Source organism: Streptomyces sp. NPDC044571 (assembly GCF_040647115.1).
In the GTDB taxonomy this organism is placed as follows: Bacteria; Actinomycetota; Actinomycetes; order Streptomycetales; family Streptomycetaceae; genus Streptomyces.
In genome coordinates this window covers 1-55580 of sequence record NZ_JBEZBN010000030.1, presented here as the reverse complement: position 1 = coordinate 55580, position 55580 = coordinate 1, and the positions used below count along the sequence as shown (strand labels likewise).

53 protein-coding genes and 1 pseudogene (1 of these 54 running past the window's edge) are annotated in these 55580 nt (G+C 74.3%); 35 read left to right on the top strand and 19 right to left on the bottom strand.

What is annotated here, in order from left to right:
- From AB0B01_RS18115 to AB0B01_RS18080, 8 genes are all read left to right on the top strand, one after another.
- Positions 1-123, top strand: partial view of an OB-fold domain-containing protein gene (locus AB0B01_RS18115; RefSeq protein ID WP_361719473.1) — the final stretch only. It extends 840 nt beyond the left edge of the window; only the last 123 of its 963 coding nucleotides appear in the window; the start codon falls outside the window, past its left edge; it ends in the stop codon at positions 121-123.
- A complete protein-coding gene (locus AB0B01_RS18110; protein WP_361719470.1) occupies positions 123-1205 on the top strand; it encodes a thiolase domain-containing protein in 1083 nt (360 codons plus the stop codon). Before AB0B01_RS18115 ends, AB0B01_RS18110 begins: the two co-directional genes overlap by 1 nt.
- Positions 1202-2377 (top strand): thiolase domain-containing protein, encoded by a 1176-nt coding sequence (locus AB0B01_RS18105; protein WP_361719467.1) that lies wholly within the window; start codon positions 1202-1204, stop codon positions 2375-2377. The genes AB0B01_RS18110 and AB0B01_RS18105 overlap by 4 nt, the downstream gene beginning before the upstream one ends.
- A gap of 132 nt (positions 2378-2509) precedes the next feature.
- The gene (locus tag AB0B01_RS18100; RefSeq protein ID WP_356851840.1) at positions 2510-2749 is read left to right on the top strand and encodes a DUF397 domain-containing protein; all 240 of its coding nucleotides are present in this window, start codon (positions 2510-2512) and stop codon (positions 2747-2749) included.
- Positions 2750-2918: 169 nt separating this feature from the next.
- Positions 2919-5639, top strand: coding sequence for an AAA family ATPase (locus tag AB0B01_RS18095; RefSeq protein WP_361719464.1), 2721 nt, complete (start codon positions 2919-2921; stop codon positions 5637-5639).
- Positions 5636-6748, top strand: a complete 1113-nt coding sequence (locus tag AB0B01_RS18090) for an ABC transporter substrate-binding protein (protein WP_361719461.1) — start codon at positions 5636-5638, stop codon at positions 6746-6748. Before AB0B01_RS18095 ends, AB0B01_RS18090 begins: the two co-directional genes overlap by 4 nt.
- A 97-nt stretch (positions 6749-6845) precedes the next feature.
- Positions 6846-7664 carry a maleylpyruvate isomerase family mycothiol-dependent enzyme gene (locus AB0B01_RS18085; protein ID WP_361719458.1) on the top strand — a complete coding sequence of 273 codons (819 nt, stop codon included), beginning with the start codon at positions 6846-6848 and terminating at the stop codon, positions 7662-7664.
- Between the two features lie 110 nt (positions 7665-7774).
- Positions 7775-8275 (top strand): hypothetical protein, encoded by a 501-nt coding sequence (locus AB0B01_RS18080; RefSeq protein WP_361719455.1) that lies wholly within the window; start codon positions 7775-7777, stop codon positions 8273-8275.
- Between the two features lie 34 nt (positions 8276-8309).
- On the opposite strand, the gene kstD is transcribed toward AB0B01_RS18080, so the two are convergent.
- Entirely contained in the window at positions 8310-10016 is a 1707-nt protein-coding gene (kstD, locus tag AB0B01_RS18075; RefSeq protein ID WP_361719550.1) for a 3-oxosteroid 1-dehydrogenase, read from the bottom strand.
- A 335-nt stretch (positions 10017-10351) separates the two neighbouring features.
- On the bottom strand, positions 10352-11476 hold the full coding sequence (locus AB0B01_RS18070; protein ID WP_361719452.1) for an aminoglycoside phosphotransferase family protein: 1125 nt from the start codon (positions 11474-11476) through the stop codon (positions 10352-10354).
- Positions 11477-11704: 228 nt separating this feature from the next.
- Between AB0B01_RS18070 and AB0B01_RS18065 the strand changes: the two genes are divergently transcribed.
- Positions 11705-13183, top strand: a complete 1479-nt coding sequence (locus AB0B01_RS18065; RefSeq protein ID WP_361719449.1) for a hypothetical protein — start codon at positions 11705-11707, stop codon at positions 13181-13183.
- Positions 13184-13384: 201 nt separating this feature from the next.
- Here AB0B01_RS18065 and AB0B01_RS18060 read toward each other — a convergent pair whose 3' ends face one another.
- Both AB0B01_RS18060 and AB0B01_RS18055 read right to left on the bottom strand, forming a co-directional pair.
- Positions 13385-14812 carry a SpoIIE family protein phosphatase gene (locus AB0B01_RS18060; protein WP_361719446.1) on the bottom strand — a complete coding sequence of 476 codons (1428 nt, stop codon included), beginning with the start codon at positions 14810-14812 and terminating at the stop codon, positions 13385-13387.
- A 185-nt stretch (positions 14813-14997) separates the two neighbouring features.
- Positions 14998-15246, bottom strand: coding sequence for an SCO4226 family nickel-binding protein (locus AB0B01_RS18055; protein ID WP_361719443.1), 249 nt, complete (start codon positions 15244-15246; stop codon positions 14998-15000).
- Between the two features lie 318 nt (positions 15247-15564).
- Between AB0B01_RS18055 and AB0B01_RS18050 the strand changes: the two genes are divergently transcribed.
- The 4 genes from AB0B01_RS18050 (at position 15565) to AB0B01_RS18035 (ending at position 18914) form a co-directional block, all read left to right on the top strand.
- Entirely contained in the window at positions 15565-17757 is a 2193-nt protein-coding gene (locus AB0B01_RS18050; protein WP_361719440.1) for a molybdopterin cofactor-binding domain-containing protein, read from the top strand.
- 21 nt (positions 17758-17778) lie between these two features.
- Entirely contained in the window at positions 17779-18234 is a 456-nt protein-coding gene (locus AB0B01_RS18045; protein WP_361719437.1) for a (2Fe-2S)-binding protein, read from the top strand.
- Positions 18235-18304: 70 nt separating this feature from the next.
- Positions 18305-18562 carry a hypothetical protein gene (locus tag AB0B01_RS18040; protein ID WP_361719434.1) on the top strand — a complete coding sequence of 86 codons (258 nt, stop codon included), beginning with the start codon at positions 18305-18307 and terminating at the stop codon, positions 18560-18562.
- A 70-nt stretch (positions 18563-18632) separates the two neighbouring features.
- Positions 18633-18914 (top strand): helix-turn-helix domain-containing protein, encoded by a 282-nt coding sequence (locus tag AB0B01_RS18035; protein WP_361719547.1) that lies wholly within the window; start codon positions 18633-18635, stop codon positions 18912-18914.
- A 44-nt stretch (positions 18915-18958) separates the two neighbouring features.
- Here the strand turns inward: AB0B01_RS18035 and AB0B01_RS18030 are convergent, their stop codons facing one another.
- Positions 18959-20200, bottom strand: coding sequence for a helix-turn-helix domain-containing protein (locus AB0B01_RS18030; RefSeq protein WP_361719431.1), 1242 nt, complete (start codon positions 20198-20200; stop codon positions 18959-18961).
- 152 nt (positions 20201-20352) lie between these two features.
- On the opposite strand from AB0B01_RS18030, the gene AB0B01_RS18025 reads away from it, so the two are divergent.
- Together AB0B01_RS18025 and AB0B01_RS18020 are read left to right on the top strand one after the other, a co-directional pair.
- Positions 20353-20916 carry a TetR family transcriptional regulator gene (locus tag AB0B01_RS18025; protein WP_361719428.1) on the top strand — a complete coding sequence of 188 codons (564 nt, stop codon included), beginning with the start codon at positions 20353-20355 and terminating at the stop codon, positions 20914-20916.
- A 46-nt stretch (positions 20917-20962) separates the two neighbouring features.
- A complete protein-coding gene (locus tag AB0B01_RS18020; RefSeq protein WP_361719425.1) occupies positions 20963-21604 on the top strand; it encodes a DUF6461 domain-containing protein in 642 nt (213 codons plus the stop codon).
- Between the two features lie 325 nt (positions 21605-21929).
- On the opposite strand, the pseudogene AB0B01_RS18015 reads toward AB0B01_RS18020, so the two are convergent.
- Positions 21930-22061, bottom strand: a pseudogene (locus AB0B01_RS18015) (peptidase, M48 family protein); the annotation flags it as partial.
- Positions 22062-22380: 319 nt separating this feature from the next.
- Here AB0B01_RS18015 and AB0B01_RS18010 point away from each other — a divergent pair.
- From AB0B01_RS18010 to AB0B01_RS17985, 6 genes are all read left to right on the top strand, one after another.
- Entirely contained in the window at positions 22381-22782 is a 402-nt protein-coding gene (locus AB0B01_RS18010; protein WP_361719422.1) for a hypothetical protein, read from the top strand.
- Positions 22779-23573 (top strand): transcriptional regulator, encoded by a 795-nt coding sequence (locus AB0B01_RS18005; RefSeq protein WP_361719419.1) that lies wholly within the window; start codon positions 22779-22781, stop codon positions 23571-23573. Before AB0B01_RS18010 ends, AB0B01_RS18005 begins: the two co-directional genes overlap by 4 nt.
- A gap of 92 nt (positions 23574-23665) precedes the next feature.
- On the top strand, positions 23666-24076 hold the full coding sequence (locus AB0B01_RS18000; RefSeq protein ID WP_361719544.1) for a roadblock/LC7 domain-containing protein: 411 nt from the start codon (positions 23666-23668) through the stop codon (positions 24074-24076).
- Positions 24077-24146: 70 nt separating this feature from the next.
- Positions 24147-24518, top strand: coding sequence for a hypothetical protein (locus AB0B01_RS17995; protein WP_361719416.1), 372 nt, complete (start codon positions 24147-24149; stop codon positions 24516-24518).
- 179 nt (positions 24519-24697) lie between these two features.
- A complete protein-coding gene (locus tag AB0B01_RS17990) occupies positions 24698-28276 on the top strand; it encodes a bifunctional glycosyltransferase family 2 protein/CDP-glycerol:glycerophosphate glycerophosphotransferase (RefSeq protein ID WP_361719413.1) in 3579 nt (1192 codons plus the stop codon).
- A 137-nt stretch (positions 28277-28413) separates the two neighbouring features.
- Positions 28414-28896, top strand: coding sequence for a VOC family protein (locus AB0B01_RS17985; protein WP_361719410.1), 483 nt, complete (start codon positions 28414-28416; stop codon positions 28894-28896).
- A 39-nt stretch (positions 28897-28935) separates the two neighbouring features.
- On the opposite strand, the gene AB0B01_RS17980 is transcribed toward AB0B01_RS17985, so the two are convergent.
- Together AB0B01_RS17980 and AB0B01_RS17975 are read right to left on the bottom strand one after the other, a co-directional pair.
- Positions 28936-29664: a Sir2 family NAD-dependent protein deacetylase gene (locus AB0B01_RS17980; RefSeq protein WP_361719407.1), complete on the bottom strand. Its 729-nt coding sequence runs from the start codon at positions 29662-29664 to the stop codon at positions 28936-28938.
- Positions 29665-29731: 67 nt separating this feature from the next.
- Positions 29732-30829: an alpha/beta hydrolase-fold protein gene (locus AB0B01_RS17975; protein WP_361719404.1), complete on the bottom strand. Its 1098-nt coding sequence runs from the start codon at positions 30827-30829 to the stop codon at positions 29732-29734.
- A gap of 207 nt (positions 30830-31036) precedes the next feature.
- Between AB0B01_RS17975 and AB0B01_RS17970 the strand changes: the two genes are divergently transcribed.
- Together AB0B01_RS17970 and AB0B01_RS17965 are read left to right on the top strand one after the other, a co-directional pair.
- Positions 31037-31474 carry a hypothetical protein gene (locus tag AB0B01_RS17970; protein WP_361719401.1) on the top strand — a complete coding sequence of 146 codons (438 nt, stop codon included), beginning with the start codon at positions 31037-31039 and terminating at the stop codon, positions 31472-31474.
- Between the two features lie 126 nt (positions 31475-31600).
- On the top strand, positions 31601-32467 hold the full coding sequence (locus AB0B01_RS17965; RefSeq protein WP_361719398.1) for a GNAT family N-acetyltransferase: 867 nt from the start codon (positions 31601-31603) through the stop codon (positions 32465-32467).
- Between the two features lie 138 nt (positions 32468-32605).
- Here the strand turns inward: AB0B01_RS17965 and AB0B01_RS17960 are convergent, their stop codons facing one another.
- From AB0B01_RS17960 to AB0B01_RS17950, 3 genes are all read right to left on the bottom strand, one after another.
- Positions 32606-33049: a subtilase-type protease inhibitor gene (locus AB0B01_RS17960; RefSeq protein WP_361719395.1), complete on the bottom strand. Its 444-nt coding sequence runs from the start codon at positions 33047-33049 to the stop codon at positions 32606-32608.
- 206 nt (positions 33050-33255) lie between these two features.
- The gene (locus AB0B01_RS17955; protein WP_361719392.1) at positions 33256-33720 is read right to left on the bottom strand and encodes a cyclic nucleotide-binding domain-containing protein; all 465 of its coding nucleotides are present in this window, start codon (positions 33718-33720) and stop codon (positions 33256-33258) included.
- 160 nt (positions 33721-33880) lie between these two features.
- The gene (locus AB0B01_RS17950; protein WP_361719389.1) at positions 33881-34183 is read right to left on the bottom strand and encodes a hypothetical protein; all 303 of its coding nucleotides are present in this window, start codon (positions 34181-34183) and stop codon (positions 33881-33883) included.
- 269 nt (positions 34184-34452) lie between these two features.
- On the opposite strand from AB0B01_RS17950, the gene AB0B01_RS17945 reads away from it, so the two are divergent.
- Positions 34453-37194, top strand: coding sequence for a DNRLRE domain-containing protein (locus tag AB0B01_RS17945; protein WP_361719386.1), 2742 nt, complete (start codon positions 34453-34455; stop codon positions 37192-37194).
- Between the two features lie 66 nt (positions 37195-37260).
- Here AB0B01_RS17945 and AB0B01_RS17940 read toward each other — a convergent pair whose 3' ends face one another.
- Complete coding sequence (locus AB0B01_RS17940; RefSeq protein WP_361719383.1) at positions 37261-37713, bottom strand: DUF3224 domain-containing protein; 453 nt, start codon at positions 37711-37713, stop codon at positions 37261-37263.
- A 105-nt stretch (positions 37714-37818) separates the two neighbouring features.
- Between AB0B01_RS17940 and AB0B01_RS17935 the strand changes: the two genes are divergently transcribed.
- Positions 37819-38844 (top strand): WYL domain-containing protein, encoded by a 1026-nt coding sequence (locus AB0B01_RS17935; RefSeq protein ID WP_361719380.1) that lies wholly within the window; start codon positions 37819-37821, stop codon positions 38842-38844.
- Between the two features lie 31 nt (positions 38845-38875).
- Positions 38876-39166, top strand: a complete 291-nt coding sequence (locus AB0B01_RS17930; RefSeq protein ID WP_361719377.1) for a hypothetical protein — start codon at positions 38876-38878, stop codon at positions 39164-39166.
- Between the two features lie 92 nt (positions 39167-39258).
- On the opposite strand, the gene AB0B01_RS17925 is transcribed toward AB0B01_RS17930, so the two are convergent.
- Positions 39259-39741, bottom strand: a complete 483-nt coding sequence (locus tag AB0B01_RS17925) for a GNAT family N-acetyltransferase (RefSeq protein WP_361719541.1) — start codon at positions 39739-39741, stop codon at positions 39259-39261.
- A 353-nt stretch (positions 39742-40094) separates the two neighbouring features.
- The gene (locus tag AB0B01_RS17920) at positions 40095-40553 is read right to left on the bottom strand and encodes a hypothetical protein (protein ID WP_361719374.1); all 459 of its coding nucleotides are present in this window, start codon (positions 40551-40553) and stop codon (positions 40095-40097) included.
- 123 nt (positions 40554-40676) lie between these two features.
- Between AB0B01_RS17920 and AB0B01_RS17915 the strand changes: the two genes are divergently transcribed.
- Positions 40677-40979: a hypothetical protein gene (locus AB0B01_RS17915; RefSeq protein WP_361719371.1), complete on the top strand. Its 303-nt coding sequence runs from the start codon at positions 40677-40679 to the stop codon at positions 40977-40979.
- Positions 40980-41003: 24 nt separating this feature from the next.
- Here the strand turns inward: AB0B01_RS17915 and AB0B01_RS17910 are convergent, their stop codons facing one another.
- Positions 41004-41525, bottom strand: a complete 522-nt coding sequence (locus AB0B01_RS17910; RefSeq protein ID WP_361719368.1) for a hypothetical protein — start codon at positions 41523-41525, stop codon at positions 41004-41006.
- A 374-nt stretch (positions 41526-41899) separates the two neighbouring features.
- Here AB0B01_RS17910 and AB0B01_RS17905 point away from each other — a divergent pair, with 374 nt between their 5' ends.
- The 4 genes from AB0B01_RS17905 (at position 41900) to AB0B01_RS17890 (ending at position 46274) form a co-directional block, all read left to right on the top strand.
- Positions 41900-42967, top strand: coding sequence for an MFS transporter (locus AB0B01_RS17905; RefSeq protein WP_361719365.1), 1068 nt, complete (start codon positions 41900-41902; stop codon positions 42965-42967).
- Between the two features lie 238 nt (positions 42968-43205).
- Positions 43206-43958: a peptidoglycan-binding protein gene (locus tag AB0B01_RS17900; RefSeq protein ID WP_361719362.1), complete on the top strand. Its 753-nt coding sequence runs from the start codon at positions 43206-43208 to the stop codon at positions 43956-43958.
- Between the two features lie 151 nt (positions 43959-44109).
- On the top strand, positions 44110-45186 hold the full coding sequence (locus tag AB0B01_RS17895; protein WP_361719359.1) for an RNA ligase (ATP): 1077 nt from the start codon (positions 44110-44112) through the stop codon (positions 45184-45186).
- 170 nt (positions 45187-45356) lie between these two features.
- Positions 45357-46274 (top strand): NADP-dependent oxidoreductase, encoded by a 918-nt coding sequence (locus AB0B01_RS17890; protein WP_361719538.1) that lies wholly within the window; start codon positions 45357-45359, stop codon positions 46272-46274.
- Positions 46275-46378: 104 nt separating this feature from the next.
- On the opposite strand, the gene AB0B01_RS17885 is transcribed toward AB0B01_RS17890, so the two are convergent.
- The 4 genes from AB0B01_RS17885 to AB0B01_RS17870 form a co-directional block, all read right to left on the bottom strand.
- Positions 46379-49276 carry a poly(A) polymerase gene (locus tag AB0B01_RS17885; RefSeq protein ID WP_361719356.1) on the bottom strand — a complete coding sequence of 966 codons (2898 nt, stop codon included), beginning with the start codon at positions 49274-49276 and terminating at the stop codon, positions 46379-46381.
- Positions 49276-51057, bottom strand: coding sequence for an RNA ligase family protein (locus tag AB0B01_RS17880; protein WP_361719353.1), 1782 nt, complete (start codon positions 51055-51057; stop codon positions 49276-49278). The genes AB0B01_RS17885 and AB0B01_RS17880 overlap by 1 nt, the downstream gene beginning before the upstream one ends.
- A gap of 137 nt (positions 51058-51194) precedes the next feature.
- Positions 51195-51848, bottom strand: a complete 654-nt coding sequence (locus AB0B01_RS17875) for an NAD(P)H-binding protein (RefSeq protein WP_361719350.1) — start codon at positions 51846-51848, stop codon at positions 51195-51197.
- Positions 51849-51985: 137 nt separating this feature from the next.
- The gene (locus AB0B01_RS17870; RefSeq protein ID WP_361719347.1) at positions 51986-52432 is read right to left on the bottom strand and encodes a hypothetical protein; all 447 of its coding nucleotides are present in this window, start codon (positions 52430-52432) and stop codon (positions 51986-51988) included.
- A gap of 126 nt (positions 52433-52558) precedes the next feature.
- Here AB0B01_RS17870 and AB0B01_RS17865 point away from each other — a divergent pair, with 126 nt between their 5' ends.
- The 4 genes from AB0B01_RS17865 to AB0B01_RS17850 all read left to right on the top strand — a co-directional run bounded on the left by AB0B01_RS17865 (position 52559) and on the right by AB0B01_RS17850 (position 55511).
- Positions 52559-53071 carry an SRPBCC family protein gene (locus AB0B01_RS17865; protein WP_361719344.1) on the top strand — a complete coding sequence of 171 codons (513 nt, stop codon included), beginning with the start codon at positions 52559-52561 and terminating at the stop codon, positions 53069-53071.
- Positions 53072-53163: 92 nt separating this feature from the next.
- Positions 53164-53832 carry a GNAT family N-acetyltransferase gene (locus AB0B01_RS17860; protein WP_361719340.1) on the top strand — a complete coding sequence of 223 codons (669 nt, stop codon included), beginning with the start codon at positions 53164-53166 and terminating at the stop codon, positions 53830-53832.
- Positions 53833-53880: 48 nt separating this feature from the next.
- Positions 53881-54459 (top strand): hypothetical protein, encoded by a 579-nt coding sequence (locus AB0B01_RS17855; protein ID WP_361719338.1) that lies wholly within the window; start codon positions 53881-53883, stop codon positions 54457-54459.
- Positions 54460-54689: 230 nt separating this feature from the next.
- The gene (locus tag AB0B01_RS17850) at positions 54690-55511 is read left to right on the top strand and encodes a class I SAM-dependent methyltransferase (protein WP_361719535.1); all 822 of its coding nucleotides are present in this window, start codon (positions 54690-54692) and stop codon (positions 55509-55511) included.
- Positions 55512-55580: the final 69 nt, after the last annotated feature.

Sequence of the window (55580 nt, the reverse complement as noted above, 5' to 3'; positions counted from 1 at the left end):
GACCAGGTCCGCATGGGCCTGCGGGTGGAACCCGTGTGGACCGAAGGCGGACGCTACCCCGACCACTACCGCCCCACCGGCGAGCCGGACGCGGACTACGACGCGTACAAGGAGCTCATCTGATGCCCCGACCGACGGCCCGATCGACGGCCCGGTACGCCCGCGAGGTCGCCGTCGTCGCCTTCGCGCAGAGCAACCACCTGCGGCGCACCGACGAGCTCAGCGAAGTCGAGATGGTGATGCCGGTCCTGCACCAGGTGCTGGAGAAGACCGGCCTGAAGGCTGGTGAGATCGGCTTCACCTGCTCCGGCTCCAGCGACTACCTCGCCGGCCGGGCCTTCTCCTTCACCATGACCTTGGACGGGGTGGGCGCCTGGCCGCCGATCTCCGAATCGCACGTCGAGATGGACGGCGCGTGGGCCCTGTACGAGGCCTGGGTCAAGATCCAGACCGGCGAGGCCGACACCGCGCTCGTGTACGCGTACGGGAAGACCTCGCCCGGATCCGTACGCGACGTCCTGACCCGGCAGCTCGACCCCTACTACGTGGCGCCGCTGTGGCCCGACGCGGTGGCCCTCGCCGCCCTCCAGGCCCAGGCGCTGATCGACGCCGGGGAGAGCGACGAGGACGCCCTCGCCGCCATCGGAGCCCGCAGCCGGGCCGCCGCCGGGGAGAACCCGCACGCCCAGCTCCGGGGCGCCGTCCCACAGGGCGACTACCAGGTGCGGCCGCTGCGCACCGGTGACTGCCCGCCCATCGGCGACGGTGCGGCCGCGGTCGTCCTCGCCGCGGGGGACACGGCGCGGCGGCTGTGCGCGCGGCCCGCCTGGATCACCGGCATCGACCACCGGATCGAAGCGCACGGCCTGGGCCTGCGCGACCTCACCGACTCCCCGTCGACCCGGACGGCCGCAGAACACGCGGGCGTCTTCGACGCCCCGGTGGACACGGCCGAACTGCACGCGCCGTTCTCCTCCCAGGAGGTCGTGCTCCGCAAGGCGCTCGGGCTCGGCGAAGCCGTCACCGTCAACCCCTCCGGCGGGGCGCTGGCCGCCAACCCGGTCATGGCCGCCGGCCTGATCCGGATCGGCGAGGCCGCCGCCCGGATCCACCGCGGCGCGTCCGACCGGGCCGTCGCCCACGCGACCTCCGGCCCCTGCCTCCAGCAGAACCTGGTCGCCGTCCTGGAAGGGGACCCCGTATGAGCACGTCGGGCAAGGAGCCGGTGGCCGTCGTCGGCATCGGCCAGACCAAGCACGTCGCCGCCCGCCACGACGTCTCCATCGCCGGCCTGGTCCGCGAGGCGGCCGCCCGCGCGCTCGCCGACGCCGAGCTGACCTGGGCGGACATCGACGCGGTCGTCATCGGCAAGGCCCCCGACTTCTTCGAGGGCGTGATGATGCCGGAGCTGTACCTGGCCGACGCCCTCGGCGCGGTCGGCAAGCCCATGCTGCGCGTCCACACCGCCGGCTCGGTGGGCGGCTCCACCGCACTCGTCGCCTCGAACCTGGTCGCGGCCCGCGTCCACCGCACGGTGCTCACCCTCGCCTTCGAGAAGCAGTCGGAATCCAACGCCATGTGGGGCCTGTCGCTGCCCGTCCCCTTCCAGCAGCCCCTGCTGGCGGGCGCGGGCGGCTTCTTCGCCCCGCACGTCCGGGCGTACATGCGGCGCACCGGCGCGCCCGACACGGTCGGCTCACTGGTCGCGTACAAGGACCGCCGCAACGCGCTGAAGAACCCGTACGCCCATCTGCACGAGCACGACATCACCCTGGAGAAGGTCCAGGCCTCGCCGATGCTGTGGGACCCGATCCGGTACTCGGAGACCTGCCCCTCCTCCGACGGGGCCTGCGCCATGGTCCTCACCGACCGGGCGGGCGCGGCCCGTTCGCCGCGGCCGCCGGCCTGGGTGCACGGCGGTGCCATGCGCAGCGAACCCACGCTGTTCGCGGGCAAGGACTTCGTCTCGCCGCAGGCGGGCAAGGACTGCGCCGCCGACGTGTACCGGCAGGCCGGGATCACCGACCCGCGCCGGGAGATCGACGCGGTGGAGATGTACGTGCCGTTCTCCTGGTACGAGCCCATGTGGCTGGAGAACCTGGGCTTCGCGCAGGAGGGCGAGGGCTGGAAGCTCACGGAGGCCGGGGTCACCGAGCTGGACGGCGACCTCCCCGTGAACCCCTCCGGCGGAGTCCTGTCCACCAATCCGATCGGCGCCTCCGGCATGATCCGTTTCGCGGAGGCGGCGCTCCAGGTCCGCGGCCAGGCGGGAGAACATCAGGTTCCCGGAGCCCGGCGCGCGCTGGGACACGCGTACGGAGGCGGCGCGCAGTTCTTCGCGATGTGGCTGGTGGGGGCGCAAGCGCCTGCCCCCTGAGGAGGGTTGACGTCCGTGCGACTCCCGGGGGGCGGGTGCCGGACCGGCCGCGGGTGACGCACCGTGGTCTGTGCGACACCCGCCGCGATGGTTAACCTGGCCCCCGGACGACGTACCGGGAGGAGCACGCACGTGGCCGAGAGCATGACTTCGCAGCCCCTGGCCGGCTGGGGCAAGCCGGACCTCGATCTCAGCGGGGCGGACTGGCAGTCCAGCAGCCGGGGGGCGGGCGACGTCCAGATCGCCTTCGTCGAGGGATTCATCGCGATGCGCAACAGCGAGCGCCCCGAGAGTCCCTCGCTGATCTTCGCGCCGGACGAGTGGCGCAGGTTCGTCCTGGACGCGCGGGGCGGAGAGTTCGACCTGACGTAGCTTCGGGCCGCAGGCGGCGTACACCGGGCGCGGCCGCCGCTCCGGTGGCGCCGCCTCCCGGCCCCGGGAGGCGTGGAGGACCCCGGCCGCGATCTTTCCCGGCAGACGGCCTCGCGCGGGCGCGCGCGGGCGTACGCTGATCCCCGAACCGGTCTGGGGGGTACCAGCCATGACGGATCGCCGGACCCGCATACGGCGCACGATGTTCGAACGCGAGGCAGAGCTCGCCACGGTGGACGAGGCCTTGGACCAGCTCACCGGCGCCGGCACCGGCCCCGCGTCCGGCACGGGCGGCGCGCTGCTCGCCTTCTCCGGCCCGGCCGGCCTCGGCAAGACCACCCTCCTCGCCGAAGTGCGCCGCCGCGCCCGCGCCCGCTCCTGCACCCTCCTCGCCGCCCGCGGCGGCGAACAGGAGCAGAGCCAGCCCTTCCACGTCGCCCGCCAGCTCATCCAGCCCCAGCTGGCCGGCCGCTCCGAGGAGGAACTGCGCGCCGCCCTCGGCAGTTGGTACGCCATCATCGGCCCCGCCCTCGGCCTCTGCGCCCCCGACCAGGGCGCCCCACCCGACCCCCAGGGCCTGCGGGACGGCCTCGACTGGGTCCTCACCCACCTCGCCGTGCAGCGCGCCCCCGTCGTCCTCCTCCTCGACGACGCGCACTGGGCCGACCCCGAATCCCTCTCCTGGCTCGCCGCCTTCGCCCCGCGCGCCGAACACCTTCCCCTGCTCCTCGTCGTCGCGTACCGCCCCGACGAACTGCCTCCGCACGCCGATTCCTTCCGCAAGCTGCCCGGCCGTGCCGGACAGCGCCCGCTCGCCCTGGCACCGCTCACGGCGGGCGCCGTCTCCACCCTCGTCCGCGAAGCACTCGGCGGCCACGCCGACGACGCGTTCTGCCGGGAGGCCTGGACCGTCACCACCGGCAACCCCTTCGATGCCGTCGAGCTCACCGCCAAGGTGCGCGACGAGGGCCTGGCCCCCGTCGAGGCCAGCGCACCGCTGCTGCGCGACCTCGCCGCCGCTCAGCGGGGCAGCGGCCTCGTCGCCCGCCTGCGCAGCCTCGGCCCCTCCACGGTGCGCTTCGCCTGGGCCTGCGCCGTGCTCGGCACCGCCATCCCGCAGGAGCTCGCCGCCCGCGTCGCCGGACTCGGCTCCGAGGAGGCCGCCGACGCGACCGGGCGGCTCCGCGGCGCCCGCATCCTGTCCGGGCCCGCCGAGGACCCCGACGCCGGACTGGAGTTCGTCCACCCGCTGATCGCCACCGCCCTCTACCGCGCCATCCCGGACGCACTGCGGGTCGCCCTCCACGGCCAGGCCGCCGTCGCCGTCGTCGACGCAGGGCGGGGTCCCTCCGCCGCTGGCCGCCACCTGCTGGAGACCCACCCGGAGAACGACCCCTGGGTGGTGCGCACGCTGCGCGAGGCCGCCGCCGAGAACCTGCGGGCCGGCGCCCCCGAAGCCGCCCGCCGCCAGCTCGCCCGCGCCCTGCGCGAGCCCCCCGACTTCGACCAGCGGGCCGCCGTCCTGTACGAGCTCGGCTGCGCCTCCCTGCTCACCGAACCCGCGAACACCGTCAACCACCTGCGCGCCGCGCTCGCCGAACCCTCCGACGACCCCGCGCTGCGCCAGGGCATCGTCATCCGGCTCGCCCAGGTCCTCGCCCACAGCGACCGCCTCGCCGACGCCTCGGAATGCCTGGCGCGGGAGATCCCGAAGACCCCGGACGTACGGGCCCGCCTGCGACTGCAATCCGAACAGTTCATGTGGGACGCCTTCAACGCCGCCGAGACCGACTCCCCGGCCCGCTCGCGGCGCCTGGCCCGACTCGCCGACCGGCTGACCGGACGCGACCTCACCGAGCGGTACGTGATCGGCCTGCGAGCCTGGGACGCCTGCCTGCGCGGAGAGCCCGTGGACGTCGTCCTGCACCACGCCGACCGGGCCCTGGACGGCGGGTTCAGCTGGGCGCACGAAGACCGGGGCTTCGAGGTGCCCGTACTCGCCGCCCTGGTCCACATGTACGCCGACCGGCCCTGGCGGGCGGAGGAGCTGTTCGACGCGGGCACCGCCGAGTTCGAGCGGCAGGGCTGGCGCGGGGCGCACCTCTCCTTCGCGTACAGCCTGCGCGCCTACATCCGCTACCGGCGAGGGCGGCTCGTCGAGGCCGAGGAACTCGTCCGGGCCGGGCTGCGGCTCGCCGAACGCGTGGGCCGGCGCACCCCCGTCCACTGGTACGCCATAGCGATCCTCGTCGCGACCCTGCTCGCGCGGGGGCGGGTCGAGGAGGCCTGGGAGCTGGCCCGGGAGCACGACTACGGAAAGCCCTTCCCGGCCGCCGTCGTCTTCCCCGACTCCCAGACCGTCTACGCCGAACTGCTCCTGGCCCGCGGGGAGCGCAAGGCCGCCGCCGTCGAGCTGGAAGAGGTGGACCGGCGGCTGACCCCGCGCGGCATCCAGAACCCGGCCTGGTGCCCCTGGCAGCTGCACCTGGCCCGCGCCGTGGCCGCGGACGACCCGGGCCGGGCGCGGGCCCTGGCCGGCGACGCCGTCCGGCGGGCCCGGGCCTTCGGCGCGGCCTCCGCCATCGGGCAGGCCCTCAGGGTGGCGGCGGAGGTCGCGGAGCCGGAGGACCGGGAGGGACTCCTACGGGAGGCCGTGGCCCTGCTGTCGGCATCCCCCGCCGGATACGAACTGGCCTGCGCCCTGGCCGCCTTGGGCACGGCCCTGCGGGACCGGGACCTGCTCATTCAGGCCGTGGCGGCGGCGCGGGAGTGCGGCGCGGACGGACTGGCGGCCGAAGCGGCCGCCGCCCTGCCGGGATACGGCGTCTTGCCGCGCTGGGATCCGGGCACCCTGCAACCGAATCGCCACACGGGGGACAACCGCGTATGAACACGCCACCATCGGCCCCTGGAGCGCAGCGCACCGCCGGATCATCCGTCGGGATCGGCGCTCTCGTTCCGCTGACTCGCCCCGGCTGGGTCGAGGCGGGCCGACACCTGCTCGCCGGACTCGAACTCGCCGTGCGCGAAGTCAATGACGCCGGCGGGGTCGGCGGAAGACCACTGGAACTGGTGGTCCGGGACACCGCGGCCGATCCCCAGAGGGCCGCGGCGGCCGTGGACGAACTGGCCGGCCTGGGCGTGGCCGCCTTGGCGGGGGAGTACCACAGCGTCGTCGCTCGCGCCGCTGCCACCAGGGCCGACGCCCTCGGCCTGCCGTTCCTCTGCTCGTCGGCGGTGCTCGACGCGCTCACCGAACAGCCGACGGAATGGGTCGCGCGCCTCGCCCCGGCGCAGTCCCGCGGCTGGCAGATCTACGCGGACTTCCTCCTCGGCGCGGGCCACCGCCGCATCGCCGTGGCAGCCGAACCGAGCGTCTACTGGGCATCCGGGACCCGCATCCTGCGGGACCACCTCGCTCCACGCGGCGGCACCGTCATCGAACTCGACATGCGCGCGCTCGCCCCCACGGCCGTGTGCGACGCACTCGTCGACCAGCGCGCGACAGCCCTCGTGCTCCTGGTCGGGCACCCCGAACCGGCCGTGTCGATCGTCAAGTCCGTCCGCCGCGACCAGCGCCTCGCCGACCTCTTGACGGGTGCTCCGGCAGGGCAACCGGAGTTCGCCGAATGGGCGAGGTTGCTGGGCGACGACGGCGCCGCGATCCCGTTCCTGCGGTACCTGCCCGAGCGCATCGGCCCACTGGGCGCACGGGTCGAGACGGCCCTTCGGGAGCGGCTGGCCGAAGCGCCCTCCTTCGTCGCCTTCGAGGGCTACGACACGGTCACCGTCCTCGCCGAAGTGCTGCGCTCTCACGGCGCGGGCCGGGCGCGCACGGCCGCATCCTGGCCGCGCGTCGCAGTCGAAGGCACCCGCGGACCGATCCGGTTCTCCCGTACGCCGGGCATCAGCGTGTGGCAATGCGCGTGGACGCCGATCCAAGTCGTCGACCGGGATCCGGCGGACCCCGACCGCTTTCGGATCCTCCACGCCGGCTGAGCGACACGGCAGGACTTCACCGTACGGGCCGCGCCGAAGGCGTTCGCCCGTAGCTCAAGACGGGAGAGCCGGCCGCAGCCGGGGCAGTGTGGTCCCCATGGACCACGCCTCCAGGATCTCCCTTCTCCAGAATGAGGCCGCGGCCTTCGAGAAGGCCGTGCGCACCGCCCTCGACCCCGGCGGTCCGGCGCCGCTCGTGCCCTCGTGTCCCGGATGGTCGGTCTCCGACCTCGTCGGACACCTCGGGGGAGTGCACCGCTACCTCATCCGCATCCTGCGGGAACGCCTCACGCAGGCCCCGGACCCGTCCGACCTCTCCCTGTACGGGCTCCCCTCCGCCCCGGGGGAACTGGCCGCCTGGCCGTTGCCCGACCGGGCGCCGAGCCTGGGGCCCGCGCCGCAGGGGCTGACGGCCTGGTTCGCCGAGGGCGCGCGGGGGCTCGCGGACCTGTTCCGGGAGCTCGGGCCGGACGTGCCGGTCTGGACCTGGGCGCCGGAGCGGACCTCGGGCTTCTGGCTGCGGATGCAGACGATCGAGCTGGCCCTGCACCGTTGGGACGCCCAGTCCGTGGCCGGAGCAGCGGCCCCGCTGGACCCCGCCCTGGCCGCGGACGCCGTCGCCCAGACCTTCGAGGTGATGGCCCCGGCCCGCCGGGGCTGGCGGACGGCCCCGCCGGGCAGGGGCGAGCGGTACCGCTTCCGGCTCGTGGACGGCCCGGAATCCTGGACGGTCGTCTTCGCCGGGGACGCGGTACGGCTGGAGCCCGACTCCACCGAGCCGGTTGACGTGGAGGCCACCGGTTCGGCCTCGGACCTGGCCCTCTTCCTCTGGGGCCGGCTCCCCGACACGGCCCTGCAGGTCACCGGCGATCCCACCCGGCTCCAGCACTACTTCACACTGGTCCCGCCCGTCTGAGGAGCGGCCCGCCCACCGGCCCCTGCGCGGCCCGGGGCGGCCCGGGCGGGGCACCGCCGGGGCGGGGGCCCCGCGGCCGGAAAACCCGTCCGGCCACGTACCATGGCGGCATGTCCTTCCTCCGCCGCAACCGCGCCGCCACACCCGCCGGCCCGGACTTCGACGTCCTGGCCATGGACCCGGGGGACTGGCCGGGCAATCTCGGGGCCGGGCTGCTCCCCGCACCCGACGGCAGCTGCCAGGGCGTCTTCCTCCGCTACGACCTCTTCGGCGGACGCGGCCCCGCGATGATCATCGGCAACCTCCCCGAGGGCTCCCCGGCCCGGGACCTCGCCGAGGGTCAGGTCCCCTTCGAGGTGGCCCAGCTCCTCGACGCCCTGGAGAACGACGAGGACGTCGAGGTCACCGGCGTCGAGGACTGCCCGGTGATGCAGGGCGACAACCTCCTCATCGTCCGGAAGATCAAGCTGTCCGAGGGCCGGATCAGCTGCGTGCAGTTCGACCGCAGCGACAATGTGCTGGTCACCATCGCCAGCTGGGACCGGCCCATCACCGATGACCTGTACGCCCTCCTGAAGCCGCTCCCCGCCGAGCTCTTCCAGCAGGGCTAGCGGGCCCGCAGCCCCGTACCCCCCCCCGCACGGCCTACGCGTCCGCGATGTCGTTCGCCGCCACATGGCCGAACGTCATCGCGGGGCCGATCGTCGACCCCGCCCCCGCATAGCTGTGCCCCATCACCGCCGCGCTCGCGTTGCCCGCGGCCCACAGGCCGCGGATCACCGAGCCGTCGGGCCGCAGCGCCCGCGCCCGCGCGTCCGTGACGATGCCGCCCTTGGTCCCCAGATCACCCGGCACGATCTTGAAGGCGTAGAACGGTGGGGCCCAGATCGGGGCCAGGCACGAGTTCGGCTGGACCCCCGGGTCCGTGTAGTAGTGGTCGTACGCCGTGTCCCCCCGGTGGAAATCGGGGTCGGCGCCCGCCCACGCCTGCGCGTTGAACCGGTTGAGCGTCGCCCGCAGGGCCCCGGCCGGTACGCCGATCTGGCCCGCCAGCGCGTCCCAGGTCCACGCTTTCTTCGCCGCGCCCGCCTCGTACCACGCGTCGGGGAAGACGAGGGTGGGCAGGACGTCCTTGAACAGGTACCTGTTGCGGTAGTTCTGATCGACGATCAGCCAGGCGGGGATGTGCGAGCCGGGTGCGCCCCGGTCCTTCTCGTACATCAGGTGCACCACGTCGCTGTACGGCGCCGCCTCGTTCACGAACCGCGCCCCCGCCGCGTTCACGATCAGCCCGCCCGGCAGGGTCCGTTCGGCGAGGCAGAAGTACGGTTCGCCCGGCAGCGGGATCGACGGGCCCCACCACGCGTCCTCCATCAGGGCCAGGGCCGCCCCCGCCCGCTGCCCCGCCCGGATACCGTCGCCGGTGTTCTCCTTCGCGCCCACCGACCACTGCGTGCCGATGGGCTGCTGCTGGTACTGCGCCCGCATCTGCGCGTTGTGCTCGAAGCCGCCCGAACCGATGACCACGCCGCGCCGGGCCCGTACGACGCCCCGTACGCCCTCCTTCTCCACCACCACCCCGGTGACCGCCCCGCCCTCCTGGACCAGGTCCACCAGCGGGCTGTTCAACCACAACGGAACGCCCGCCTGGAGCAGCCCGGCCCGCAGGCCGGCCGCCAGGGCCTGGCCCATCGTCAGCGGCTTCTGCCCGCACAGCGCGGCCTTCGTACCGCGCGCCAGGCATTCCGTGGACACGGCGAGCCCTTTGGCGTTCACCGCCGCCAGGTTCAGCCACTTGTAGTCCTGGCTGAAGACCACCATCCCGGCCGGGACGGGCATGTACGCCGGGTTCAGGCGGGCCAGTTCGGCCCCGAGCAGGTTGCCGTCGAACTGGTCGGGCTCGATGGACCGGCCGTTCGCCAGGCCGCCCGGCAGGTTCGGGTAGTAGTCGCTGTACCCGTCCATGTACCGGAAGCGCAGCGGACTTGCGGCCATGACGAAGTCCAGCATCCGCGGCCCGTTCGCGAGGAACGCCGCCTGCCGGTCGGCCGGTACGTCCGGGCCGACCACCGCCGCGAGGTACGCCGCCGCCTTCTGAGGGGTGTCGGGCACCCCCGCGTTCAGGATCACCGAGTTGTTCGGCAGCCAGATCCCGGCCCCCGAGCGCGCCGCCGAACCGCCGAAGGTCGGCGCCTTCTCGACCACCAGCACGCTCAGCCCCCGCTTGGCGGCGGTCAGCGCCGCGGTCATCCCGGCCGCCCCCGACCCGACCACGACCACGTCGTACTCGCCGAGCGGGGCTGCGCCGGAGGCCCGCGCGGCGGCGGAGGGCAGGACCGTCGCGGCCAGCATCCCGGCCCCCGTGCCGGCGAGGACCGTCCGACGGGAGGGCAGGGCGGCGGCGGGCAGGGCGGCGGACGGCGGGCCGGCGGACGGGGCGGAAGCAGACGGCACGGCGGAAGCAGGGCTCGCGCTCATGGGCGGTCTCCAGCGGAGTGGGAGGAGGGGACGGTGGCGCCGACGCAACTGATGCCGGGTCAGAAAAGGTGTTCGGGGGATCATGTGATGTCAAGGCATGCGCAGGGGTGACGAGACGGCCCGGAACGCACGAAATCCCGTGGTACGCACAGCAGGTGCGTACACCACGGGATTTCCGTACGGGAGGAGCGGGCAGCGGTTCGCCGGGATCAGCGGGTTCCGACCACCGCCCGTACCGCCCTGCGGGCCATGCCGCAGTCGTCGTGCAGGCGGCGCAGCAGCAGCCGCTGCTCCTCACCGGAGGACAGGGCGCCCGCCGGCAGGGGCTGGGTCGGGGCGGCCGCCAGCATGGAGCGCTGGACCGCCGTCTCGGACATCCGGATCTCCCTGGTCAGCACCAGCATCAGGTTGACCAGGAACGCGTCCCGGGCAGCCGGGCCGGCCGCCTGGGCCAGCCGGCTGATCTGGCTGCGCGCGGCCGGCGCGTCGCCCAGCACCGCCCACAGGGTGGCGAGGTCGTAGCCGGGCAGGTACCACCCCGCGTGCTCCCAGTCGAGCAGCACCGGCCCGGCCGGGGACAGCAGGAGGTTCGACAGCAGCGCGTCCCCGTGGTTGAACTGCCGCTGCACGCCCGCCAGTTTCAGCCCGCGCAGCAGATTCTGCAGATCACCGAGATCCCGGTCGGTGAGCAGCCCCAGTTCGTGGTACCGCGCGATCCGCTGCGGGTAGTTCAGCGGATCCCCGAACAGATCGGTCGGCGGACGCCACTGGTTCACCCGGCACACCGCGCCCAGGGCCGCCCGTACGTCGGCCCGCGGCGGGGCCTCCACGGGGTGCCGCTGCAATGCCGCGACCCGGCCCGCCATCCGCTCGACCACCAGCGTGCAGTTCTCGGGATCGGCGGCGATCAGCCGCGGCACCCGGACCGGCGGGCGGTGTCGGACGAACGCCCGGTACGTCGCTATTTCGTGCCGGTACCGCTCGCGCCACTCCGGCGAGTGGTCCAGTAAAACCTTTGCGACGGCGGTCGTCCGCCCGGTCGTCCCCACGAGGAGGACCGACCGGCCGCTGCGGCGCAGCACCTGCACCGGCGCGAACTCCGGACAGATCCGCTGCACCGAGGCGAGCGCCGTGCGCAGCTGCGCACCCTGCGGCCCCGAGAGGTCGATTCTGCCGCTGAGCGGCTGGGGGCCGGTCCCCGGCATCCGCCGCGCCCGTACGGCGCCCTGCGCCGGTGCCGCGGGGCGGCCGGGATCGAGATAGGGGCCGCCGCCCGCCTGGAGCGTGCGGTGCGGCCGGACCGGGGCGGACACGGAGGACGTTGATGCGTACATGGAGTTACGGATCCCTTCGTGCGCCGACGAGTTCGAACGCCGCCCCGCCCGTCCCGTACTTCACCCTGGGGAGTTCCGCCGGTGACCGGGTCGGGGAGGCGCATTCCTACCTGACACCCGGCCGTGGGTGGCGGACCATCTTGCGTGCCCTGGCGAAGCCTGGCGAATAGTCGCTGGGCATCTGACGGCGGGCTACTGTCAAGTCAGCCGAGAACCTGGGGGCTTGACGTGAGCAGAGGACCAAACACCCGCCTGAGCGACCTGTTCGGCCTCGCCGGCTGGTCGAAGGGCGAGCTGGCGAGGATGGTCAACCGGCAGGCGGCCGCCATGGGCCACCACCAGCTGGCCACCGACACCTCGCGGGTGCGGCGCTGGATCGACATGGGGGAGACCCCGCGCGAGCCGGTTCCCACCGTACTGGCAGCCCTGTTCACCGAGCGGCTCGGTCGTGTCGTGACCATCGAGGACCTCGGGTTCGTACGGCAGCGGCGCACCACCAAACGGCAGCCGGACGGGGCGAAGGAGAACCCCGACGGAATGCCCTGGGCGCCCGAACGCACAGCCGCGGTCCTCACCGAATTCACGGGAATGGACCTCATGCTCAACCGTCGCGGTCTGATGGGCGCGGGAGTCGCGCTCACTGCCGGCTCCGCCCTCAGCAAAGCCATGTACGACTGGCTGCACACCGACCCCCGCACCGCACAGGACCCAGGCTTCGGCGAGTCCTTCCAGGCCGACCAGGCGAGCTACGACCGCTACGAGGCCGCCCCCATCGGCTCCGAGGAGATCGAGGCCCTGGAGCGGTCCGTCGAGGTCTTCCGCGCCTGGGACGCCTCCAGGGGCGGAGGACTGCAGCGCAAGGCCGTGGTCGGCCAGCTCAACGAGGTCGGGGGCATGCTCGCGTACCGCCACCCCGACCACCTGCAGCGGCGGTTGTGGGGGGTGGCGGCCAACCTGGCGGTGCTGGCGGGCTGGATGTCCCACGACGTCGGCCTCGAACCCACCGCGCAGAAGTACTTCGTGATCGCCGCGCACGCGGCGCGGGAGGGCGGGGACCGGCCGCGCGCCGGTGAGGCGCTGTCCCGCGCCGCCCGTCAGATGGTCCACCTGGGCAAGCCGAACGAGGCCCTGGACCTGATGAAGCTGGCGCAGTCCGGCTCGGGCGAGCAGACGCTGCCCCGCACCCGCGCCATGCTGCACACCATCGAGGCCTGGGCGCAGGCCGCGATGGGCAAGGGGCAGGCCATGCGCCGCACCCTGGGCGAGGCCGAGGAGCTGTTCGTGTCGGACAAGGGCGATGTGCCGCCGCCCTCGTGGATGCAGCACTTCGACGAGGCCGACCTGCACGGCATGCAGGCGCTGGCCTTCCGTACGCTCGCCGAACACGACCCGGCCGCCGCCCCGATCGCGCAGCGGCACGCCAGGGAGGCGCTGCGGCTGCGCTCCGGCGGCCACCAGCGCTCGCAGATCTTCGACTACATCTCCATGGCCTCGGCCTGCTTCCTCGCGGACGACCCGGAGCAGGCCGACCGCTACGCCCGTCTCGCGCTGGTGTCGATGAACGAGACCTCCTCGCACCGGACCTGGGACCGGCTGCGCGAGATGTACCGGCTCACCGGCCAGTACGCCGGGTACGCGCGCATCGAGGACCTGCGCACGGAGATCAAGCTGGCCCTGCCCAGCAGCCCGGCGCCGCGCAGCGTTTAGCGAAGAGGTGAAGGGACGCGGCGGCGCAGGGTCCAGTCGAGAAGGGCCGCGCCGGGCGGCGCGGCCTCGTGACGGCGATCCCGGAGCCGAAGCGGATCTCGTGGCCGAAGCGCATCTCGTGGCCGAAGCGCGCCTCGGCGTCGAGGCCGGTCCGGGAGCGGGGCCGCTCCGGCGGGCGGGGAGCGTCTCACCCGCGGCGGATCAGCCGCCGATCCGGGCCACCAGCACGCAGGCGTCGTCCTCGCGCTCGCTCTCGCCGAACTCCTCGACCACCATCCGTACGCAGTCCTGTGCCGAGCCCGCCGCCGCGAACCGCGGTGCGAGGGCGAGGAGCCGCTCGGTGCCGTCCGCCCGGCTGAACTCGATGCTGCGCGGGGTCAGCCCGTCCGTGTGCAGGACGACCACGTCGCCCGGCTGCAGCTGCTCTTCGGCCTGCTCGTACGCCGCTCCGGAGGTCGCTCCCAGCAGGACGCCCTCGGGCGGCTGAAGGGCACGGCCCGAGCCGGCGCGGAACAGCAGCGGCGCGGGGTGGCCGGCCTGAGCCCAGGACAGGACGCGGCGGGCGGGGTCGTAGCGGCAGCAGACGGCCGAGCCGAGGGCCGGCTGGACCGAGGTTTCGAGGAGTTGGTTGAGCCAGCCCATCAGCGGGCCCGGTTCGATCCCGGCCATGGCCATGCCCCGCAGGGCGCCGAGCATCATGGCCATTCCGGAGGTGGCCGTCACGCCGTGGCCGGTCAGATCGCCGACGGTCAACAGGGAGCGTCCGTCGGGGAGTTCGAGGGCGTCGTACCAGTCGCCGCCGATCAGGGCGCTGGTCGCGGAGGGGAGGTAGTGCGCTGCGACGTCGAGCGAGCCCGCGGTGTGGTGCGGGAACCGGAGGGAGCCGCGCCACGGGGGGAGCACGGCTTCCTGCAGCTCGACCGCAAGTCGGCGCTCGGTCTGGGCGATCTCCCGCCGCCGCTGGAGCGAGTCACGGGTTTCGCGTACGGCGCGCTGGCTGCGGCGCAGCTCGCTGACGTCCCGCAGGACGGCCCACATGGAGGCCGTGCAGCCGTCGGAGTCGAGCACCGGTTCGCCGCGCATGTGCAGGGTCCGGACCCGGCCGTCGGCCCGGACGATGCGGAACTCGCCGTCTATGGGCTTGCCGTCGACCAGACAGGCCGTCACCATCGCGGTCAGTAACGGCTGGTCCTCGGAGAAGAGGGTGGAGCCGAGTTCGTCGAGGGGGAGCGGGCCCGCCTCGGGGGACCGGCCGAAGATCTGGAACAGCTCGTCTGACCAGGTGACTTCGTCGGTCAGCAGGTTCCACTCGGCGCTGCCGACGCGGGTCTCGTGGGCCTCGCCGCCGGTCTCGGCGGGCGGTGCCTGCGGGAGCTCGACCTGCTCGGGGGCGGGCGGCAGGCCCTCCTTGAGCTGGCCGAGGTGGGCGCCGAGGTCGTCCAGGTGGTGGACGGCGAGGTCGCACAGTGCGCGCTGCCAGCGGCCCTGGGCGTCGTCGTCGTCGACGACGGTGTCGCGGCGCACGGCGTCCACCTCGCCGCGCAGCCGCCGGGTCTGCGAGATCAGTGCGTCCACCGACCCGGGCTCGGGCGGCTGCGCGGGACGGTCCGCGAACAGGTGGGACGGCATGAGAACTCCGATACAGGCGCGGCACGGCCAAGTCTGAAAGAAGGACCGGTTACGACTGTTGCACAGCCGGCCACGGCCTGTAAGGCGTTTGGCAACATCCGTAACGGCCTTGCTTCAGGCATATGCCAAGGGCCTTCCGACCCTCCCTCACCTGTGCGAATGTTTCCGGTCAGCCGTCCCGGCCGCTAGACCGCGATCGGCACGGCGTGGATCTCGTTCGCAGGGTGCCCCGTGCGCTCGTGGATCCTCATCACCGCGTCGGCCGAGGGCGCCTCGGACAGGCAGTAGACCGTTCCCGACTCCGGGTCGGCCCAGGCCCGCTCGAAGTGCACCTTCTCCTCGCCCTCTATGGCCAGGTCCGCGTTGTGGGCGGCCAACAGCTGGGCCTCGGTAATGCCCTTCATGCCGTGGTGGACATCCATGTACTTCGTCACCGCCGCACACCTCCTCTTTCACGGTCTTCGCGCGGACGGGTGTCCCTTCCATCGTCCGCCCGCGGCCGGAAATGCGCTGCCCCACAGGAGGATCATCGAGCGTACGGCCGAGATACGTGCCTCAGCCGGGAGCCGGGGCCCGAACATCCCCTCCGCCGGAGTACCCCCCGAACGGAGGACCCGGTGACGGCGCGGCTGACGCCGCAGACGGGGGCCGGCGTCCGAGCGCTTCCCCCCACCCGTGCCGGTCGCTACGCTACGTGCCGGTAACGAGCCGGAGCCTGCCGTGCGGGCGCACGCGGGGTGGGGACACGAGACATGACCGGGCCGAGCCGCCGCACCTTCCTCACCCACCTCGTCGCCGCGCCCACGCTCGCCCTGCTCACCCGGGCCGGGGCCGACCTGCTCGCCCCGCAGAGCGCCCAGGCCGTCGTCCCGAGCCTGCCCGCACCGGCCGATCTGGTCGATCTGGGCGACCTGTTCATCCTGGCCGGCGCCCCCACCTCCGCCCTGCTCGCGCTCGCCGTGGAGGCGGACGGCACCATCCGCTTCCGGCTGCCGCGCGAGGAGGTCGGCCAGGGCCTCACCACCGCCGTCGCCATGCTCGTCGCGGAGGAGCTCGACGCACCGCTGGCCGCCGTCCGCGTGGAACTCGACGACGCCCGGCCCGAGCTGCTGTTCAACCAGCTCACCGGCAGCTCCAACTCCATCCGCTCGCTCTACCGGCCCGTCCACCAGACCGCCGCCACCGCCCGGGCCCGCCTCGTCGCCGCCGCAGCCCGCCGCTGGAACCTGCCCGCCTCCTCCCTCACCACCGCGAACGGCGCCGTACGGGCCCCCGACGGACGCACCGCCGGCTACGGCAGCCTCTCCGCCGCCGCGGCCGACCCCGCCGTCGTCGTGGCGGGCGCGGTGCCCAAGAAGGCGGGGCAGCACACGCTCGTCGGCAGGCCCACCGGCCGGATCGACGCCCGCGCCATGGTCACCGGGGCCCAGCAGTACACCCTCGACCTCGACGTGCCCGGCGCGAAGCCCTGTGTGGTGCGCCGCCCGCCCTCCTTCGGCGCCGCCGTCCAGGGCGTGTCCAACCTCGCCGCCGTCCGGGCCATGCCCGGAGTGCTGCACGTCGTCACCATCCCCACCGGCGTCGCCGTCGTCGCCGAGACCTTCGGCCAGGCCCTCGAAGCCAAGGACGCGCTCCAGGTCAGCTGGGGCCCCGGCCCCGCCGACCAGCTCTCGGACTCCCAGATCCGCACGAAGCTGCGCGCCGCCACCCCGCCGCTGCTGGTGCCGCCGCTGCTCACCCCGTACGTGGACGCCGAATTCGACTTCGCCTTCGTCAGCCACGCACCGATGGAGACCAACTCCGCCGTGGCCGACGTACGGGAGGACCGCGCCGAGATCTGGTCCGGGCTCAAGTCCCCGATCCTGGCCCGCGAGACCATAGCCGCCGACCTCGGCCTGCCGCTCGACAAGGTCACCGTCCACGTGGTCCAGGCCGGCGGCTCCTTCGGCCGCCGGCTCTTCTTCGACGCGGCCCTGGAGGCGGCGCGCGTCTCCCGGGCCTGCCGCCGCCCCGTCCGGCTGATGTGGACCCGCGTCGACGACACCCGGCACGGCCGGATGCGCCCCGCCACCCACCACAAGATCCGCGCCACCTACGCCCGCGGCGAGGTACTGACCTTCGAGCACCGGGTGGCCGCGGCCGAGACCGACTTCCGGCACGGGCTCGGCGAGATCATCACCGCCACCGCCGCGAGCCTGCCGCTCGGCATCGGCAACGCGACGCTCGCCCAGACCCTCTTCCTCACCACCGTCAAGTCCCCGTACCACTTCGGGCTGACCACCCAGGCACTCACCGAGGTGCCCACCGGCATCCCGACCGGTTCCTGGCGTTCGGTGTACTCCGCCAACACCCGGGGCGCCGAGGAGATCGTCGTCGACGAACTCGCGGCCCGGACCGGCGAGGACCCGTACCGCTTCCGGCGCACCTTCCTGAAGACGGACGCCCAGCGCGCCGTGCTCGACAAGGCGGCGACGGAGGGGGAGTGGGGGCGGCCCATGCCCCCGGGCTGCGCCCAGGGCATCGCCTTCCACGAGGAGTACAAGTCCCGTACCGCCTGCCTCGTCGAGATCGACACCCGGGACCCGGACCACGTGCGGGTCACCAAGGCGGTCATCGCCGTCGACGTCGGCGGACTGGAGGCCCAGATGATCGGCGGCCTCACCGACGCGATCTCCACCACCCTGAAGGCGGGACTGCACCTGGACAAGGGGCTGCCCGTGGAAGGCAGTTACAGCCAGTTCCACTGGGCCCGGCAGCGCGACACCCCGCGCGACCTACGCGTCTTCGTGCTGCCCGCCACCGGCGAGGAACCGGGGGGCGCCGGAGAGCTCGGCGTACCGGCCGCGGTCGGTGCGATCGCCAACGCCTGGGCCCGGGCCACCGGGAACAAGCCGCGCAGCTTCCCGCTCGACTTCGACGTCGACTTCACCCCCTACCCGCGATAGCCCCGGATCCAGGAGTACGCCGTGCCCTCGCACACCTTCACCGTCAACGGGCAGAGCGTCACCGTGGACGCCCCCGACGACCTGCCCCTGCTGTGGGTGCTCCGCGACATACTCGGGATCCGCGGCCCCAAGTACGGCTGCGGTGTCGACGTGTGCAAGGCCTGCACCAGCCATCTCGACGGTGCGGACGTCCGCCCGTGCGTGGTGCCCGTCTCGGCCTGCGCCGGCCGGAGTGTCACCACGATCGAGGGGCTGGCCGACGGTGACGACCTGCACCCCGTGCAGGAGGCCTGGCTCGAACAGGATGTCTCCCAGTGCGGCTTCTGCCAGCCGGGCCAGATCATGGCGGCCGTCGCCCTGCTCCGGCGGACCCGTACGCCCACGGACGCGGACATCGACGCCATCGCCAACATCTGCCGCTGCGGCACCTACTTCCGCATCCGGGAGGCCATCCGCAGCGCGGCAGCCCGGATGTGACCAGCCCGGCGGGACACGAGCGAGGAGGGGCCGCGGCGACTCCCCCGTCGGTCCCGGGGCCCGACCGCTCATGGCCGAACCCTATGCGCCCGACGCCGGTTCGCACCTGCTGATGAACGGCCGGCTCTCCACCGCGCGGCAGATCGCCGAGGTGCTGTCCCCCTCGCTGCCCGAGCCGATGCGGATGTACGTCGTCGAGTGCCGGCCGGGGGAGCGGGCCGCGGTGACCCGGCTCTGCGAGGAGCTGACGGGCGGCCGGAGGCCGTGCTCGGCCTCGACCGCGCGCGGCTCGGCGACCGGGCGGCGCTGTCCCTCGCGGTGCGGCTGACCCCGGCGGTGCGGGCGCGGGCGGTGCCGGCCGCAGCGGTGGCGGACCGGATGCTGCGGGACGGGAGGGCCTGGACACGGTCCTGCGCCACCCCCATCTGACCGCCTGGGCGCGGGCCCACCTGGCGCCGCTCGCCGGGGCCGGTGCGCCGCCGGGTGCGCGGGAGACCGTACGGGTGTGGCTGCGGCACGACGCCCAGTTGGCCCCGACCACCGCCGCCCTCGGCATCTCGGTGCCCGGTGCGCGCAAGCGGCTGACCCGCGTGGAGGCGCTGCTGGAGCGGTCGCTGCTCCGGTCGCCCAGCGCGCGCCACGACCTGTGGCCGGCCCAGCGGGCCGAGGAGCTGGCATGACGGCGCCCTGACGACACGGCGCCGGCAGCCCGGCGCGGCGCCGTTCACGCCGGGCGTCGTGGTGACCGGCGTCCCGTACCCGCCGCGATCGCCGCGGCCGAGCCCGCCGGGGGCCGGTCCGCGGCCCGCTGGACCACCGCCGCGTGCGCCAGCGCCAGCTCCACCACCTGCGAGGGATCGGACAGCGAGCGGCCGGTGAGCTGCTCCAGGCGGCGCAGCCGGTTGGAGACGGTGTTGCGGTGGCAGTACAGCCGCTGCGCGGCCTGCGTCGTCGAGCCCCCGCAGCCCAGCCAGGTGCCCAGGGTGTCCAGCAGCACCCGGCCGTCCGCCGCGGGCAGCGCCAGCACCGGTCCCAGCACCACCGTCCGCAGCCGGTCCGCCAGTTCGGCCTGGGAGGCGACCAGCGCCGCGGGCAGCCCTTCGTCCAGCAGGGCCGTGCGCGGACCGCCGGAGACGGGGGCCGTGCGCAGCGCCAGTGCGGCCAGCCAGCGCGCCCGGGCCAGCTCGCCGGGGGACTCGACCACCGGGCTCACCCCGGCCCGGGACCCGAGCGGGGCGAGCACGTCCCGTACGGAGTCCAGCGGATGGTGGCCGAGTTCCACCAGGCCCGTCTCCCCGTCGGCCCGGATCCGCCACAGCACCCGCGGGCCGGGCGCGGCCGGGTCGTGCCCCGTACGGCCACCGGTGCCGCCGCCGGCGCCCAGGACGACCACCGCGTACCGGCCGCGTTCCGCCAACCCCAGCTGGGCCGCGGCCTCCGAGGCCGCGGGGCCGCCCGCCGCGGCGGCGCCGTCCAGCAGGACGTCCAGGAGGGCGGCGCGTCGCTCCCGGTCACGCTCGCAGCGCGCGGCCTCCGTACGGCGGTAGGCCTCGGCCACCGCGTCCGTCATCTGGTCCATTACGTCCCACAGCGCGGCCGCGGCGGGCAGCAGCCGGGGCAGCGCCGCCGGGTCGTGCACCGTGACGGCCTCGGTCAGGGTCTGCCACAGCAGCTGCCCGCCGCGCCGGTAGGTGCGGAGCAAGGAGTCCAGCGGCAGGCCCTGTTCGGCGCGCAGCGTCCCGGTGGCCCGGGCGTCGGCGAGCTCCACCGGCAGACCCCGGTAGCTGCGCAGCAGGCCGTCGACGGACTGCCGCAGGTTGTGGTGGATCCGCTCGCGCAGCTCGGCCCGGCCGAGCAGGGCGGCGTACGCGGGGTCCTCGGCCAGCGTCCGGTCGGCCAGCCGGTCCGCCGTGACGGCGATCCGGCGGGACAGGTCCTCGCCCAGCTCCTCGATGATCCGCTCCATGACGGGCAGGGTGGCACGACTGAGGGGGCGGTGGGGAGGGCCGGGACGGAGCGGGACCCGCCGGTTCGGCTAGCGTGGGGCCGGAGCACTGCACCTGCAGTGCTCCCGCAGGACGAAGAAGAACGACCGCCCCGCCCACCCCAGGGAACCGCATGCGCCAGAACCCGCAGCGCCGCGCCGCACTGCTCGACGCCGCCATCGAAGTGCTGGCCCGCGAGGGCTCGCGGGGTCTGACCCTGCGGGCGGTGGACGCCGAGGCGGGCGTACCGACGGGGACCGCGTCGAACTACTTCGCCAACCGGGCCCAGCTGCTGGTGCAGATCCTGCACCGCACCCGGGAGCGGCTGACTCCCGACCCGGCCGACCTGGCAGGGCCGCTGGACACCAAGGTGCTGCTGGGACAGCTGGTGGCACGGATGCGCCGCGAGCGCAGCGTGCACATCGCGATGCTGGAACTGCGGCTGGAGGCCACCCGCCGCCCCGACCTCCAGGCCGAGCTCGCCGGATTCCAGGCAGAGGAGCTGCAGGCGAACGTCTCCTGGCACCTGGAGGCGGGACTGCCCGGCGACCGGCAGGGCGTGGTGCTGCTGTACCTCGCGATGCTGGGCCTGATCGTGGACGATCTGACCGCGCCGGCGCTGCTGGAGCCGTACCCCGTGGAGGGGCTCATCGAGACGATGGTCGAGCGCCTCCTCCCGGAGCGCCCCACCCCATGACTATCGTTCCGGTGGCACAGGACCGGCACGATACGCGGGAGGGGCCGTGGAGCACGCGGAGACCGGGAGCGGGACGAGGACCGGGGGCGGCGACGGCGGTATCCGGTGGCTGGCGGACTGGGACGGCTGGTACGTCGGCCTGACCTTCGCCCGCGGCATCGGCCCCGAGGAACTCGCCGTGCGGCTCGGGGCTGTCCCGGGCGTCCGTCCGGGCCCGCTCGCCGCGGGCGACGCCTGGACCATGGTCACCGAGACGACGGACGGGGACGGCGTGGCCCGGGTCGGCAGCTGGGGCGGCTGGTCCTTCGCGGTCGAACACGGCGTGCCGGCCGGCGCGGAACGCCTCACGGAGGTGTCCCGCTCCGGCGCCGAGGCCGTCCACCTCGACCCGCAGCCCGACCGTCCGCCCAAGCAGTTCGCGTACGCCCGCGACGGCGAGCTGGTGTGCTGCTTCGGCCTCGGCGAGGAGGGCTGGCGCGGCGGCCACCGGCCCGACTTCCTGCTCCCGGAGCTGGTCGCCGCCGGGATCCTCGCCCCGGACGGCAGCTACGCGGAGCCGGAGTCGGAGGAGGACGACGCCGCCCGCGACCGCCGAACCCTCGCCGTCCTGGAACGCCGCTTCGGCCTGTCCCTGCCCCGCCACCTGATCGAGGACACCCCCCTCCCGGCGTTCGTGACCTGCACCTGAGGGGGAGGCGGAGCCGGCGCAGGGGAGTCAGCCGGCGAAGTCCCGGACGACCCGGCGGGCCAGGGCGGCGCGCGCGGGCCGGTTCGGCCGCCACCCCCGCCGCACGTGCATCGTCGTACACGACCTGCGCCGGGTGCGGTTCCGCCCGGGGCCGCGCAGCGGCGGTGCAGACGGGTCGGCGGGTGCGTGGTGTCCACGCTGTGCCCGCGCCGCGCCGCCACCCGGCGTTCACGAAGTGGTCCAGCAGGCGGTACGGCCGGACCGGCGCGAGCGCGTAGAACCAGGTGTGCAGCGCCTGCAGCGCTCCGGCCGTCACGAACCCGCGCCGGACGTCCCCGTGGGCGAAGTGCCCCGGCTCATGACCCGGCAGGGCGACCCGCTCCTGCGGCGAGAGGATCTCCCACAGGCCCAGCCCCGGGTACATCACCCGCCGCTGCCGCAGGCCGTACGTGGTCACGGCCGCGTTGGCCACCGGCTCCACCACCACGGCCTCCACCCCGGCCGTGCCGACGACGCCCGCCACCTCGTCGATCAGGGCGCGCCGGTGCTGCACCGGGCCGACGCGGGGGATAGAGGGCGGCGGCCGCAGGCCGGGACTCCGTGATCACCATTCGTGATCAAAAGGCGAAGGGTTCCGGCCAAGGTGTCGCGTGGTTCCGTGCATGTTCCCGCGGAAAATGCCAGAAGGCCCTTCCGTAGTGTGGAAGTTGAGTAAGTTCCTCCTGTCGCGCCGAACGACCGTGCACCTCGCACGTCTGACCGGGAGGGGAGCCCGCGTGCCCGGGATCGACGAATGTCTGCTCGAAGCCATGGCCCTGCCCGGGGCGCGGGGGGCCGCGCTGGTCGACTGGAGCAGCGGGCTGGCTCTCGGTACCGCCGGGGACTCGCCCGTCGGGGACCACGAGACGACCGCCGCCGAAACCGCGGAGCTGGCCCGGGCCGCCGCCGAATACGAGTCCTTCGCCCCGCAGGCCGCCGATACCGCGGGCGAGCCCCCCGGACAGCCGGTCGAGGACCTCATCCTCACCACCCGCAGCGGCTATCACGTGCTGCGCTTCGTCGAGACGAGCTTCGACAGCAGCGTCTTCCTCCACCTGTGGCTCGACCGCACCGACGGCAACCTCGCCCTCGCCCGGCACAGACTCCGCGTCCTGGCCGAGGGGCTGGTGCTCAGATGACCACGGCCCACCCGGGCGGGCCGGCCTCTGCTGCCGTCTCCCCGCTGCTCACCCGGCTCGCCGCCGAGCGGGCCACCGGCGCCCTGCTCCGTGACCGCGGCACCCTCTTCCTGGAGGACGGGCGCATCGTGCACGCGGAGAGCCCCGCCACACCCGGTCTCGACGTCCTGCTCACCGCGGGCGGCGGCCTGGCCCCCGAGCGGTGGCGCGAGGCGGTCGACCGGGCCGGTGCCCGGCGCCAGGTCGCCCGCTTCCTCGTGGACAGCGGCGGCCTCGCCGGAGGGGAGCTGGAGATCTGCCACCTCGCCGCCATCTTCGACGCCGCCTTCTTCGCGCTGTCCCCGGGCAGCGGCCCCTCGCGCTTCCGCCGCGGCGCCACCCACTGGATCGGCTCGGTCCGCTCCGTCCCGGCCGCCGCCGTCGAACGCGAGACCCGGCGCCGCCGGGAGCTCCTCGACGCCGTCTGGCCCTACCCGCTGCTGGACACCGCCCCCGTGGTGCCCCGGGCCGCAGCCCCGGGCCAGACCGCCACCGCCCGCCAGCGGCTCCTGCTGGCCCGGGCCGACGGCGTACGCACCCCCGCGGACCTCGCGTGGGTGCTGGGCCGGCCGGCGTTCCACACCCTGCTCGACGTACGGCGCCTCGCGGCGGCCGGACTGGTCGAGACCCCGCACGCGCCGGCTCCGACGCCGGCTCCCGCACCACCCCTGCCCGACTGGATGACCCAGACCCAATCCCCGGACGTGGCGCTGCTCCGCCGGTTACGTGACGCACTGGAGGCAAGCCTGTGAGGCTCCCGCTGCGACCGGCTCTGCGCTCCGAGCGCGCCGACCGCTCCGAGCGGAGGCAGCCCGAAAGGAGAAAGGCCGACATGAGCACGGCGATGGTGCCCGAGGCCGAAGCCGAGATACTGGCCGAGCTCCGCAGGCTGCGGGCCCGGGTTCCCCAGCTCACCGGCGCCCTCGCCGGAAGCGCCGACGGGCTGGTGCTCGCCCAGGACAGCGCGGCCACCGAAGCCGAGGCCGTCGCCGCCCTCACCGCGGCCGCCCTCGGAGTGGCCCAGCGGCTCAGCGACAGCACCGGCCAGGGCGGGTTCCGCGAGCTGCTGGTCCGCGGCGAACACGGGTACGTCGCCACGTACGCCGCCGGGGACGCGGCCGTCCTCACGCTCATAGCGGAGCCACGCGTCAACGTCGGCCGCCTCCACCTGGAAGCCCGCCGCTCCAGCCTGCGCATAGCCGAACTCATCGACCACACCCTCGGGCGCCGGGGCCCCACCGCTCCGACGGCCTGAGGCCCTGCCCCGTACCCCGGCGCGGATCCGCACCGGGACTCCCACAAGAGCACAAGAGAGAGGAACCCTCATGGACAACGTGGAGCTCGCGCTCAAGGAAGCCACCACGATCGACGGCGCGATCGGCGCCGCCCTGGTGGACTACGGAAGCGGAATGGCCCTTGGCACCGTCGGCGGTGGCAAGGACCTCGATCTCGCGGTGGCGGCCGCGGGCAACACCGATGTGGTGCGCGCCAAGGTCCGCACGATGGAGATGCTGGGCCTGAAGGACGACATCGAGGACATCCTGATCACCCTCGGCGGCCAGTACCACCTGATCCGGCTGCTGAAGGGACGCGAGAGCAAGGGCTTCTTCCTCTACCTCGCGCTCGACCGCAGCCGGGCCAACCTGGCGATGGCCCGGCACCAGCTCAAGAAGATCGAAGCCGCGCTCGAAGTCTGAGCCCGCATTCGAGCGGTTCCCGGCGCCGAGGTGGCGGGCGGCTGAATTCTTTGCCGTCCGCCCCGGTCCGGCAGGGTCATATGTCCAGGATGGGGCGACTTTATCGGCCCGTTACCGAGTAGGATGCTGTCATCAACTGATCATCGAAAAAGCTTAAAACGCTGGAGAACCCGCCACCCATGCCCCCGCGCCTGAGCATCGTCGTCCCCGTCTACAACGTCGAGCTCTATCTCGACGAGTGCCTGGAGTCCATAGCCGCCCAGACGTTCGCCGACTTCGAGTGCATCCTCGTCGACGACGGCTCCACGGACACCAGCGCCGTCATCGCCAAAGCCTTCGCGGCGCGGGACAAGCGCTTCCGGGTCGTCATGCAGGAGAACGCCGGTCTCGGCGCCGCCCGCAACGTCGGCGCCCGCCACGCCTCCAAGGACAGCGAGTACCTGGCGTTCGTCGACAGTGACGACACCATGCCGCCCTACGCCTACGAGCGTCTGATCGCCGCCCTCGACGAGACCGGCTCGGACTTCGCCGGCGGCAACGTGAAGCGCTTCCGCTCCGTCGGCATGCAGCAGTCCTGGGGCCACCGGGCCGCCTTCGCCCGGACCCAGCTGAAGACCCACATCTCCAAGTTCCCGGCGCTGGTCACCGACCGCACCGCGTGGAACAAGGTCTACCGGCGCAGCTTCTGGGACGAGCACGGCTTCCAGTACCCGGAGGGCATCCTCTACGAGGACGCCCCCGTCAGCATCCCCGCGCACTACTTCGCCTCCAGCGTCGACATCCTCAGCGACTGCGTCTACCACTGGCGCGTCCGCGAGACCGGTGAGCGCTCCATCACGCAGCGCTCCACCGACCCGGTCTCCCTCATCGACCGCGTGACCTCCGTCCGGCTGGTCCGCGAGGCCCTCAAGGCCAAGCAGGGCGCCAAGTATGTCCGGTACCTGCGCGACTACGACTACAACGTACTGAGCGAGGAGCTCCCGCTCATATACAAGTACGTCGGAGAGGGCGGCGCCGACTTCCGCGCCGCGTTCGTCAAGGAGGTCGGCGGGCTCATCCGGGAGATCGGCACCGGGCCCTGGAACGACCTGACCGTCGCCGACCGCCTCAAGGCCTTCCTGGCCCGCGAAGGCCGCGTCGAGGACTTCATCGCCCTCCAGCACCACCAGCGCGACTACGCCTACAGCGTGCCCGTCAAGGGACTGGCCCGCCCGCAGGCCGACTACCCCTTCCTGCACGGCCGTCCGCCGGTTCCCGCCAAGATCCTCACCCTCGGCCCGCGCGAGCGCCGCGTCGTCAGCCGCCTGGAGCAGGCCGTCTGGAGCGACGGCAAGCTGCTGCTGCGCGGCTACGCCCTGCCCGGTCACCTCGGCGCAGAGAGCCGCCTGGGCTCGCGCAAGATGCTCGTCTTCCGCGAGGGCGGCAAGCGCCGCCGCACCGTCGTGAGCACCCGTACGGTCGCCTCCCCGATGGCCACCGTGGACTCCCCGCACCTGGCCGTGCGCCACGCCGACTGGGCCGGCTTCACCGCCGTCGTCGACCCCGCCGTCTTCCAGTCGGGCGGCAAGTGGAACGACGGCACGTGGACCACCTCCGTCGCCGTCACCGGTGCGGGCGGCCTGCACCGCGCCCGCCTCAAGGGCGGCGAGTCCGACACCGGTCAGAACCCGCCCGCCCACTGGGTCGCCCCCGACGTCCGCATCATCCCGAACGCCAGCGGCGCCCTGACCATCCAGGTCGAGGTCGTCCGCGCCCGCGCCCTGGACGTCCGCCCGGCCGGGGACGACGCCGTCGAGCTGGTCGGCGAGCTCGCCGCCGGGATCGCCGCCGGCGCGAGCCTGCGCGCGGAGCACGTCTCCACCGGCACCGTCCTGACCTTCCCGCTGGAAACCGGCGCGCCCGTCGCCGGCCGGACCCCCTTCACCGCGCGGGTCCCGCTGGCCGACCTGGCCGCCGTACCGGACGCCGAGTGCGAGCCCGGCGGATGGGCGCCCGAGCCGTGGAGCCTGTCCGTCACCGCAGCCGACGGCACCGACCACCGGCTGGCGCACGACGAGCGCGGCGGCTTCGCCGGCCTGGTCGTGCCGCTGCCCGGCGGGACCGCCGGCCGCGCCCTGTTCGCCAAGCGCGGCAACACCGGACACCTGACGCTCTCGGTGCAGCCGTCGCCGCCGCTGATCGACACCGTCGCCACCCAGGACGGCCGGGTCACCCTGACCGGCCGGTTCGTCGCCCCCACCGACGAGCCGTACGAGCTGGTCCTGCACGACGCCCACGGCACCGAGTTCAGCTACCCCGTCACCCGCGACGGCGACCGCTTCGAGGCCTCCTTCGAGCCCGTGCTCCCCGAGGCGTACGCCGGCCGCACCACGCTGCCCAAGGGCCGCTGGTGGCCCACCCTGCGGCCGGTCGCCCAGGGCGGCACCACCGCAGGCCTGCTCGGGGTCGACCGCGGCGCCCCCGTCCAGTTCGCGCCCACCGCACTGCACGCGGGGCCGCACGCCTTCACCACGGAGGGCCGCCGGATGCGCGTCGAGGCGCGCTTCTACGACCGGATGGTGCTGGTGGCCGACCCGCTGCTCAGCCCGCACGACCGCTCCCGCTACACCCAGCGCCGCACCCGCTTCGAGACCTACCCGAAGCAGCGCACCCTGCCGGTCAAGGACATGGTCGTCTACGACACCTTCCAGGGGAACGGCGCCGGCGACTCGCCCCGGGCCATCCACGAGGAGCTGGTGCGCCGCGGCGAGAAGCTGGACCACGTCTGGCTGGTGCGCGACGGCCGCGCCGAGGTGCCCCCGACCGCCCGCGCCGTGCAGCACGACAGCGTGGAGGCCTGGGACGCCCTCGCCCGCGCCCGCTACTACGTCGTAAACGACAGCGTGCCGCTGCGCTTCCAGCGCCGCGCCGGCCAGGTCGTCGTACAGACCTGGCACGGCACGCCGATCAAGGAGATCGGCCACGACTTCATCCACGACTACTACACGAGCCCCGAGGTCCTGGAGGCGCTGGAGCACGACAGCGCCCAGTGGTCGCTGCTCGCCTCCCCGAGCTCGTACGCCACCCCCCTCCTCAAGCGCGCCCTCGGCTACCAGGGCGAGGTCATCGAGGCCGGCAGTCCGCGGGCGGACGCGCTCGTACGGCCCGACGCCGAGCGGATCGCGGAGGTCAGGCGGCGGCTCGGCCTGCCCGAGGGCAAGAAGGTCGTCCTCTACATGCCGACCTGGCGGGAGAACCGCGAGTCCTGGACGGGCGGCTACAAGCTCGACCTCCAGATCGACCTCGACGCCGCTCGGCGCGAGCTCGGCGAGGACCACGTCCTGCTCGTCCGCGGCCACCACCACGTGACCGAGCAGGTCCGCGACTCCGTCCGCGACGGATTCGTGGTCGACGTCTCGCGCTGGCCCGACGCCGCGGACCTGCTGCTCGTCGCCGACGTCCTGATCTCGGACTACTCGTCCGCGATCTTCGACTTCGCCCTCACCGACCGGCCGATCCTGCTCTTCACCTACGACCTGGAGCACTACCGGACCACGCTGCGCGGCTTCAACTTCGACCTGGAGGAGAAGGCCCCCGGCCCGCTGCTGGCGGACTCGGCGAGCCTGATCGAGGCCGTCCGCAACGCGGATGCCGTCGGGGCGGAGTACAAGGAGGCCCGGGCCGCCTTCCGCGCCGAGTTCTGCGACCTCGACGACGGCCGCGCCAGCGAGCGGGTCGTCGACCGGATGCTGGAGCTGGGTGCCGGGCCCGCGGTGTAGGCCGTAGGAGTGCATTCAGGCGGACATGCGGACCGGCCCCGGGCCCACCGATGAATTTCGGGCCCGGGGCCGGTCTGTATGGGTGCGAGAACGGTGCCCCACCTTCCCGCCCGCCCAGCACACGCCCGGAGGCAGTCATGACCAGCAACGGTTTCACCACGTGCCTGTGGTTCGACGGCAACGCGGAAGCCGCCGCCGACTACTATCTGTCGGTGTTCAAGGACGGCAAGCCCGGCCGGACCGCCCGCTACCCCGAGAACGGCCCGGGCCAGGCCGGTTCGGTGATGGTCGTCGAGTTCGAGATCAACGGCCAGAAGTTCGTCGGCCTCAACGGCGGCCCCCAGTTCACCTTCAGCGAGGCGATCTCCTTCCAGATCCACTGCGAGGACGAGGCCGAGGCCGACTACTACTACGACGCACTGACCCGGGACGGCGGCGAGGAGTCCGCCTGCGGCTGGGTCAAGGACAAGTTCGGGCTGAGCTGGCAGGTCATCCCGCCGGGAGCCATCGAGCTGATCAGCGACCCCGACCCCGAGCGCGCGGCCCGGGCCTTCCGGGCCATGATGCAGATGAAGAAGCTGGACGTCGCGGAGCTCCGCCGCGCGGCGGACGCCGCCTGACGCCAGGCCCGTTCGGCCCCGCGGCTCCAGCTTTCCGGCCTACTGGCCGGCGATCCGGGCCAGGAGGGCCGGGAGGGCGGTGCCGATGGGCTCGCGGATCAGCTCGTCGGCCAGCGGGTCGTACGGCGTCTCCTCCGCGTTCACGATGATCAGCCGGGCCCCGGCCTCGGCGGCCATCCCGGCCAGCGAGGCCGCCGGCTGCACCTGCAGGGTCGTCCCGACGGCGATGAAGACGTGCGCGTTCTTGGCCACCGCCACGGCCTGGGCCAGCACCTCCGGGTCGAGCCGCTCACCGAACATCACCGTCGCCGACTTGAGGATCCCGCCGCAGGCCAGACAGGCGGGGTCCGGCTCCCCGGCGGCGACCCGGGCCAGCGCCTCGTCCATCCCCGACCGGGCGTGACAGGCCGTGCAGACCACCGAACGGGCGGATCCGTGCAGCTCGAACACCTTGCGGGCGGGCATCCCGGCGAGCTGGTGCAGCCCGTCCACGTTCTGTGTGATCACCCGCACGGGCGTGCCCCCGCGCTCCAGCTCGGCCACGGCCAGATGCGCCGCATTCGGCCGCGCCGCAAGGGCTCCGACCTCGATGCGCATCTGCCAGGACCGGCGCCGGATCTCCGGATCGGCCATGTAGTACGCGTACGTCACGAGCTTCTCGGCATCCGGGGCGCGCCGCCACAGCCCCTGCGGCCCCCGGTAATCCGGAATCCCGGAATCGGTGGACATCCCGGCCCCACTGAACACGGCGACAAGCGGCTTCCCCATGGAGCGACCCTACGTACGACCGTTCCCCGCGCGCGAGGGCATTATCGCGGCCGCACCGTGTCACGCCCTATTCGGCGCCGAGGCGTCCGCTGAGCCACTCCAGCGCCGGGGGGATCTCCCTGTTCCAGGTGTTGAAGCTGTGGCCGCCGTGGTCGAGCGTGATCGAGGAGACGCGGGCGGGGTCCTTGACCTTTTTGATGAACTGCTGGGTCGCCTTGTAGTTCGGCTCGCCCTGGAGCGAGCTCGTGACCAGGAACGAGGTCGGGCCCTGCGGCCGGTTGTCCAGGTGCCACAGCAGGTCGGACCGCTTCTCCTCCTCCTTGTTCCCCTGGAAGAGGTCGCCGGACTGCCCGTCGATCTCCGGCTTGTAGTCCGCCGACAGGCCCACGCCGGCCGCGTACGTCTCCGGATGCTGGAGCGCCATCTTCAAGGCGCAGTAGCCGCCGGTCGAATCGCCGATGATCCCCCAGCCGCGGGGCGAGCCGCCGACGCGGTAGGTGCCGGCCATCGCCTTCGTGACGTCCGCCCCGAAGAAGGCCTCGCTCTGCGGGCCCCCGGGCACGTCGATGCACTGCGTGTTGGCCCCCGAGATGGCGGGCCGCATCATCACGAGGATCATCGGCTGCATCTTCTTCTCCCGGGCGAGGGTCCACGCCGACCTCGGGTACCGCAGCTTCTTCAACAGGTTCTCGGCCATGCCGGGGTACCCCGTCAGGACGACGGCTGCGGGGAACCTGCGCTGCTCGTTGCCCTTGTGGAAGTACTCCGGCGGCAGGTAGACGTACGCGTCGGCCGCGGCCCGGGAGCGCTCGCCGTGCAGGGTGATCTTCTCGACGACCCCGGCGGTGCGCGGACTGCCGCCACCGGGCACGTCGGGGGTCTGCCGTCCGAGGACCCGCACGGCCGCCCCGCCCGGCGCCGCCACCTCCTGGCGCTTCGTACCGGCCAGGTCTGCCCAGGAGTCGTAGAGGAGGAAGCTGCGATTGGCCGTGAGCGCCACCGACGAGAAGAACAGGACCTGGACGAGGGCGAGCAGTCCGACCCGCCCCAGCACCGCCCCCCAGCCGCGCCGCGCCAGCCGCGGCCACAGCCATACCGTGGAGGCGAACGCCAGCGCCGTGCAGAGCACGACGCACGCCAGGAACAGTCCACTCGTCAAACCCATGGCCGGGTGATTCCCCCTGCAGTCTCGGCTGGACGCACGGTCCAGAGCGCCGCCGGTCGGTGCGCACCAGGCTAGAGAGCCACACGGGTAAATCCGTTCCACCGATCACGTCGAAGGGTCGTTTCTGCGGTGAATCCCGCCCTCCACCGGAGTGAGATACGCCCTCCACCCCTGCCCGTCCCCGGCCCCGGTGGTTACACATCCCGCATGAAAATCACCCCGTACAGCCTGGGGGCCCTGCTGCTGGCCCCCCTGGCGCTGCTGGCCCCCTCATCGGCCGCCGCCCACGCCGACCCCGCCCCGGCCGCCGCCCACCACCGGCACCGCCACGGCGCGGCCGAGATCAGTACCTTCCTCACCGCTTTCTACGGGGCGCACGGACCCTCTCCGCGCGACCGCGAGCAGCGGGTCTCGCAGCAGCTCAAGGAGAAGCAGGCGCACATCCCGTACGTCGACGTCCTGCTGTGCGCCCAGAACGAGCCGCAGCACATCGCGATCGGACCGGTCACCGTCGCCCAGACGGCCGGCGTCGGCTGGGCCACCGTCACCACCCTCTGGGACGAGGGCATCACGGACACGTTCACCGCGTACGTACGCCTGGACTCCCACCCGATCGTGCTGGACGACGTGATCTGCGCGGGCTGACCTCCCGGAACGGGAACCCCGGGGAACGAGCGCCGGGTCGACGCCCGCACGCGGCGGAGGCCCGGCAACTGCGCTCTTCGGCAGCACCCGGTACGCCCCCGGGCCCCCTCTGGTACAACACGGGACATGACGGGATTCGAGATCACCGGCGCGAGCGCCGCCGACATGGAACTGTTCCGCGTCTGGGCCGAGGAGGAGGGGTGGAACCCTGGGGAGTCCGACCGGTTCGCCTTCGCGGTGGCCGATCCGGCGGGCTTCCTCGTCGGCCGGATCGACGGGGAACCGGTGGCCTCCCTCTCGGCCGTGCGCTACGGGGCCGGCTTCGGGTTCATCGGCTTCTACATCGTCCGGCCCGCCCTGCGCGGCCAGGGCTACGGGATGCGGCTGTGGCACGCCGGGATGAACCGGCTGGAGGACCGGCTGGTCGGCCTGGACGGGGTCGTCGACCAGCAGGCCAACTACCGCGCGTCCGGCTTCCGCCGGGCCTGGAACAACGTCCGCCACGAGGGCGTGCCGGGGGCGGCTGCCGCGGGCACCGAGGAGGCGGCGCTCCTGGGCGGGGCCGAGCTGGTGGACGCGGCCCGGCTGCCCTTCGAACTGCTCGCCGCCTACGACCGCCGGTTCTTCCCGGAGGCCCGGGACGCCTTCCTGTCCGCCTGGACCGGTCTGCCCGGCCGGACCGCCGTCGCCGCCGTCCGCGACGGCCGGATCGAGGGCTTCGGGGTGATCCGCCCGTGCAGCGGTGCCGCCAGGATCGGACCGCTGTACGCGGCGACGCCGGGCATTGCCGCCGCCCTGCTGCACCGCCTCGCGCGGCACGCGCCCGACGGGGTGGTCGCGGTGGACGTGCCCGATGCCAATCCGGCGGCCACGGCCCTGATGGCCGGACTGGGGTTGGTCCCCGTCTTCGAGGCCGCCCGCATGTACACGGGCCCCGCCCCGGACCTCGACCTGGCCGGGCTGTACGGGGTGACCAGCCTGGAGCTGGGCTGAGGGGGCCGGTGGCCGGACGGCGGTCGCACGGCGCCGCCCGGCCGGTGGTGCCCTCGTGGCCCGCCTGCCGCTGCCGCTGCCGCTGCCGCTGCCCTGTTGCCGGGCCGCCGGGCCGCCGGGCCGTCAGGTGGCAGCCCGTCAGAACCTGAACAGCGCGCTGTCGGCGTGCCGCATGCCGCACGGGTTGCCGTAGGTGTACGCGTAGTTGATCCGGTGACCCTGCCAGACGCCGTCGGCCGTCACCGTCATCGGGTTCCACTCCTTCGTACAGTCCACGTTCCCCTGCGGAGCCGCGAGCGCGTCCAGTTCGGAGGCGTTCGCCCGCAGTTCGGCGCACGCGGCCTTCGGCGACGGGTGGGTTCCGCCCGGCTTCGGCGCGCACACCAGCGTCACCGCGCGCAGTACGGTGCCGGTCGAGGCGTCCTCCCCGTTGGCGACGCCGAGGACGAGGGCGGACGGCGCGTACAGGCTCTCCGTACCGGACGGCGCGGCGTCGGCAGCTCCGGGCCAGGCCAGTGCCGTGAGCGCGGTGAGCGCCATGGCGGCGGAACCGAGGCCGAGACCCTTTGCGATGGACCGCATTTCGAACTCCTTGGTTGGGTTGTTTCGGATAGCGGACAGGAGTCTTGCCCACCCCGGCCGCGAACGCCCGTTCGCACCCCTATTTCTCGTCACCGATCGTAAGCGCATGAGTGCAGACCGCAGCGGTGCCAGGCCGCTGACCAGTGGCGCAGCGCCCCGCCGAAACGGCCGAACACACGCGCTGAAACCTTTACGGAACCCCGTTTTTACAGGGCCGATGCGGCGCGCGGGAGGTAGAGGTCGAGCAGCCGCGTGCGAGTTTGCTGGAGCCGCAGGGCGAGCACCCGCCCGACCCAGTGCCCGATGGCCGAGCCGAAGGCGGGGTCGGCGTCCATGAGCATCCGCACGCTGCCCGCGTCGAACGCGTAGGCGCGCACCGGGGTCATCGCCTCGGCGCTCAGCTGCCACACGTACGGCGGGAACAGCCACGACCAGCCCACCAGCTCACCCGGGCCGAGGTTCTCGACGGGGGCGGGCCGGCGGGCGCCCGGCACGGGGACCTGGAGGGTCACCGTGCCGGAGCGCACGATCCAGAAGGACTCCGCCGGGCCGCCCTCCTCGAAGATCCGCGCGTTCTCGGCGAAGTTGACCTCGCGGGCCTGGGACATGAGCCGTCCGCGGTGCTCGGCGGAGAGGACGGCGGCGATGCGGATGGGGGAAGGTGTGCTCACGACGGCCTCCGATCAGGGCCCCCCGCTACCCCCAGTGTCGCCGAAGCCCGCGTGATCGCAGCTGTGCTCCGGTGGACCGCCGATACGGTGGCCCGCACGCGCCGACCGGTCCGCAGGGATCCCCGGCGGAGCACGGCGGGCCTCGGCCGGCCGGGCGCCCCTACTCCTCGGCATTGGCCTCCAGGCAGGCCAGCTCCATGGCGTCGAGCACCGCCTCGTGGCTGCGCCGGCTGAGCTCGGCGACGTTCTCGATCTGCGCCGTCGCCCAGGCGGCCAGGGTCATGACCAGCACCCGCAGCCCGTCGGTGCCGTGCTCGGCCAGGATCTCGTCCGCGACGACCATCGCGTTCTCGGGCACCTGCTCCGGGGGCTCCAGCCCGGCGAGCCCGCGCAGCATGGTGAGGGTGCGGCGGGAGATCTCCGGGGTCATCCCCGCCAGCCGCATGTCCTCTTCTTCGTCCATTGCCCCACCCTCCGAGTGCCGTCCCCCTCAGGGCACGGTAGAGCGGCCGCGCCCCCCGCGCGGGCGCTTTCGCCAGGATCCTCCGGGCGGGGGCGGCCCGAGCCCGGCCGGGCCGCCCCGCGGGCGCCGGGGGCAATCGTGCATCCGATGTGCCAAGTGCGGTGAACGGGGCGGTGATTCGTCCTAGGGTGCGGCCGTACGCACGGTCGGGGACGGCGGTACGCCCGTTGTCGGCCCTCACCGCACAGTGACACCGAACTGGGGGGTTCATGCGCAGAACCAGCAGGACCAGAGGCCTGGCCGCCGCCCTCACCCTGTCCCTGGCCGCAACCGGCGCGGGCCTCGGCCTCGGCCTGGCCCCGCAGGCGGCGGCCGTCACCCCGCCCGTGGCCTTCACCGCGGATCCGCTGCCCACCTGGCAGCCGAACGGCGTCGTCTGGGCCCTCGCCGAGGCGGACGGGACCGTCTTCGCCGGGGGTACCTTCTCCGCCGTACGTCCCCCCGAGGGGGCCGGCGGCGCCGAGCGGCCGGCGGTGAACTTCGCCGCCTTCGATTCCGCGACCGGCGCCCCGACCTCCTGCACGCTGTCCTTCACCGTCGGCTCGGGAACCGCCACCGTCCGCGCCCTGGCCCTGTCGCCGGACAAGAAGACCCTCTACGCGGGCGGCTACTTCGGCGCCGTCAACGGCACCCCCGTCTCCAGCCTCGCCGCCGTCGACATCGCGACCTGCACCGTGAAGCCCTCGTTCCGCCCGGCCTTCCCGGCCACCGTCCGCGCCCTCGCCGTCACCGGCGACACCGTCTACGCGGGCGGCGACTTCCTGACGGTGGCCGGCCAACAGCGCGAGCGCTTCGCCGCCGTGGACGCGGGCGACGGCGCCCTGCGGCCCTTCAGGGCCGACGCGGACGAGCCGGGCCGTGCCGTCGAGGTCACCCCGGACGGCAGCCGGGTCGTCCTCGGCGGCGACTTCTTCACCGTCAACGGGACGAACACGCACGCGCTGGCGGTCGTCGACGCCACCAGCGGCGCACTCGCCAAGGCCTATCCCGGCTTCATCGAGACCAACTCCGTCGTCAAGGACATCGCGACCGACGCGACCGGTTTCTACACCGCCAACGAGGGCACGGGCGGCGGCGTCTTCGACGGCCGGATCGCGCTCGACCTCGCAGGCTTCAACCAGCGCTGGCGCGACACCTGCCTCGGCGCCACCCAGGCCGTCCTCCCGTACCGGAACGTCCTCTACAGCGCCTCGCACGCGCACGACTGCTCCAGCGTCGGAGAGTTCCCCGACGGACAGCGCCACCACCTGCTCGCCCAGCCGACCGGCGGCCCCGGCAAGCTGGGCTGGGCTCCCGACACCAACGACGGCATCGGCGAGGGCATCGGCCCGCGGGTGATGACGGTGGGGTCCCGAGGTGGGGTCCCGTACCTCTGGGTCGGCGGCGAGTTCACCACCGTCAACGGCGCGGCGCAGCAGAGCCTGACCCGGTTCTCCTCCACCGGCGACACGGGCGCGCCCACCGTCCCGGTGGCGAGCGCCGTCAGCTTCAAGCCCGGCGAGGTGCAGGTGCGCTGGCGTACCAGCCTCGACCTCGACGACAGCGCGCTGACCTACCGCATCTACCGGGGCGGCGCGGCCACCCCGATCGCCACCGTGACGGCGGACTCGCTGTTCTTCCGGCGCCCGCAGGGCTCCTGGACCGACACCACCGTCACGGCGGGCCAGACCTACACCTACCGGGTGACGGCGAGCGACGCGGCCGGGAACACCAGCGCCCTGTCGGGGACCGCGAGCGTGACGGTGCCGGCCTCGGTCGACGCCTACCCGAACCAGGTGCGCACCGACGGCGCGCAGCTGTTCTGGCGCTACGACGAGTCGGCGCTGCCCTTCGCCGCCGACTCGTCGGACGGTGGCAACCAGAGCGGCGTGCACCTGAACGCACCGGACCTGCGCCAGAGCCCCGGCGCGGTCTCCGGAGCGAGCACGGCGATCGGCTTCAACGGCAGCGACACGCAGGTCTACGGGGACAGGCGCCAGACGGTGGGCAGCAGCTACAGCCTGGAGACCTGGTTCAGGACGAACACCACCCGCGGCGGCAAGCTCTTCGGCTTCGGCAACAACCAGATCCGCGGCAGCAATCAGTACGACAAGCACATCTACATGACGAATGACGGGCGTCTCGTCTACGGGGTCTACACCGGCGCCACCCGCACGATCACCACCAGCGCCGGCTACAACGACGACAAGTGGCACCACGTCGTCGCCACCCAGGGACCCGGCGGCATGGTCCTCTACGTGGACGGCGCCCAGAAGGGCACCCTGGGCGTCACCACGCACGAGAACTTCTCCGGGTACTGGCACGCCGGCGGCGACAGCCTCGGCGGCTGGCCCGACCGCCCGACCAGCGACTACTGGGCGGGCCGGCTGGACGAGACCGCCGTCTACCCGAGCATCCTGAGCGCGGCGCAGGTGCAGAACCACTACACCCTGGCGTCCGCCCCGGCCGACTCCGTCGTCCGGGTGACGGCGGCCGAGGACACCTACGCCAACGCGGGCGCCCCGGACGCCACCTACGGCACGTCGAGCTCGCTCGCCGTCGGCGGCAGCTCCTTCTACGCCTCCTACCTGCGCTTCGACCTGCCCGCCGCACCCGCGGGCACAGTGCTCAAGTCGGCCGTGCTCAGCGTGAAGACCAGCACCATGAGCGGAGCCGGTACGGCCGACACCGTCTCCGTGGTCCCGGTCACCGGCACCTGGTCCGAGGCAGGGACGAACTACACCAACCGCCCGGCGCTGGGCGCTCCCGCGCTCGGCAGCTTCCCGGGGGTTCCCGACGGCTCGGCGGTGCACGCCGCCGCGCTGAGCACGGGCAGCGTCGCGGGCGCCCTCGGCACCGCCTACGGCCTGGCGCTGACCAGCACCGGTACGGACGCCCTGTGGCTGTGGTCCTCCGAGGCCCAGGCGAACGAGGGGACGCCGCAGCTGACCCTGACCTTCGGCGCCCCGTGACGGCGCGCCGACCACCGGGGAGGGGGTGCGGACCGGCCGGTCCGCGCCCCTCTTCACGTACGCGGGTCAGCGGACTGCGGCACCGTCCAGGGCGTAGGTGAAGGTGTACGCGACCGAGGCCTCCCCGTGCCGGGACGTGAAGGAGCCGGAGCCGGACAGTCCGGCCAGCTCACCCGTCGCGGAGCCGGGCACCACCTCGAACGTGCACTGCGTACCGGTGGCGTCGAAGGTGCCGCGCTGCTCCAGTACGAATGCCCCCTCGATGCCGTCGACCGTGCCCGACAGCAGCTCCAGACCCGTGAAGACGCCGACGCTCTCCCCGGTGTACGTGAACGTGTAGCTGCAGGTGGTCGCCTCGGCCTCGATCCCGCCGGCGAAGGCGTTGGTGACCGTGGAGCGGGCCAGCCGCGGGGTGGAGTCGGCCGGGCCGACCGGCTGCTCCTCCCAGTCGGCGAAGGTGAAACGGCCGGTGGTCGTGGTGCCGGCGGCGCGCGGGGAGTCGGCGGTGCTCGTGGGCATGGGGGTTCTCCTGGTTCCGGGCCGGGCGGCTGAGGTGCCCGGCGCGATGACCAGCCTGTCCGGGATACCTGACATCCTCTGTCAGGTATCCCGGACAATGGCTGCATGCGCGCCGACCGGCTCCTCTCCCTGCTCCTGCTGCTGCAGAACCGCGGCCGGCTGACCGCGTCCGAACTCGCCGCCGAACTGGAGGTGTCGGTCCGCACCGTCCACCGGGACATCGAGGCGCTCGGCGCTGCCGGCATTCCCGTCCAGGCCGACCGAGGACGCGCCGGCGGCTACCGCCTGATGGACGGCTACCGCACCCGGCTCACCGGCCTCACCGACGCCCAGGCCGGCTCGCTCTTCCTCGCGGGGGCGCCCGGCCCGGCACGGGAGCTCGGGCTCGGCGCCGATCTGGCCGCCGCGCAGCTCAAGCTCCAGGCCGCACTGCCCGCCGAACTCGCCGCCCGGGGGCGCCGGCTCCAGGAACGCTTCCACCTGGACGCCCCGGCCTGGTTCCGCGACGCCGACCCCGTACCGCACCTCGCGCAGATCGCCCAGGCGGTCTGGGACCAGCGCGTCCTGCACGCCACTTACCGGCGCTGGAGCGGTGAAGAGCGCCCGCGCCGCGCGCTGTACCCGCTCGGCCTCGTCCTCAAGGGCGGCATCTGGTACCTCGTCGCCCGGGCGTCCGACGAGCGGGTGCGCAGCTACCGCGTGGCCCGCTTCCTCGCGGTGGACACCGGGTCGGAGGGCTTCGAACGCCCCGCCGGTTTCGACCTCGCCGCGTACTGGCAGGAGTCCACCCGGCGCCTGGAGGACGCCTTCCACCAGGAGACGGCCCGGCTGCTGCTGTCCCCGCGCGGCCGGCGGCTCCTGCCGATGCAGTTCGGCGCGGCGGGCGTACGCGCCCTGGCCGACGCGGAGCCTGCCGACCCCGCCGACCCGGACGGATGGGTCCTGGTCCACCTCCCGGTGGAATCCCGGTCCGTCGCCGTCGGCGACCTGCTCCGCCTGGGCACCGAAGCCGAGGTGCTCGGCCCTCCCGAGCTCCGCCGGGCCCTCGCCGACACCGTCGCCGCACTGGCCGAGCGCTACGCGGAATCCGGTTGTGCCGGGGACGGCCGCCGGGCCACGATCACCGCATGACGATGCGAAAGGGCGTACTGCGCCCGGGGCTGTGAGCCCCCGACAGCGGGTCCGCGGACCGGCCGACCGTGTGGACACCTGGATCGACGAAGCGCGCTTGGACCAGGGCGGAGCAGCCTGCCAGGCGGCCCGCAGCGCGATCTTCACGGCCGTACGCGCGGACCGCGCCGGCCCGGCGGCGCAGCAGCTGCTCGCCCGCACCGCCGACGCGCGGGCCGGCGTACGGCTCCTCGTGCTGCGGCTGCTGTTCCAGCCGATCGGCGAGAACCCCCCGGACCGCCCCGCCTGCCCCGAGGCGGCGAGCGCGGCCGCCGCCTGCTGACCCGCCCCGGAGAGGGACCGGACCCGGTGGCCCGCCTTGCCCTGGCCGAGGCCCTGCTCCTGAGACCCACCGCCGAAGAGCGGCAGACACTCCTAGGCCGCGCGCTGCCAGCGGATCTCCCCGTTCTCGCGCTCCGGGGTCGGAACGAAGCCGCAGGCAGCGGCGACCGCCGCCGAGGCGTGGTGCTCCGGGTGGATGTGCGCGATCAGCCGGCCGACCGGAAGGCCGGAGAGCCAGCCGGTGAGCGCCCGGGCCGCCTCGACGGCCAGGCCCCGGCCCTGCCAGGGCGTACCGACCACCCAGGCCACCTCGGCGGTGTCCCGGGCAGGTGTGACCGTGGCCTGGACGGTGCCCACGAGACGGCCGTCCTCGCGCAGCCGCAGCACCCAGTTGCCCCACACGACCGACGGGTCGGGCGAGCCGGCCGCCAGCCGGGCGCAGCGGGCCCGGAGGACCTCGGGCGGCAGCGGGGCACCGCCGGTGAAGGCGTGCAGCGCCGGGTCGGCCAGGGCGACGGCCAGCTCGTCGGCGTGGTCGGTCCGCAGCGGAAGCAGGTCGAGGCGGGCGGTGGCCAGCGGTACGGGACGGACCGCCGGCGGGCGGCTGCGGCGGACCTTCGCGGCAGCGCCCGGGCGGGGTACGTCCGCCACGGCCAGGCAGATGCCGAACACCCGATCGTGGCCGGTCCAGCCGTTGACACGACCCCGGTTGTTGCTGATCTGCACCCGGCGGCGCGGCCCGTCCACCGCCGATACCAGGTGCAGGTACACGGTGCCCGCGACGCGGGCCAGGACGATGTCACCGGCCTCGACCAGCGCCGGGTCGGCCGGCGCGATGCCGACGCGGTCCGCCAGTACGTCGAGCATGCTCATCGGGCGAGTGTGCCGGGTGGTCGAACCCCCGCGGTACCGGTTTTCCGGGCAGGCGGTCAGCGCGGCGGCTCCACCTCCAGGAAGCGGCGCCCGCGCGGGCCGCGGTACAGCAGGCACACCCACCCGAGCGGTTCGAGCACCGCCGCGCAGGCCGCCAGCCGGTCCTGTTCCTCCCCGGCCGCACCGCTGCCCGGCGGACCGAGCCAGCTCACCACGGCCCGCTCCTCCCCGGCCGGTCCGGGGGCGACCCGGTAGCCGGTCCGCGTACGCCGCCCCTGTGCGTCCACCGCCGAGGGCGCCAGGTCCGCCGCCTCCAGCGCCAGCGCCACCGCGCGGGGCAGCTGCCGCACCTCCCACGGGGCGGGAACGGCGGTGCCCGCCCGGCCGTTCACCATGCGGCGGATCTGCAGCAGCCCCTCGTACGCCGTGCGGACCTCGGCCGCCCGGGCCGCCGTGGCGGGCGGCTGCGGCCCGTCCCCGGTCGCCGGCTCGAAGCCCTGCGCGGATCCGTTCATCCCCACCGCCCTCCCGGTCGTCGTCCGAGTACGTCACGTGAGTACGCAGCTGAGTACCTCACGTCCGAGGAACTGAGTATCCGCCCCGATCCGCCGCCGAGCCGCAGCCGGTCGAATGAGGGCATGACCTCCGACGCCCCGCACCGCGCGCCCCGCCCGCGCATGCAGCACGTGACCACCGCCGGCGCCGCCCTGGCCGTGGCCCTGCTCCCGCTCGTCGTCGGCGTCCTCGTGGCCAAGGGAATGGCCGCGGACCCGCACGCCCCGGTCAACGCACTGATCACCGGCGGCGGTCAGCGGGCCGGCCTGCCCCGGGCCGAGTGGCGCCGCCGCGGCCACAACACCCTGCACCGCCTGCGCCGCGCCCGCCGCACCTGTGCCTCCGCCTGCGGCCGCAGTCGCCCCCCGGTCTCCCGGCCCTCCTGACCTTCCCGGTCTCCGACGGCGCGGTCAGCGGCCGTACTGGCGCACGCACAGGTCCACGACCGACGGCGGAACCGTGCCCTCGGCGGCCGCGCACAGGTCGTCCATGCCCCAGGCCGTGCCGGCCATGTCCGGGGCCGGGGCGGAGTGGTGCCCGGTGCGGTGGGGGTCCGGCTTCGGCGAGTGTCCGCGCCGGGGTGCCGACGGGGTCTTCACGCCGCGGGCGGCCGGCGGGCGGAGCGCCCTGCCAGGGAGCCGGTCCGAGTGCCGGGCCTCGTCCGGGCCCGGCGCCCCGTCCTGGCGCGGTTCCCCGTCCTGGTCCCGCGCCCCGTACCGGTCCGGTTCCCCGGCCGGTTCCGGATCCGGCAGCCTGCCCAGGGGGAGGGCCCGGGACTGCGCCGGAGGCGCGGGCGGAGCCGCCTCGCGGGCGCCCGCCGGCGGTACGGGACCGCGCGCCGGAACCGCGGGCACGCCCGGGCCGACCGAGACGCAGCCCGCCCCGGCCAGCAGGGCGACGAAGGACAGGGGGACAGCCCGGCGCAACTGCATGCGACCACCATGCCGCACCGGGGCCCCGGCCCGGCCCGTCCCCTCACGCGGACGGGTGACGCGGGACGGATGCCTTGACGATTGCCCCGGCCGGGATGTTCCGTACGCTGCCGGGAACGGAACGACCGTACGAGCGGCGACGGGGGAGGCGCGACCCCCGGCGCCCGCTCCGCCCGGCCCCGCCCCGCCGCCCGCCCCGACGGACCGTACGGAGTACCGCTTCATGAGCACCGCTGACGCGCCCGGCACCCCCCCCGCCGAACCCCGAGCCGGCACCGCCGCACTGGAAGAGCTGGGCGGCCGTCTTCGCCGTCGCCCTCGGGATCTTCTGCCTGATCACCTCCGAACTGCTCCCGGTCGGACTGCTCACCCCCGTGGGCACCGCGTTCGGCGTCTCCGACGGGACCGCCGGTCTCATGGTCACCGTCCCCGGGCTCGTCGCCGGCTTCTGCGCGCCGCTGGTCACCGTCGGCTCCGGCCGGCTCGACCGGCGGCCCGTGCTGTGCGGGCTGATCGCCCTGATGGCCGCCGCCAACCTCGCCGCCGCCCTCGCCCCCGGTTTCGCCGTCGTCCTGGCCGCCCGGCTCCTCGTCGGGATCAGCGTCGGCGGCTTCTGGGCCGTCGCGGGCGGGATCACCGTCCGGCTCGTCCCCGACCGGCACGTCCCCCGGGTCACCGCGCTCGTCTTCGCCGGTGTCCCCACCGCCTCCGTGCTCGGCGTGCCCGCGGGGACCCTCCTCGGTGAACTCGGCGGCTGGCGCGCCGCCTTCGGAGCCGTCGGCGTGCTCGGCGTCCTCGCGTTGACCGCGCTCCTCCTGCTGCTGCCCCCGCTGCCGCCCGCCCGGAACACCGCCTTCCGCGAACTGCCCGCCCTGCTGCGGGAGAACCCCGCGGTCCGGGCCGGGGTGATCGTCACCTTCCTCGTGGTCACCGGGCAGTTCGCCGCCTACACCTTCGTGCGGCCCGTCCTCCAGGACGTCTCCGGCATCGCCGCCGGCCAGGTCAGCGCCCTGCTCCTCGGCTACGGGGCGGCCGGTGTCGCGGGCAACTTCCTGGCCGGGGCGCGCGATGCGTACCGCACGCTGCTCGCGGTCAGCGCGGCTCTCGCCGTGATCCTCAGCCTGATCGCCACCCTGCCGGGAGCGGCCGCCGGCACCGCACTGCTGCCGGCCTGGGGGCTGGCGTACGGCGGGGTGTCGGTCAGCCTCCAGCGCTGGATGCTGCACGCCGCCCCGGCCGCGGCGGAGGCCGCCACCTCTCTCATGGTGGCCGTGTTCAACCTGGCCATCGCGGCCGGTGCGTTGACCGGCGGCTTGGCCGTCGACGGGCTCGGTACGCCCGCCGCGCCGCTGACCGGGGCGGCCCTGATGTTCCTGTCCGCCGTCACGATCGCCGTCACCGTCACCGTCCGGAGCACGGCGGCTCCCGCGACCGACCAGTAGCCCGGATGGATGGGGCAGATCGGACAGCGCGCTTGACCGGGGCCGTCCCGGGCGGCAAGAGTGCGCCGGTCAAGCACCAGGAACCACCCATGAGCTGTACTTCGGAGATGCCTCACATGTCCAGACCGGTCCGCTCCCCGCTCGCCCCCGCCATGGTTCCGGCCGCCCGGCGGCGCAGGGCCTGACCGGCCGGTGGGGGCCGGCACCGCACCGCCGCGCCGGCCCCCTGCCCCTGCCGGTGACCACCGTGTTCCACGCCTCCGATGAGAGCGGGCCCGCACCCGACGGCCCCGACGACCGCCTGCTCGTCCGCCCGTACGTCGCCCCCTCGGGTGCGCCGTCCCGCTCGACGGGGCCCGCCTGGCCGCGGTCGGGGCCCGCAACCGCCCCCGACCGTGCTCCCGTTCCGCCGCAGACCGCTCCGCCGGTGTCCGGCGCCGCCCAGCCGGTCGCAGGCGGGCGGGCACGGCGCGGGCGCAGCCGCCGCCCGTTGCTCGTCCTCGTCGCGCTCGCCCTCGGCGCCGCCTGCGCCCTGGTGTGGCTGCTGAGAACCCCCGATCCAGGGCCCGGGCGGACCGCGACGCCGCCCGCCCTGCCGGTTCCCGTGCTGCCCCAGCGCAACCCGGGCGCGGGTGAGCCCGAATCGGCTCCGGGGCCCGGCGCCTCCAGGGGTCCCGCCGCGTCGGCGGGTACGCCGTCGGCCTCGCAGCCGGTGAGCGGGGGCCCGAGCACGCCGCCCCCGCCGAGTCCCTCCGCGAGCCGCACACCGAAGGCGCGGACGTCCGGCACGCTGCGCCGCGGGGACACCGGGCCTGAGGTACGCGCCCTGCAGGAGCGGCTCTACGGGCAGGGGTTCACGTACGTCTCCGTCACCGGCGTCTACGACGACCAGACCTGGCGCGGTGTCACGCAGCTCCAGCGCGACCGCGGCATCAAGGGCGACCCGCAGGGCGTCTACGGCCCGGCCACCCGGGCGGCCTTCGAGGGCTGACGCCCCCGCCGCCCGACCGCGCCGCGTCCCGGGCAGCCACTCCTGCGGAGCCGGGCAGGCTACCACCGGGATATCGGGTGGACCAGCGCACATGGCACGGCGGAGAGTGGGCTTCGTCCCCACGGAACCGCACCGTCAAAGGAGTTGCGCCATGTCGACCCTGCGCGTCACCGTCGAAGAGCTGACCGTCCACGAGCATCCGAACGCCGATGCGCTGGAGCTGGCCCAGGTGGGCCTCTACCGCGCCGTCGTGGCCAAGGGCGCCTACCGGACGGGCGAGTTCGCCCTCTACATCCCCGAGCAGTCCGTCCTGCCCGCGGGGCTGATCGAGGAGCTGGGCCTCACCGGCCGCCTCGCGGGAGGCTCCGCCGACCGGGTCAAGGCGGTCCGGCTGCGCGGTGAACTGTCGCAAGGCCTGGTGTGCCGGCCCCGCGCGCTGGCCGGTGTGGACCTGGCGCAGGCCGCCGAGGCGGGCACCGACTTCGCCGAGGTGCTCGGCATCACCAAATGGGCGCCGCCCGTCCCCACGACGATGAACGGCGAGGTGGAGGCCGCCCCCGAACTGCTGCCCTGGGTGGACATCGAGAACCTCCAGCGCTACCCGCACGTCTTCGAGCCCGGCGAGAGCGTCGTCCTCACCGAGAAGCTGCACGGCACGGCCTGCCTGGTGACGTACCTGGCGCAGGACGACCGCGTGCTGGTCTCCTCCAAGGGGTTCGGTGCCAGGCGACTGGCGCTGAAGGAGGACGACCGCAATCTGTACTGGCGCGCCGTACGGGGCCATGGGGTCCCCGAGGTCGCCGCGAAGCTCGCCGCCCGGCTGGGGGCGAGCCGGATCGGCCTCTTCGGCGAGGTGTACGGGGCGGGCGTCCAGGACCTGGCGTACGGGACCGATGTCCGCGCGGGCAGCGCCGCCCCGGGCTACGCCGTCTTCGACGTGTCCGCGGAGATCGACGGCCAGGTGCGCTGGCTGGACCCGGCGGAGCTCTTCCCGGACGGCGAACTTCCCCTCGTACCCAGACTCTTCGAGGGACCCTACGACCTTGATGTGGTGCTGGAGCTGGCCAGTGGCAGGGAGACCGTGTCCGGCCGCGGCCTGCACCTGCGCGAGGGAGTGGTCATCCGTCCGGCAACGGAGCGCCACAGCCCGGTGCTCGGCGGCCGCGCCATCGCCAAGGCGGTCAGCCCCGCCTACCTCACCCGAAAGGGCGGCACCGAGTACGAGTGACCACCGCCCCGCCGTGCCCGCCCCCGCGGCCGGGAGCGTCCTGTCCGCGGCGCGCCCGGGCCGCCTCGCTTCCCGTGGTGGGCACGGGCTCTCGTGGTGGGATGGGCGGTTGACGGTTCAGGTTCACTGCTCACGGTTCACGGAGAGGTCGGTAGATGTCCGAGGACACCATGCGGGCGATGGCGTACGAGACGTACGGCGGGACGGAGGTGCTCTCTGAGACCCGGTTGCCGATGCCGAAGGTCGCCCCCGGTGAGGTGCTCGTCCGCGTCAAGTGCGCAGGCGTCAACCCCGTCGACTGGAAGATCATGGGAGGCGGCCTCGACGGCCTGATGGACGTCATGTACCCGGTGGTCCCCGGCTGGGACGTCGCCGGCACGGTGGAGCGGATCGGGATCGACGTGCCCGAGTTCGCCGTCGGCGACGAGGTGATCGCGTACGCCCGCAAGGACTACGTGCACGGCGGGACGTTCGCCGAGTACGTCAGCGTGCCGGTACGCGCCCTCGCGCCCAAGCCGGTGTCGCTCAGCTGGCAGGAGGCGGCCGGGCTGCCGCTGGCCGGGCTCACCGCGTACCAGCTGCTCACCCGGCTCGCCACCGGCAAGGACGACATCGTCCTCGTCCACGGCGCCGCGGGCGGCGTGGGCTCCTTCGGGGTGCAGATCGCCCGGGCGCTGGGCGCCCGCGTCATCGGCACCGCCTCGCCGCGCAACCACGACCGGCTGCGCGCCCTCGGTGCGGAGCCCGTGCAGTACGGGGAGGGTCTGATCGACCGCATCCGCGCGATCGCGCCCGACGGGGTCACCGTCGCCGCGGATTTCGTCGGCGGGGTCCTCGACGTGACCCAGGCGGTCCTCTCGGAGGGCGGCCGGCACGCGTCGATCGCGGACCACTCCGTCCTGGGCGCGGGCGGCCAGTGGATGTGGGTCCGCCCGGTCGGCAGCGATCTGGCCGAGCTCGGCCGACTCGTCGACAGCGGCCAACTGAGCGTCACCGTCGCCGAGACGTTCCCGCTGTCGGAACTGGCGGCCGCGTTCACCCTCAACCAGGAGGGGCACACGGCGGGCAAGATCGTCATCGAGGTCTGACGCCCGGCCCTGCGGCGACCGCCCTCTGGCCACCGCGCCCTCCCGCACCCCGCCCCGACTCCCCGCCCCGGTCCCCCCGCCCGGCACGCGTCCCGCGCGGCCGGTCAGTGCAGGGTGGGGAGCGCCCCGCATTCCGACCAGGTGACCTCGACCCCCGGGAGCTCCGCCGACCAGCGGTTCGCGAGGGCGGCCAGCCGGGCCGGATCGGGCGGGGTGGCGCCCAGCCCGACCGCGTAGCGGGCCGAGACGGGGGAGCGGGCGAAGGGGCGCGGCCACGCGTGGGCGTCCTCGACGCCGGCCTCCGCCAGCGCCCCCAGGAGCGCACGCATGCGGCCGCGCATCCGGCCGAGGGACTCCTCGAACTGATCCGGCCCGTGGGCCCGTACGCTGACCACCGCCCAGGCGGCGTGCCGACGGTGCGGCGGTGGGGCGGCCGGGAGTGCGGAAGATCCCGCCGGCAAGGCCTCCAGGTGTTCCCATGCCGCGTACAGCTCCCGGACGAGCAGATCGCGCAGCCCCGCGCCCACCTGGGCCGTGCAGCTGCGGACCGGGGCGGAGGGGGTCAGCACGGTGACGGGGCCGAACGCGGCGGAGGACTCCCCGGGCGCCGGCTCCAGGGCGACCGGGTCGCGCCAGTCCCAGGCGGCCCAGGCCCCGAAGAACTCCCGGAGCAGGGCCCCGGGGGAGAGGTCCGCGGCTTCCCGGACCGTCCGCGCGGCCAGTACCGCCCAGGCCAGGCCCGGCAGTCCACCGAACGGCGCCGAGTCCAGGCCGCGCGCCCGGGCCCACGCCTTGACCTCCCGCGCCAGACGGGCGAAGGCGGCGGCCCGCTCCGGCCCTGCCGCGCCCGTGAACGCGCGTACCGCATCGGCATCGCTCACGGCGCTCAGCGCGATGGCGGCGGCCTCGCCGAGCTCCGCCCGCCGTGCCACCGCCCGGGCCGGGTCCACCGCTCCGGTGGCGACCACCACCAGGTCCACGTCCAGCCCGGACACGCACAGCCGCAGCCCCGGCACCCGGGCGCCCGTGACCTCCCGCAGCCGCTCGGCCCCGGGAAGCGCGACCGCGATCCGTTCCCGAACCTCCCCGATGGAGACCGTACCGGGCAGTGCCGCGACCAGGTCCAGGTCCGCGCCGGGCAGCGCGCAGCCCATCCGCCGCGAGCCGACCAGGTGCACCACCCCCTCGCCGAGCGCCTGCGCGATCCGCGCGGCGACCGTGTCCGCGGGGAGGGCCGGCTCGGCGGGGAGCGCCGGCTTGCCGGGGAGCTCGGCAGGGCCGGCCGCCTCGGACGCCGCCACAGGCGGCGGCTCCGGCACCCACCGCACCTCGCCGGTCCCCAGCTCCACCGTCGCCCGCACCTGCATCGGCTCGTCCCCGCGCCGCGACAGCACGGCCAACTCGCCGACCCGCGCCGAGGTCCCGTCCCCGAGCCGCGCGGCGAACTCCGCCACCGCCCGCTGCGGATCGCGGCTGCGCCCCAGCGTCAGGTGCGGGGTGAAGCCGTCATCGCGCCCCCGGCAGCCGGGGAACCGCTCCGCCAGCGCCCGCCGCAGCTGCTGCCAGGGCGCGTCACCGGCCGCCGCCGGGTCCAGCCAGACCGTGGCCTCCTCCCGCTGCCCGAAGCTGTGCACCCCCGCCATCCGGGCCGTGAACACCGGTGTCGCCGCGGCCACTTCGGCCACCAGCGGCAGCGCCTCCTCGAAGGAGGACTCCGGTACGAAGCCGAACAGCAGGTTCACGTGCGCGGGCCAGCGGCCGCTCCCCGGGTCGTGCTCCCGACGCAGCTCCGCGACCGCCGGATCGTGCGGCGGCAGCCAGGCCACCGCCGTCCGCGGGGTCGCCCGTACGTCGAGCACCGGGTGCCCCTCGCCGCGCACCCCGAAGTCGAGCGCCGCCTCCACCCCGAAGTGGTCCGAGACGAACAGCCCGTCCGCGGCGGGCGCGGTTCCGCGCAGGGCGCTCCCGAGGACCCGGGCGCCCGCCGACCGCAGCAGGATCCGGTCCAGCCGGGCCGCCCGGCCCGTCAGCGAGCCCACCGCGGCCAGCGGATTGGCCGCCGGATCGAAGGTCGGCGTCGCGTCCTGCGCCCCGTGCACCTCGCTCCACGCGTCCCGCATGCCCAGCACCGCGGCCGGCCCCTCGGCCCCGGCCCGCCCGTCGTTGAAGTCGCCGAGCAGCGCCACATCGGCCTCGATGCCGCTCAACCCGTCGGCGAGCCGGGCCAGTTCCGCTTCGCGACGCTCCGCCCCGCTCTCGCTGTGGTCGCTGGACAGGTGCACCGCGGCGACGACGAGCGGGCCGGATCCGGTGTCCACCGTCACGGCGGCGACCGCCTTGTGCGGCCCCAGCAGATGCTGCCCCGCCTCCCGCACCGGGAGCCTGCTCAGCACCAGCAGCCCGCTCGCGGCGACGTCCTTGCCGCGCGGGTCGGCGGCCACCGTGTACCCGGCCCGCACCCACGGCTCGGCCAGCAGCATGCCGAGCAGCTCGGGCTCGACCTCCTGAAGGGCGATGACATCGGCATCGGCCGCCGCCAGGTCGGCCAGCAGCATCGGCCTGCGCCGGGCGGTGTCGATGAGCGGGGCGTCGTACCGGTCCCACAGCGTGTTCCAGGTCAGCAGCCGCACGGTCCGGGGGCCCGCACCGCGTGCACCGGAGCCGCCCTCGGCGGGCTGCCAGGCGCCGCCGCCCCCGCCGTCCACCCAGGTGTACGGGGTCCGGGCGGTGAAGAACGGAGCCCGCAGCAGCCGCGGGTCGCGGACGCGGCCCGCCTGCGTGGAGTCGAGCCGGTCCACGCCGGTGGCCCGGTCCCACACGAGCTCGCCGTCCGCCTCGACGAACAGCACCCGGTGCCAGGGGATCTCACCCCCGGGGACGAAGGAGGGCAGCGGGATCCGCTTCGGCGCCGCCCCGCGCTGGAGCAGTCCGAGGACGAACCGCGCCGGATCGAACCGGGGGTCCCAGCGGACCTGGTGGTAGAGCTGCTCGCTGGTACGCATCAGCCGGCCTCGCTCCCCGTGGCTCCCGCGGCGCCGGCCCAGGTGCACGCGTCCGGGCCGGTGTCCGTGTCCTCGACGGTCCCGCTCGCGCCGATGTACCAGGTGCGGTGGGCGCCTTCCTGCCCGGGGTACGGCGGGCTGAACCGGTGCAGCTGGGTCGTCAGCACCTGCGGCGGTACGGGGTCGGCGCGTACCGCGTTGCGCCGCAGCAGCTCCGCCTCCTCGACCAGCACCACGGCGTGGGTGAGCAGTGCCTCCCGCCGCCGGGCGACCGCGCCGGCCAGGCCGCGCTGCTGCGGGGTGAGGGAGGTCGCGTCCCACACCACCGTTCCCCCGGCGTGTGCGGCCGAGGCGAGGGCGGCATCCAGCCGGGACAAGCCCTCGCGCAGCACCTCCCCGTTGGCCCGCTGGTCGGCTCGGGAGCCGCGGGCGGCGCGCAGGTCGTCGAGACTGACGTAGGCCTCCACTCCCGGCAGGCTCCGGGCGAACGTGCTCTTGCCGCTGCCCGAGGGCCCGCACAACTGCACCAGCCGTGGGAACGCCCCGCCGCGCAGGCGCCAGGTCGCGGCCACCGCCTCCTCGGCTGTCGAGATCCCGCCCCGGGCGAACGCCTCGCGGGCCTCGGCCCAGCACCGGTCGGCCACCTCGTCGGACAGCCCGCCCAGTGCTCCGCGCAGCCCGGCGCGCAGGGGCCCCAGCGGGTCCGGGCCGAGCAGCCCCGCCTCTTCGGCATACAGCGCGGACCACTCGGCGTACTCCCGCTCCTCGCGATCCCGCGTCGCCCCGGCCAGCGCGTGCAGGACGCCGAGGTCGGCCGCGGCGGCCATCCGAACCAGGCCGGCCCTGCGCTCCGCGTCCGGATACGGCAGCCGCAGGAGCGGGTGGAGCCCGACCAGGTCGGCGACCCGCCGGGCGAGCGGCATCCCGAGCGGTCCGGCCGCCAGCCGCGCCGCGGTCCAGGCGCGCGGCGCACGGTGCAGCAGGGCGGCCAGTACGCCGCACAGCCGGACCTCCCCGGTCCGGCCGAGCGCGTCGAGCCGGCCCGTCACCTCCGCGAGGACGGGTTCGGCCGCGGCGGCGCCGGGCACGGAGTCCAGGCCGAGGGCGAGCGAGAGCCCGGCCGGGTCGGGCTCGGAGCCCGAGCGGACGCCCCACAGGGCGGCGGCCGGACCGAGCCCGTTCGCCACCACCGGTGCGTACATCCAGTGCGTGTCGGTCTGCACGTGGCCGCTGCGCACCCACTTGGCCACGCACCGCGCGAAGTCCTCCCGCACGAATCCCGCCGTGGTGCGGACGACGTAGCCCTCCTGCCGCGTGGTGTCGAGCCGCAGTCTGCGCAGGGCGCGCTCGTCGAAGGTGCCGCGCCACAGGACGCGCGGGGTGGGTATGCCGAGCCCGTGCAGGAACCGTACGGTCCGGTCCCAGTCCAGGCACTGGTCGCCGTCCCACACCGAGAACCCGTAGAACCAGCTGTCGAGGTCCTCGTAGGGGAGCGAGTGACGGGCGTACAGGTTCTCCCCGCACACCCGCCAACCCGCGGGTATCCCGGCGCCGACCCGGCCCTGGAGGCCCTTGACCCAGGCCCGTGAGGGGTGGTGCGCGGAGTCGAGCGAGCGGGCGTGCAGGCCGTCCGCGTAGAGGGTGGTGTTCTCCCCGTCGAGCTTCTCGGTCACCACCACCTCCCGCCCGACCAGCCCCGCAACCCCGCCGGCCCGTACGTCGTCGGCAGCCGACCCCGGCGACCAGGGCAGATGCGGTGTCCGGGGGTAGTGCGTGCGCATGGGGACTCCTGCTGGGCGGGCGGTACCTGATCACTCTAGGTATCGGAGGTCCGCCGCCTCCACCCAATAACCGCCCCCGGGCGGCCGGAGCCCCGGCGGTGACCGGTGACCGGCGACCGGTGACCGGCGACGGCGGCTCAGGCGCCGACGGTGAAGCGGCGGCCCGCGTGGGCGTCCCGGTCGATCTCGTCGAGCAGCGCGACCGCGTAGTCCTCCGTCGAGATGCGGCTGCGGCCCTCCTCGTCCACGACCGGATCGTCCAGGGCCAGCCGGTACGTGCCCGTGCGTTCGCCGGGTTCGATCAGCGCGGCCGGGCTCAGGCAGGTCCAGCGCACCTCCTCCACGGGAACGGTCAGCAGGAAGTCCAGGGCGTCGGCGTGGGCGTGCATCACCGCCCTCTCGGCCTCCGGGACGCCCGGCGCCTGCCAGAGCGGCGAACCGTCGGGCGCGCGCAGCGACCCGGACCCGCCCACCGTGACCAGGCGGGGGCGGGCCGTGCCGGGGCCCAGCGTGCAGATGCCGCCGATCAGGGACTTCACGGCGTTCACGAGCACGGCTGGATCGTCGGTCCCGGGGCCGATCGCGCTGACCACCACGTCCTGTCCGGCGGCCGCCTCGGCCACGGACACCGGATCGAGGACGTCGCCCCGCACCACCGCGGCAGCCGAGCGGACCGCGCAGCGCGCGGGGTCGCGGACGACCGCCGTGACCCGGTGACCGCGCCCGAGTGCTTCATGCAGCACCCTGGCGCCGATGGTGCCGGTCGCGCCGTACAGGGTGATCTTCGCCATGGCGACTCCCTGGAGGGTGGGGGATCCGAGGCCGTACGTACGGAGCCGGTCGGCTCCACACCGTCCATCCAAGCGAACCCGCCCGCCGCCGCCCGGCAGCCTGGCCGAGCCACTCGGATGACAGCGCGTCCGGTGGTTCAGTAGGGGCACAGGGCGACGATCGACGGAGCCACCGTGCCCTTGGCCGCCTCGCACAGGGCGCCCATGTCGTAGGTGCGGGGCGGTGCGGGGCGCGGCTGCTTCGCCGCGGGCGGCCGCTTACGGGCCTTCGGCGCCGGGGCGGGTCCGGGGAGCGCCACGCGGACGGGGCGGCGTGGCGACCCGTCGCGGCGGGGCCGCGCGGCGCCGGGCGCACGCTCCGCGGGCGCGGGCTCGGCCACCGGCTCCGCGGCGGCGTCCGGCGGCGGCGGGGCCGCCACCGCCGGCAGGGGGCTCAACGGCCGGGTCTCGGCCGCCGGTTCCGGAGCCGCCGGGACCCGGGGCGGATCCGCGGGCCCGGTCGGCCGCACGGTCACGCACCCGGCGGTCAGCGCCGCCGCGGCAAGGATCAGGGGCAGGGACAGGGCTGCCCGGCTCAACTGCATCCGTCCAGCCTGCCGTACGGGAGGCGGCGGGACCTACGTGCCGTCACGCGTACGAGTGAGCGGCGGAGCGTCGCCGCAGGAGGGGAAATCCGGCCTGTCGGGGGTCCGGTCCCGCAGCATGGGCTCATGAGCGACAGTGCGATCACCTACACCCTCTACGTCCAAGCCGATCCCGCCCGCGTTTGGCAGGCCCTGACCGAGCCCGCCTTCACCCGCCGGTACTGGGGGCCGGTCTTCGAGACCGACTGGGCCGTCGGCTCGACGATGGACTGGGTGGAGCGCGGGACCCGGACCAGTGACCCCGAGCAGGTCGTCCTGGACTGCGTCCCGCACCGCCTGCTCTCGTACACCTGGCACACCTTCAGCCCGCAGTGGGCGGCCTCCGTCGGGATCGCCGAGGAACTGCGGGCCGAGCTGGCCCGGGAGCGGCGCACGAAGGTGACGTACGAGATCGAACCGGTCGGCGACACGCTGGCGCGGCTGACCGTCCTCCACGAGGGCTTCCAACCCGGCGGCACCCTCATGGGCATGTGCAGCCGCGCCTGGCCCATGATCGCGTCCAGTCTCAAGACCCTGCTGGAGACCGGCGCCCCGCTCCCCGAGCCGGAAGGCGAAGGCCCGGAGCACGCCGGAGCCTGACTCGCGGCCCGCGGCTCCAGACCTCCGGCCGCCCGAACTGCCGTACGGCGCACCTGAGATCATGTGCAGGAACCACGAACAGGAGCGCCGGAATGACACGTGACGCCACCCTGGGCGCGATACTGGACGCGGCCGCGGCCGGCCGGTTCCCGCCGCCCGACGGCGACACGACCGTCGTGCCGCAGCCGAGCCCGCGCGACGCGGGCGTCATCGCCTTCACCGCGCACTCCGTGGTGTTCACCGACGAGGACCCCGACTGGGTGCGGTCCACGCTCGCCGCCGTCGACTGCGATGCCCTCGCCGCCACCATGCACCCGCGTTTCCTCGGCGCCCTACTCGACCGCACCGGCCGCGCCACCGACACCGTCGACCTGCTCACCGTCGCCGATCCGCTCCCCGGCGGGCCCGCGCTGGAGCTGCGGGAGATCGCCGACCCCGACCACCCCCGGGTGCGCCGGGCCCGGCGCCGCCGGTCCGACGTCCGGGTCTGGGCGGCCGACGGGGGAGTGCTGGTCCTCGGCCGCGGCGTCGCGGACCGCTGGGAGGTGGCGGTCGAGGTGGACGAGGCCGTCCGCCACCGCGGCCTGGGGCGGGACCTGGCCCGCGCCGCCCGCCATCTGGTCCCCGACGGGGAACCGGTCTGGTCCCAGCAGGCCGCGGGCAATGCGCGCAGCATCCGTGCCTTCCAGGCCGCCGGCTTCCGGCCGGTCGGCTCCGAGGCCCTCCTGCTGGCGCCGCACCCCGAGCCCGCGGTGGTGTGACGGACCCTGGGCGCCGGGCGCGCACGGAGGTCGTGTGGAATGGTGCGCATGGGGAGCAGTGAGAACCGGATACGCGCGGGGGGCATCCCGGCGCCCCGAACCGAGGACACGGCGGCGCCGGAGCGCTGGCGGTACGCGCGGCACCTCGACGCCCTCGCGGCGTCGGCCGCGGCCGGGGCGGCGGGGGCGGCCGGGGCGCAGGAGCAGGCCGATACCGCGTGGGCAGCCGATACCGCATACGCCGCCGAGGCCGCCGCGGTCGGCGCGGTCCTCGGGGACCCCGATCCGGTCATGGCCGAGAGTGCCGTGGTCACCCACCTCGACCGCCGCGCCGCACACCTGCCGGCCGGCGCGCGCTTCGCCGCCTGGGCCCGGGCCATGGCCACGGTCCTGGACGACCGTGCCTTCCCGGCCCGGCGGCTGCGCGAGTGGACCCTGCTCAAGGCGATCGCCCAGGGCGATCCGTGGACGGCTGCCGAACTCACCGCCGCCTCCGACTGGTGCCAGCGGACCGCCGCCCAGGCGCTGACCTCGTACGAGGCCCTCAGCCTGCTCGCCGGCGCCGCCCGCACCCACCGCGTCCGCAACACGGCCGCCCAGCGTCTGCGCCGGGCGGCGGCAGCCTGAGGAAAACGTGTGGCTGGTCACACAGCCGTTCGGGGGTTTATGGTCTGCCTACCTGGCCGGGTATCAGCGTTGATCCGATGCCGCTCCACTGGAGGCTGCTCTCCGTGTCGCACGTTTCGCAAGCTCCCGTCACCACCCCCGACGGTGAGCCGGCCACGCCCGTCCCCACCGAATTCGGTCAGGTCGACGGCTGGTTCTCGGGCTATGACCAGGCCCTTTTCGACTGGTTCCTGACCCGCCAGAACGCAGAGGAAGGGACCAGGGGCGACCTCCTCGAACTCGGCGCCTTCATGGGGAAGAGCGCCATCTTCCTCGGCGGGTACCTCCGCGAGGGCGAGGAGTTCACGGTCTGCGACCTCTTCGACTCACCGGCGCCCGACGAGTCCAACCTCGCGGAGACGCAGGACTCGTACCCCACGCTGACCCGGCGCGGGTTCGAGACGAACTACCTTGCGTTCCACGAGGCGCTGCCGACGGTCATCCAGGCGCCGACCTCCGTGGTCGCCGACCGGGTGCGTCCGGCGAGCTGCCGGTTCGTCCACATCGACGCCTCGCACCTCTACGAGCACGTCGTCCAGGACATCGCCTCCTCGCGCGTCGTGGCGGCCCCGGGAGCGGTGGTCGTCTTCGACGACTACCGCTCCGAGCACTGCCCCGGAGTCGCGGCGGCCGTCTGGGCCGCGGTGGCCACCGGCGAGCTGCACCTGATCTGCGTCTCGGCGTCGAAGCTCTACGCGACCTGGGACGACGCGGCGCCCCACCAGGCCGCGCTCCTCGCGTGGCTGGAGGGCCGTACGGACCTGTGGCACGGCGTGGACTCGGTGGCCGGCCAGTCGCTGGTCCGCATCGGGGACCAGGGGGTGGTCCCGCCCCGGCCGCCGCAGCCGCTACGGGCCGCAGCCGAACCGGAGCCCGCTCCGGCCGAACCGGCGGAACGGGCCGCCCACCAGCCGGGTCCCCGGCCCGGGGCCGCCTGGCGCAAGCTGGCCAAGGACCTGCTTCCGCCGGTCATCACCCGTGCCATCGTGGCCCGGCGGCGCCGCCGGCGCTGAGCCGGCCGCCCGCGCGCACAGGGCGCCGGCCCCCGCCGCGGCGGGGGCCGGCGCCGGCACGACGGGGCC

Excerpts from the sequence above, each read along its gene's own strand:
- AB0B01_RS17895 (WP_361719359.1), top strand. The coding sequence starts at position 44,110 with ATGTCGACCCTGCGCGTCACCGTCGAAGAGCTGACCGTCCACGAGCAT.
- AB0B01_RS17875 (WP_361719350.1), bottom strand. The coding sequence starts at position 51,848 with ATGGCGAAGATCACCCTGTACGGCGCGACCGGCACCATCGGCGCCAGG.
- AB0B01_RS17915 (WP_361719371.1), top strand. The coding sequence starts at position 40,677 with ATGACCTCCGACGCCCCGCACCGCGCGCCCCGCCCGCGCATGCAGCAC.
- AB0B01_RS18050 (WP_361719440.1), top strand. The coding sequence starts at position 15,565 with ATGACCGGGCCGAGCCGCCGCACCTTCCTCACCCACCTCGTCGCCGCG.
- AB0B01_RS17995 (WP_361719416.1), top strand. The coding sequence starts at position 24,147 with ATGGACAACGTGGAGCTCGCGCTCAAGGAAGCCACCACGATCGACGGC.
- AB0B01_RS17970 (WP_361719401.1), top strand. The coding sequence starts at position 31,037 with ATGAAAATCACCCCGTACAGCCTGGGGGCCCTGCTGCTGGCCCCCCTG.
- AB0B01_RS17940 (WP_361719383.1), bottom strand. The coding sequence starts at position 37,713 with ATGCCCACGAGCACCGCCGACTCCCCGCGCGCCGCCGGCACCACGACC.
- AB0B01_RS18060 (WP_361719446.1), bottom strand. The coding sequence starts at position 14,812 with ATGCCGTCCCACCTGTTCGCGGACCGTCCCGCGCAGCCGCCCGAGCCC.
- AB0B01_RS18085 (WP_361719458.1), top strand. The coding sequence starts at position 6,846 with ATGGACCACGCCTCCAGGATCTCCCTTCTCCAGAATGAGGCCGCGGCC.
- AB0B01_RS17910 (WP_361719368.1), bottom strand. The coding sequence starts at position 41,525 with ATGCAGTTGCGCCGGGCTGTCCCCCTGTCCTTCGTCGCCCTGCTGGCC.
- AB0B01_RS18080 (WP_361719455.1), top strand. The coding sequence starts at position 7,775 with ATGTCCTTCCTCCGCCGCAACCGCGCCGCCACACCCGCCGGCCCGGAC.
- AB0B01_RS17975 (WP_361719404.1), bottom strand. The coding sequence starts at position 30,829 with ATGGGTTTGACGAGTGGACTGTTCCTGGCGTGCGTCGTGCTCTGCACG.
- AB0B01_RS17880 (WP_361719353.1), bottom strand. The coding sequence starts at position 51,057 with ATGCGCACGCACTACCCCCGGACACCGCATCTGCCCTGGTCGCCGGGG.
- AB0B01_RS18110 (WP_361719470.1), top strand. The coding sequence starts at position 123 with ATGCCCCGACCGACGGCCCGATCGACGGCCCGGTACGCCCGCGAGGTC.
- AB0B01_RS17885 (WP_361719356.1), bottom strand. The coding sequence starts at position 49,276 with ATGCGTACCAGCGAGCAGCTCTACCACCAGGTCCGCTGGGACCCCCGG.
- AB0B01_RS17865 (WP_361719344.1), top strand. The coding sequence starts at position 52,559 with ATGAGCGACAGTGCGATCACCTACACCCTCTACGTCCAAGCCGATCCC.
- AB0B01_RS17965 (WP_361719398.1), top strand. The coding sequence starts at position 31,601 with ATGACGGGATTCGAGATCACCGGCGCGAGCGCCGCCGACATGGAACTG.
- AB0B01_RS18105 (WP_361719467.1), top strand. The coding sequence starts at position 1,202 with ATGAGCACGTCGGGCAAGGAGCCGGTGGCCGTCGTCGGCATCGGCCAG.
- AB0B01_RS18090 (WP_361719461.1), top strand. The coding sequence starts at position 5,636 with ATGAACACGCCACCATCGGCCCCTGGAGCGCAGCGCACCGCCGGATCA.
- kstD (WP_361719550.1), bottom strand. The coding sequence starts at position 10,016 with ATGCTGGCCGCGACGGTCCTGCCCTCCGCCGCCGCGCGGGCCTCCGGC.
- AB0B01_RS18070 (WP_361719452.1), bottom strand. The coding sequence starts at position 11,476 with ATGTACGCATCAACGTCCTCCGTGTCCGCCCCGGTCCGGCCGCACCGC.
- AB0B01_RS18005 (WP_361719419.1), top strand. The coding sequence starts at position 22,779 with ATGACCACGGCCCACCCGGGCGGGCCGGCCTCTGCTGCCGTCTCCCCG.
- AB0B01_RS17870 (WP_361719347.1), bottom strand. The coding sequence starts at position 52,432 with ATGCAGTTGAGCCGGGCAGCCCTGTCCCTGCCCCTGATCCTTGCCGCG.
- AB0B01_RS17855 (WP_361719338.1), top strand. The coding sequence starts at position 53,881 with ATGGGGAGCAGTGAGAACCGGATACGCGCGGGGGGCATCCCGGCGCCC.
- AB0B01_RS18030 (WP_361719431.1), bottom strand. The coding sequence starts at position 20,200 with ATGGAGCGGATCATCGAGGAGCTGGGCGAGGACCTGTCCCGCCGGATC.
- AB0B01_RS18040 (WP_361719434.1), top strand. The coding sequence starts at position 18,305 with ATGGCCGAACCCTATGCGCCCGACGCCGGTTCGCACCTGCTGATGAAC.
- AB0B01_RS17935 (WP_361719380.1), top strand. The coding sequence starts at position 37,819 with ATGCGCGCCGACCGGCTCCTCTCCCTGCTCCTGCTGCTGCAGAACCGC.
- AB0B01_RS17860 (WP_361719340.1), top strand. The coding sequence starts at position 53,164 with ATGACACGTGACGCCACCCTGGGCGCGATACTGGACGCGGCCGCGGCC.
- AB0B01_RS17890 (WP_361719538.1), top strand. The coding sequence starts at position 45,357 with ATGCGGGCGATGGCGTACGAGACGTACGGCGGGACGGAGGTGCTCTCT.
- AB0B01_RS17960 (WP_361719395.1), bottom strand. The coding sequence starts at position 33,049 with ATGCGGTCCATCGCAAAGGGTCTCGGCCTCGGTTCCGCCGCCATGGCG.
- AB0B01_RS17950 (WP_361719389.1), bottom strand. The coding sequence starts at position 34,183 with ATGGACGAAGAAGAGGACATGCGGCTGGCGGGGATGACCCCGGAGATC.
- AB0B01_RS18000 (WP_361719544.1), top strand. The coding sequence starts at position 23,666 with ATGGTGCCCGAGGCCGAAGCCGAGATACTGGCCGAGCTCCGCAGGCTG.
- AB0B01_RS17920 (WP_361719374.1), bottom strand. The coding sequence starts at position 40,553 with ATGAACGGATCCGCGCAGGGCTTCGAGCCGGCGACCGGGGACGGGCCG.
- AB0B01_RS18025 (WP_361719428.1), top strand. The coding sequence starts at position 20,353 with ATGCGCCAGAACCCGCAGCGCCGCGCCGCACTGCTCGACGCCGCCATC.
- AB0B01_RS17980 (WP_361719407.1), bottom strand. The coding sequence starts at position 29,664 with ATGGGGAAGCCGCTTGTCGCCGTGTTCAGTGGGGCCGGGATGTCCACC.
- AB0B01_RS18095 (WP_361719464.1), top strand. The coding sequence starts at position 2,919 with ATGACGGATCGCCGGACCCGCATACGGCGCACGATGTTCGAACGCGAG.
- AB0B01_RS17985 (WP_361719410.1), top strand. The coding sequence starts at position 28,414 with ATGACCAGCAACGGTTTCACCACGTGCCTGTGGTTCGACGGCAACGCG.
- AB0B01_RS17945 (WP_361719386.1), top strand. The coding sequence starts at position 34,453 with ATGCGCAGAACCAGCAGGACCAGAGGCCTGGCCGCCGCCCTCACCCTG.
- AB0B01_RS17990 (WP_361719413.1), top strand. The coding sequence starts at position 24,698 with ATGCCCCCGCGCCTGAGCATCGTCGTCCCCGTCTACAACGTCGAGCTC.